Source organism: Mycobacterium sp. E3251, from assembly GCF_001666835.1.
Taxonomy (GTDB): domain Bacteria; phylum Actinomycetota; class Actinomycetes; order Mycobacteriales; family Mycobacteriaceae; genus Mycobacterium.
This window is the reverse complement of record NZ_LZJF01000068.1, coordinates 1-56496: the sequence shown is the minus strand read 5'-3', so window position 1 is coordinate 56496 and position 56496 is coordinate 1. Positions and strand designations below refer to the sequence as shown.

The following is a 56496-nucleotide window of genomic DNA, read 5'->3' as shown; positions in this document are numbered from 1 at the left end:
CGCGCTGGCGCGTGCCGAGGGCGAAGTCGGGCTGCGTACGTTTTTCGACCGCTTCCCCGAGGTCCGCGCGGCGGGCATGGGAAGCCGGCGTGACACGCGCGTGCTGCGCGGCTGGTCGTCACTGCCGGTCGCGCTGGGACCGGCACGGTCGATGGCTCGCGTCGACGGCTAGCGAGGCGCGCCGGGAGAACATCGGCTGTTGACACCCGTTCGGCAACCGAGTTTATTTGCGCTATGACAGACGTTTCTATGATCTCGGTCGAGGATGTCGTCCTCGGGCTATGGCAGGCGCTCTCGCGGCGGGACTGGGAGGCGGTCAAGACGTTTTTATCCGATGACTGCCTCTACGTCGACATGCCCGTTCCGGCGCTGTCGGCGCGCGGGCCGGAAGACATCGTCAAGCGGCTCAAGATGGGTCTCGAGCCGCTGGCGGGCTATGAGAACCACGACGGCGTGCTGGTGTCCAACGGTGCCGACGTGATGTACGAGCACTCGGAGACATGGACGTTCACCACGGGCGAGCGAGGCGTGCTGAGATTCGTGACGGTCCACAAGGTCGAGGGCGGCAAGATCACCGTCTGGAAGGACTACTGGGACATGAACAGCCTGGTCAGCTTCGCTCCCCCGAACCACTTCGAGAACCTGGCGACGGCCGACACCAGCTGGGTCTTCGACGCGACAAGCTTGGTCTAGCAGACTCGTCCGTAACTGCGGCGCCGAAAATCGAAGATTCGGGTGCGGTCGTCTGACGCGTTCAGGGCGGGCGCCTCAACCGACGCTGGTTGGACTCGATCACCCGATGCTTGCTAAATGGATAGGAAACTCTATCCCTAGAGGCAACCCAATCTGGCTTCCCGGTCATTCCGGAGAAGTGCTTTGTCTACCACCATTTCCTTCATGAGTTCGTCATGGATTAGGCAACGACAATCACATGACCGAAACGAAGTCAACGAGGAAATGCCATGAGCGCCAGTAACATCCACCCGTCGACTGCTGTCGACCAGCAGAACCCCCTCCGGTCGGTGCTCTCGAAGAGCTTCCGGGTCGCCTTTGTCGTGACTGTGACTCTGGGCACCTTGGCTGGGACCGGGGTGGTCCTGTGGCTGTTGAAAGCGCTCGCGACGAGCAGGTACGGCGTCTACTTCGGGGTCTAGCCCGAAGTGATCTCGGCATCTTGAGAGGTCCCATGTTGAAATCGGAAATCGCGGTTGTGCTCGCCCTGTGCGCCGCGCTGGCATCCGCGATCGGCGCGGTGAGCCGTCAACAATCCGCGCGTCAGGTCACCGACGAACCAGTCGGCCACTGGGAGTTGTTCCGCATGTCGTTGCGCGACGCCCGGTGGTGGCTTGGCGGCGGGGGAGCCGTTGCCAACTACAGCCTGCAAGCCGCCGCGCTGGGGCTCGGGTCGGTCATGTTGGTGACGGCGCTGCAGGTGACGGCGCTGCTATTTGCCCTGCCGGTCAATGCGCGGCTGAACCATCACCGGGTGACCCGCCCGCAGTGGATGTGGGCGACGGTGCTCGCCGTCGCTTTGGCGGTGGTCGTGGCCGTTGGCGACCCGAAGGCCGGGCAGTCGCAGGGGTCGCTGACAGCCTGGACTGTGGTGGCCCTGGTGTTGGGTCCCCTACTGGTGTGCTGTGTCCTGGGGGCGCGCATTTGGCCCGGTCCGCGTGCGGCGGTACTCCTTGCGGTGGTGGCCGGTTCGTCGCTGGCCCTGTTCGCGGTGCTAACCAAGGCCGTCGTCGCGGCGGCCGGACATGGTTTCGGGGCGCTGCTGTGCGCGCCGGAGTTCTATGTCTGGATTCTTGCGGCGTTGGCAGGGATGATCTTCCAGCAGTCATCGTTTCGCGCTGGTGCGCTGACCGCCTCAATGCCGTCGGTGACCGTGGCCAAGCCTGCGGTGGCATCGGTTCTGGGCATCGTGGTGCTCGGCGAGACCCTCAACGCCGATGGCGTGGGCATGATCGTCTTGGCGTCGGCGGCGATAGTGGTGATTGTCGCGATAGTTGCTCTGGCCCGGGGTGAGGCCCCTACCGCGGCGCTCAGTAGCGAGCAAAACGCGGAAACCTATGATCATCCTGAGGTGCCGGAGACGCTCAGGCGTCCGCGCGTAACGTTGGATCCGCGGTGCCATCGACACCTATTTCTTGGCGAGTGCAGGTCGACGGACCACGGACGGGCACACGTCGAAGTACAGAGCGAATCGCATGCTGGGTGTTCGACGCGACGGCCTTGGTCTGAGCGGTCTTCGCCCGCAGCACCGGATCATCGGATCGCTATAAGCTGCAACGGATTCGGCGACATCGGCGCTCGAGTCGCTTGGATGGTCACCCCTCGTATGTCGACCATCACAGCGCCCTGCGCAGCGCCGACGTCGCCAACCGCTATAAGTACTGTTGGACCGCGGCGATGAGAGCTGCTCGGAGCAACATGCTCCCAAACCCCTTTCTCGAAGTTTGGTGACGTCGCCCGATTCGTCGATCGGAGCGTATGCCGCGCGGCGGTTGATCACACCGGAATTTGGAAAAATTGGTTACGACTCGGCGAGCTTCCTGAGGCGTTTCAAGGTTTCGGCGAGCGTGCGTCCCACCTGGCGCACGGCGATCCGGTCGGCGATGTATCCGAGCAGCCCGCCCGGCGCCTGGTACGACAGGCGGAAGGTCACCTTCGTTCGGCCGTCGTGCGCGTCGCGCAGCCGGATCCGCCCACGCAGGGTGATGCCGGTGAGACCCACGAACGCCAGGTCGCGGTCGTCATCGAATTCGACCACTTCGATGAGTCCGCCGACGGGGACGGAGCCGATCTTCCAGTGGACCGTGTAGCGCGCGCCGACGCCGGCCGCCTTGTCGTTCGAGGACTCCCAGCGCTCCAGGTTCGTCATGAACGACGGGTAACAGTCCGGGTCGCTGACGATCTTCCAGACCGCGGAACGGTCGGCGTTGATGACGCAACGGCGTTCGACGCGCATCAGCCGATCACCGGGAATCGCCGCTCGGCGGCCAGCCGGTCGACGCCGCCCTGCAGGCTGGCCATCACCTTGTCGTGCACCGCTTGGTCGTCGCCATCGACCTCGATCGGGTGCTGGACCTCGATCACGATCTTGGTGGGCAACGGAATGTGGCCGGCCAGGTCGCTGATGTTTAGACCCCACGGCAGTGCCAGCGATATCGGGACGCTCTTGAGCCGAAGCAACCTGTCGGCCATCAGCAGCTTGGCCAACCACTGCCCGCGGTTGAGGAACAACGCGCTTTCCTGCCCGCCGACGCTGGCGACGGGGACGATCGGTACTCCGGCCTCCCGGGCCAGCTTCACGTAGCCCATGCGCCCGCCGAAGTCGACCTTGTGGCGTTCCCACGAGGGCCGGAACACCTCGTAGTCGCCGCCGGGGTAGACCAGCAGAGCGGCGCCGGAATCCAATGCGAGACGGGCATTTTCGGGATTGGCGGCGACGGTGCCGAATTTGCGCAGCCAGCCCAGCGGAGGTGCGGACACCACCAGGTTGTGGGCCAACTGGTAGAAGGGCCGCTCGACGCCGAAATAGGAGCAGAAGGCGAGCGTGAACACGAAAGTGTCGGGCGGCACGTTGCCGCCGCTGTGATTGCCGACCAGCAGCACCGGCCCCTCGGCCGGAATGCGATCCATGCCGCGCACGTCCGCCCGGAAGTAGAACGACGCCAGCAGCCAGGTGCCCGGGAGCTGGTCGCGGATGTAGTCCGGGTCGCGCTGGTCGAGGTCCGCTTTGGGCACCCACGACACCACCTTGTCGCGGGCCCACTCCAAGACGCCCTTCGCGGTCGCCATAACCGCCCGTATACCCCGGCTTCACCGGGGGTCAAACGCGGTAGAGACCTGCGGCGTTTTCGTGAGCGATCAGGTCGACAACCCGGATGGCGTCGCTCTCGCTCCAGTCGTCGTTGGCCACAAATTCCCGCAATACGCGATGAATGCCGGTGCGCCACAGGGCCGCACCGAGGAAATGGAGTTCCGCGGGGCCGAACCCGTCCGAGGAGTAAAGGATCTTGTGGAAGGGCGCCAGCTCCAGCAGCCGGGCGATGAACGCCACCGACCGCGCGCCCAGCTGGTTCACGCTCAGCCCACCGTCGAGATAGACGTTGTTGAACGCCTGCGCCAGATATCCGGCCTCCCGCTCGTAGGGGTAGCAGTGCAAGAGGACGATCGGGGTCTCCCCTGACTGGCGCAGGAAGTCGAGCAACAGCAGCGGGTTGGCCTTGTGCAGATCGCAGTCGCGGTCGCCGAGGCCGACGTGGAATTGCAGGGGTTTGCCCAGCCGCAGCGCCTGATGCAACCCGAAACGCAGCAGCACCCGATCCTGTAACCGGGTACCGCCGCTGTCGCGCCACCGGCCGGCGGCCTCCGCGACCTGCGACGGCGACGGCTCGCTCAGGTCGCCGTCGAATCCGCCCCGGTAGGCCAGGATCGACTTGGTGCCGACCGCCGTCGCCGCGCGCCCACGCAGGATGTCCTCGAAAGCCGCCGCGTAGTCGCCCGGCGCCCGCGCGGCCTGTTCGGCGATCTGCTCGACCCGAATTACCTCATATGCGCGGCCGCCGGAAAGTTCGGCCATGCCGGCGGTGCCGGCGGTGCCGGCGTCGATCCCGGTGTCCACCAGCCAGTCGCTCACTCCTGCGGCCGGTAGGAACATGCGGGCCAGCTCGGCCTCGCTGAGCTGACTGCGGTGATCCCAATACGATTGTGGGTCAACGTGTTTGGTCAGTCCGAGGATGGGGCCGCAGTGCGCGCGTAGTGCGAAGCCGAGTTGCGAGTCGAACCCCGAGCCCACGATGGGTTGGGTGTTGGCCTCGTTGAGCGCGTTCTCGAACCGTTGCCGATCACCCGCCGTCAACCAGCAACCGTGGACATGTTGATCGATCAGTCGCACGTCACCGATGTGCTGTGCCAGGGCGTCCGACGTCATCGCGTGCCCCGTCACAGGCTCCAGGCCATCCGGAATTTGTCGGCCAGTTGCTCGGTGTCGAGGTCGCCGTACCGCTCGTGCTCCAGGTGGCGGACGGCGACCACCATGTCGACCGCCGGGTCGCCCAGAATGCCGCGCAGCAGTTCGGAATCATCCAGTGCCGCAATCACTTCGGCCTGTCCCCTGGCGAGGTTGACGACGTCGTCGCGCTCACGGTCGGAATCTGACAGGGCCGCGGGGTCGACGGTGATCTCCGGTGGCAACGCCGCTTGGCGCTTAATCCCGTCGAGCGCCAGCCCCAGGATCGCCGCCGACGCCAGGTACGGGTTGGCGGAGGGGTCGACGATTTTGACTTCGACGTTCCCGCCGCGCGGATTGGCGGGCCCGCCGGTGATGAACCGCACGGCCGCCTCGCGGTTCTCGGTCCCCCAGCACGCGTAGGCGCCGGCCCAGTTGCCCGGGCGCATCCGCACGCCGGACACGATCGACCCGCACAGCACGCCTTGCGCCGCCGGCAGTCCGCCGACCAGCCCCGCCACCGCGCTCTCCCCCGCCGCCGTCATGCCGTGGGCGCCGTCGCCGTCGGAGAACAGCGGACCTTCCGGCGTGGTCAGCGAGAAATGTTGGTGGGCACCCGATCCCACGCCGTTCGCGAAGGGCACGGGTGACAGGCTGATGCGAACCCCGTGGCGGCGGGCCACCCGCCCGACGACGAGGCGCAGCAGCACCAGCTGGTCGGCGGCGGCCACTGGGGATTGCGGCGCCAGGGAAAGTTCGAACTGGTTGGCGCCGTACTCGGGGTGAAACTGCTCGATCGCGAGTCCCGCCGCCGCCGCCGACCGGGTGACGTCCCGGACGAACGCTTCATGCTCGAGGATGCCGGCGAGGCCGTACTGCGCCCACAACGCCGACGGGAGGCGGCCGCCGTCGGGGGCGACCAACAGGAATTCCACCTCGTGCCCGATCACCGCCTCGATCCCGGCTTCGCCGAGCGCGGCTTCGACCCGGCCCAGCGTGCCGCGGGCGCACGCGGGAACGGGCGCGCCGTCCTGGGAGAAGAACGCGGCCGGCGCCCACGCCAGCCCGTCGCCGACGATGCGCAGGGCCGACACGTCGATGCGCAGGCGCTGGTCCCCGATGACACCGACATCGGGCGTGAAGGCGATCCCGCTCTGGTCGATCGCGAAGGCGTGCCACGACGGGCTGGCGCCGAGACCGGGATCGGCGAACGCGTTGGTCCGCCGGATCGGAACCGTCTTGGCCAGGGTGAGGCCGGCGGGATTCACGATGGTGCCGACGACGGCGTCGACGCCCTCGGCCTCGAGCTGGGCGATCCGCGCGGCGGCAAGCGGTGTGCCGGTCATGGCAGTCATTGTGCAGCCTCGAGATGCCCGGGCTGCCGGATTCAGTTCTGGCGGGCGATCAGGTCGGTGACGAACCGATCGAGGAAGCCGTCGATGGGACCGCCGCCCACCGGCCGGATGACGAACTTCGTCAACCCCGCATCGATGTAGGCGTCGAGCTGTCGGTGCAGGCGATCCCATCCGGCGGCGATCAGGTCGGCGGGGTCGACGTCGGGGCGGCGCTTCCGGGCCGCCGCGGCCACCTCAGCGGGCAAGTCGCCTTCTGCTACCGCCAACGAGATCCCGAAGTGGTCGGGGTCGATCTGCCGGCCCGCTTGCGCCGCGGCGCGTTCGATCGCCTCACGGCCCGCTCGCGCCTCTTCGGGGGTCAGGAAACTGCCCAGCCAGCCGTCCCCCAGCGCGCCGATGCGCCGAAAGGCTCCGGGCGCCGAGCCGGCCAGCCAGATATCCAGCGGCGGAGTCGGCCTCGGCAGGACGGAAGCCCCGTTGACCGTGAAATACCGTCCGGTGTAGCTGGCCGAATCCTCGGCCAGCGCCGAGCGCAGCACCCGCAGCGACTCGTCGAACACCGCGGCCCGCTCCCCGTCGGGGACCACGAACACCTCGCGTTCGGCCGGAATCGCCGACCGCAGACCGAAGACGGGAAGGACCCGCTTCGGCGCGACTGCCGCCAACGACGCCAATTGTTTGGCGACCAGGACCGGATGCCGCCCGGGAAGAACAGCCACCGAGGTGCCGACCTTCAGCCGGGTCGTCCTGGCGAGGGCGTAGGCCATGCCGACCACCGGATCGACCGCCGGGGAGTAGACCAGCTCCGAGAACCACAGCGAATCCACCCCGCTGGACTCCAGCCGATCCACGATGGGGGCCAACCGATCCGGAGCGGTATCCGCACCCAATCCGACGCCGAAGCGAATCTTCACAGCTACCGCAACGCGGCGACGCGGCGTTTTGTGCCCGCGAAAGATAAACCGCTGAGACGTTTTCCGGCGTGTCGTCGCAGACGTTTATGTGTCGCGGGCCCGATCGACCGCGGCGGGCGGCTATGCCCGGCTGGGAATGGTCAGTTTGCAGGCTTGGCCGATGTCGAGGGTCCGCAACACGCGACCCATGCCGACCCACAGCGCGCACGACAGGGCCAGATCGGCCAGCAGCTCGTCGGAGAAATGCTCGGAGCAACGGCTCCAGAAGTCCTCGTCGTCGCGCAGGGCGGTGTGATCGCTGGCGAACCGGTCCGCGAACTCGGCGGCCAGCCGCTCCTGTTCGCTGTAGCCGGGCCACGTGCGCCACTCCTGGGCGTGGTCGTACAACTCCTCGTCGACGCCGGCGGCGGGCCCGTCCTCGTCGCGGGTGTTGACGCAGACGACGCATTCGTTGCGGTGGGCGATCACCGCGCGGGCCAGTTCGCGGGTGCGCAGCGGCAACCGGTTCTTGGTGTAGACCGCGTTGCTGAAGCCGCCGAGCGCGGCGCCGATGTCAGGAGACTTCACAAACCAGCCGGCCAGGTCGTCGTCGGCAAATGTTCCGATTCGGCTCATGGCGTGATGGTACGCCCGCAGCGCCCGTTTCAGGGTGTGGGCACCGGGATCTTCGTGGTGGGACGGTCGTCGTTCCAGTCCCGTTGCGCGAGAACGCGGCCCGCGACTCGATTCAGCGCCGCTTCGACCACGCGGCGATCCGGTCGTCCGTCGAATCCCGGTGACCGGGCGAGCTTGTCGACCAGCCAGCCCACCAGCAGCGAGTGCACGTAGTCCACCTGCTGGGCCCCCGCGGGTGTCAGCCACATCTGGTTGCCGTCGCCCCGGGCGTATCCGGTCGCGATCAGGCGCGCGAAGGTGGGCTCCAAGACCTCGAACGGTATCCGTAGGTAGTCGGCGATGTCGGTGAGCCGGGCCGTCCCATATATCTGGCCGTAGCGGTTGATGCGCAGGACGCCCCACAATCCGGCCACGTCGAGTCGGCAGTCGGGTCGCATGGCGATGCTGCGTAATCGCATGCCCGGCACACCGCGCAGCATGCGTTCGACCGCGTTCTCCAGCATCTGATCCGGTGTCTCGGTGTTCGGCATGCCGAACGCATCGCCGAGATCGATTGTGCTGTCGTGCATTTCTCGTAGGGGTACCTCACGGAGGAACAACGCGAGGACGAACCCGACCAGCGCGACCGGAACCGCCCAGAGAAACACTTGGGTGAGCGACTCGGCGTAGGCGGCGACGATCGGCGCGGCCGCCTGGCGCGGCAACCGGTGCAACGCCTCCGGCGACGCTGCGGCCGCGGCGGGCGCGCGGCTGGCCACCATCGCCGGGCCGATCCGGCTGTGCAGGAAGTTCGTGAACAGTGAACCGAAGATGGCGGCGCCGAACGAGCTGCCGATCGTGCGGAAAAAGGTGACGCCGGAGGTCGCGACGCCGAGGTCGTCGAAGTCCACGGTGTTCTGCACGATCAGGACAAGCGTCTGCATGCACATCCCGATCCCGGCGCCGAGGATGACGAGGAACAGGGATTGCACCAAAACCGATGTCGACGGGTCCATCCGCGACATCAGAAAGAACGCCACCGCCATGACGGCGGTGCCGGCGACGGGAAAGACTTTGTATCTGCCCGTGCGGCCGACGATGACACCACTGCCCATCGAGGTGGTCAGCATCCCGATCACCATCGGCAGCGTGCGCAGGCCCGACGTGGTGGCCGAGACGCCGTCGACGAACTGCATGTACGTCGGCAGGAATGTCAGGGCGCCCAGCATCGCGAAACCGACCACGAAGGACAGGACGCAGCACACCGTGAACACCGGACTGCCGAACAGCCGGGTCGGCAGAATCGGCGCGGCGGCGCGGCTTTCCACCCAGGCGAAGACGCACAGCGCGATCGCCGAGCCGACGAACAGGCCGATGATCGTGGGCGATCCCCACGGGTAGGTGGTCCCGCCCCAGCTGGTGGCCAGTGTCAGCCCGGTGGCGCCCAGTCCGACGAACAGGATGCCCGCGTAGTCGATGACCGGTTTGGTGCGGTTGGACAGCGCCGGGATGGCGGCGGCCGCAACGAAGAAGACCACGACCGAGATCGGCACGTTGATCCAGAACGCCCAGCGCCAGGTGAAGTGGTCGGTGAAGTAGCCGCCGAGCAAGGGACCGATCACGGTGGTGACGCCGAATACCGCGCCCATCGCGCCCTGATAGCGGCCACGGTCCCGCAGCGGGATCACCTCGCCGATCAGCGCCATCGCGGTCACCATCAGCCCGCCGCCGCCGATGCCCTGCAGCGCGCGTGACGCGACCAACATGCCCATCGAGCTCGAGAGCCCGCACAGCACCGACCCGGTGACGAAGAACACGACGGCCGCCTGGAAAACGCGCTTGCGGCCGAACAGGTCACCGAACTTGCCGACGAGGGCGGTGATGATGGTCGAGGCGAGCAGGTAGCTGGTGACGACCCACGATTGATGGCCTGCGCCACCGAGATTGGCGACGATGGTGGGCAACGCTGTCGCCACGATCGTTTGGTCCAGCGCGGCCATCAGCATGCCGAGCAGGATCGCCACGAAGATGAAGTTGCGTCGCTGCGGGTCGACCGCGACGTCCCCGGGTCCCGAATCCGAAGTGTGGCCGGCCGGAGCCGCCGCTGGTGTCGCCTTCGTCATGCCCGCCTTTCCACGGCTTTCGATGGTAGTGAGTGCCCACGGTCAACCCGTGGCAACCAAAACCCACGAAAGGCGTGGGCGCGTCAGCTCGGCGGGCGCGAAACGCACTGCGCGGAGTAGAGCTCCACGCCGAGCTTGTCCATCAGCTCCAGCTGCGTCTCGAGGTAATCGATGTGCTTTTCCTCATCGGCCACGATCTCTTCCAGCAGGTTGGCGCTCGTGGTGTCCTGCTTCTCGCGGCACATGATGATGCCGGGCTTCAGCCGGTCCATCACCTCGTACTCGATGGCCAGGTCGGCCTCGAACTGCTCGCGCAGCGTCTGGCCGATGCGCAGCGAGAAGAGACGCTGGTAGTTCGGCAGCCCATCGAGCAGCAGGATGCGATCGGTGATCGCCTCCGCGTGCCGCATCTCGTCGAAGGACTCGGCCCGGGTGTGCTCGGCAAGCTCGGTGAACCCCCAGTTGTCCTGCATCTTCGAGTGCAGGAAATATTGGTTGATCGCGGTGAGCTCGCCGGTCAACTGCTCGTTGAGCAGGCGCAAAACATCCGGATCCCCTTGCATGATCACTCCCCTACGGTGACGTGAAACGGTGGTCATTTCGTGGCTCCGGGCCGGGTGCGCTGGGCTGAACACACCGTGCCGGGCCGTACCCGCACTTTGCCACGACGCGTGGCGATCTTCCAGCAAGGTATGGCTGTGCTCAGTGTGTGTCGCTCGCGGCCCGGGTGCGGCACGTTGCTAGCGGGTAAGGTTAGACTGCGCTAACGAACTTAGGTTAGACTCAACTAATAACGGTCTGGGTTCGGTACTACTTCTTCAAATCCCGATAAACCCGGGATGCCGAGAGGGAGGACAAAGTGCGCTCGCTTGGCCACGCCGCCGACGAAGGGGATGTCGCCCGCATGCAGGGGATGCACTGATGTATGTGTGCCTGTGTGTCGGCGTCACCAACCACACGGTGTCCGAAGTGGTTGCGCGCGGTGCCTCCACCTCCAAAGAGGTCGCGGCCGCATGCGGTGCCGGTGGCGATTGCGGACGTTGTAAGAGGACACTGCGGGCCATCATCGCCGCGTCGGCGAATCTCGAGACCGCTCCGTCGCTTTAGCCCCGGGCTTTGTTGAAGTCCGCCAGGGCCGCCGCGTTGGCCTGTGCGCCCATCAATTCGGCGAAGTGAGCGTTTTCCCGCGCGGTGGCTGCCGCGATTTCCGGCCGCACCGGTTCCATCATCGTGTGCTTGACCGCCATCAAGCTTGAAATGGGGCGGCTGGCAAGGGTTTCCGCGTGCCGACGGGCTTCGGGCAACAGATCCTCGGGGTCGCAGACCCGCCAGACCAGGCCCATCCGCAGCGCCTCCTCAGCGTCGACCCATTCCGAGGACATCAACAGCCAGGCGGCATTCTGCCGGCCCACCAGCTGCGGCAGCAGGTACGACGAGGCCGCTTCCGGGGCCACCCCCAGGCTGGTGAACGGACACTTGAGGCGGGCCGTCGATGACATGAAGGCAAGATCGGCGTAGCCGAGGATCGTGGCGCCGATGCCCACGCCCACACCGTTGACCGCGCAGATGAGCGGCTTGGGGAACGCGCTGAGGGCGTCGATCAGCCCGACGAAACCGTGCTTGCCCGGGGCGAAATCCGGATCGGTGATGCGGGCCTGCATCTCGGCGAGGTCGGTACCGGCGCTGAAGCCGCGGCCCGCGCCGGTCAGCAGCACCACCGCGACCTCGGGGTCGTCGGCGGCGGCCAACAGCGCCTCGGCGGTCGCGTCGTACAGGGCTTCGTTGAATGCGTTCAGCGCCTCGGGCCGGTTCAGCGTGAGGGTGCGCACCCGGTTTTCGTCATCGATCTGCAGCGTCACCGCTGCAGCCTAACGACGTCAGCCGTTGCTGTAGACGCGGGTGGGCGCGATCAGCACGACGGCGCGCCGCTCCCGGGCCATCACGCGGTCGTATTCGTCCCAGTCGTCATGCGTGCCGCCCGCGGCGGTGAAGACGTCGCGGAGCAAGAGCCGCAGCTGGTCGTCCGTGGTCAGCCAGGGCTGCGTGTCCTCGGGGCCGGCCAGCTCGGCGCGGCCCTCGACCGTCGCCCACTGCCAGCCCTTGCGAAAGGTGACCGCCAGTTGCGGCCGTGCGCGCAGGTTGGCCAGCTTGACCTTGCCGTAGGTGGTGAACCCCAACACCTCCTGGCCGCTTTCCGGATGCGGCAACAGGCCGACGTTGACCAGCGAAGCCTGCACCGTTCCGTCGGCCCGAACGGTGGACACCACCGCCAGGCCGTTTTCCGCCGCGGCCAGGCCGACGGCATCACGCAGAGATGTCATGTGGGTTCCTCGATGAACGGTGTCTTGAATACGTAGCGGCTGGTGGGGACGGTGTCGATGTTCTCGTTGGCGCCGAACGCCGTGGTGCTGGCGACCATTCGGCCCAGTCGGTCCTGCAAGTCGTCGTCGTCGGCGGCACCGAAAAACGCCTTGAGATCGGTGATCGCCTCCTGCGGGAACAACTCCTCGACGATGCCCGCGATTCCCGGTCCGTCCGGGGTGAGGGCGCGCACCACCCAGTTCTGGGTGTAGCCGAAGGTCGACTGCGTCTCGATCGCCACCGAGGTGTGGTCTCGCTGCCACCGGGCCAGCCAGGTCTCCTGGTCCAGGCCGGCGGGCCGGCGCAGCAGCGCAATGTTGGCTAAACCCGCTGTGCGCGAACCGGATTCGGTTACCGGCGCTTTGAGCGGAACCGATTCGGTTACCAGGTAGGCGGCGAGCTGTTCGCATTCGGCCTCCAGCAGGGTCAGCGCTGCGGACATCTGCTCGCCGTAGCACTGCTGGGTCCACATGCTCACCACCGCCGCGACCGGCGGATCCAGCGTCGTGAGCGTCATCAGCGAGTGGCGCACGGCGTCGTCGCGGACGTTGACCGACAACCCCGGCAGGCCCAATTCCAACAAGGCGTCGGCGACGGGGCCGCGCTGGCGGGCGCACCACCCCTCGTCCGAATCGGCACGCATGAGGACGGCGATGACCTTTTCCATAGGCAGAACCTACCCGCGGCGGCCGCGCTATTTGATCAGCCGGACGGGATGTTCGTCGCTGATCAATCTGCCGATCATGTCGGCCAATTGCCGGTAGGACTCGTCACGACCGCTCGACGAGCGGTACACCAGCCCGATGCGCCGTCCCGGGCGCGGCGCGGCGAACTGCGCTAGGCCCAGGCGGCTTCTCGTCGCCTCGACCGGCACCGCGCTCTGCGGGATAAGCGTCACCCCCAGGCCGCCGGTCACGCACTGCACCGCGGTGGCCAGTGACGCCGCCCGCGTATTGGCCAGCTCCGGTCGAACGCCCGCCTTGTGGCACACGTCCAGCGCCTGATCGCGCAGGCAGTGTCCCTCGTCCAGCAGCAGCAGGGGCAGATCGGCCAGTGCCGTCGCCGGAACTCGCCGCTTTCCCGACAGCGGATGTCCGGGCGGGAGCGCGAGGACGAAATCCTCGTCGTAGATCGGGATCGCGGTGACACCGCCGCTGTCGGCGGGCAGGGCGATGAGGGCCGCATCGAGTGCGCCCTCGCGCAATACCGTCATCAGCCGTTCGGTCTGGTCTTCGGTCACCCGCAAGGTCATTCCGGGGAACTGCTCGGTCAGGCCGGCCAGCACGGTCGGCAGGACGTAGGGCGCGACCGTCGGGATCAGTCCCAGTCGCATGCCGCCCCGCAGCGGATCGGACGAACCCGCGGCGGCGGCGGTGAACGCGTCCACCGCCTCGATGACGGCCTGGGCGCGCGGCAACAGCTCCGCGCCCTCCGCCGTCAAGAGGACACGCCGCGTCGAGCGCTCGACCAGCTGGGTGCCGAGCCCGGTCTCCAGCGCCGCGAGCGCCTGCGACAACGTGGACTGGCTGACTCCGAGAGTGGTTGCGGCGCCGCTGAACTGGCGCTTTTCGGCGACGGCGGCGAACGCGCGGAGGCCGGCGATCGTCGGCTGATAAATCTTATCGGGCATGCCTATAAGTGTAGTGGGAAATATCACCTTTACTTCAGACCGGCCGAGCGGGCAGCATTGGCAGAGAAAGCTATTCTTGAGTGAATCCAAATTAGGAGAGCCATGCCTTTGCTGACCATCGGCGACCAGTTTCCCGCCTATGAGCTCACCGCGCTGATCGCGGGCGACTTGTCCAAGGTCGACGCCAAGCAGCCCGAGGACTACTTCACCACTGTCACCAACGAGGACCACGACGGGAAGTGGCGCGTTGTGTTCTTCTGGCCCAAGGACTTCACCTTCGTGTGCCCGACCGAGATCGCCGCGTTCGGCAAGCTCAACGACGAGTTCGCCGACCGCGACGCGCAGGTCCTGGGCGTCTCGATCGACAGCGAATTCGTGCACTTCAACTGGCGCGCGCAGCACGAGGACCTGAAGAAGCTGCCGTTTCCGATGCTCTCGGACATCAAGCGTGAGCTGAGCCTGGCCACCGGCGTTCTCAACGCCGACGGTGTGGCCGACCGGGCGACCTTCCTGGTGGACCCCAACAACGAGATCCAGTTCGTGTCGGTCACCGCCGGATCGGTGGGGCGCAACGTCGAGGAAGTGTTGCGGGTCCTCGATGCGTTGCAGTCCGACGAGCTGTGCGCCTGCAACTGGCGCAAGGGCGACCCGACGCTGAACGCCGCCGAGCTGCTCAAGGCCTCGGCTTAGTCACGTAGGGTCTGATCAGGGAGGCGAGATGAGCGTAGAAAACCTCAAGGAAGCGCTGCCCGAGTACGCCAAGGACCTCAAGCTCAACCTCGGCTCGATCACGCGCACGACCGAGCTCAACGAGGAGCAGCTGTGGGGCACCCTGCTGGCGAGCGCCGCGGCGACGCGAAACGCTCAGGTAATCAGCGAGATCGGTGCCGAGGCGGCCGACATCCTGTCCGCCGAGGCGTACAACGCGGCGCTGGGAGCCGCATCGATCATGGGCATGAACAACGTGTTCTACCGTGGCCGGGGCTTCCTCGACGGCAAGTACGACGACCTGCGTGCGGGATTGCGGATGAACATTATCGCCAATCCCGGCGTGGAGAAGGCGAACTTCGAGCTGTGGTCGTTCGCGGTGTCGTCGATCAACGGATGCCCGGACTGCGTGGCCTCCCACGAGCACACGCTGCGCGAGGCGGGAGTCGCCCGGGAGACCATCCAGGAGGCGCTGAAGGCCGCGGCCATCATTTCCGGCGTGGCACAAGCGATTGTCGCCGCCCAGACGCTGGCCACCGTCGGCTGACGCAGTGACGGCACCGGCCTGGGTAGAACACGCGATCTGGTGGCAGGTCTATCCGCTGGGGTTCGTCGGCGCCTTTCCTTCGTCGGAGCCGCCGCGGCCGGAAGAACACCGGCTGCGGCGGCTCGTCGACTGGTTCGACCACGCCATCGCGCTGGGCGCGTCCGGCGTTGCGCTGGGCCCGATCTTCGCCTCGCGCACCCACGGTTACGACACCACCGACCACTACCGCATCGATCCGCGGCTCGGGGACGACGATGATTTCGACCATCTCGTCGCCGAGGCCCGTGGCCGCGGCCTGCGCATCCTGCTCGACGGCGTGTTCAATCACGTCGGCCTGGACTTCCCCCGCTACCAGCAGGCGCCGAACGATGAGGCGGCCGCGCGCTGGTTTCGGGGGCGTCCGGGACGATTCCACACGTTCGAGGGCCACTCGGAACTGATCACGCTCAACCACGACAACCCCGAAGTGGTCGACTACACCGCGGACGTGATGGCGCACTGGCTGGAACGCGGCGCCGACGGCTGGCGACTCGACGCGGCTTACACGGTGCCGGAACGGTTTTGGGCGTCAACGCTGCCACGGGTGCGCGAGCGCTTTCCCGACGCCTGGTTCGTGGGTGAGCTCATCCACGGCGACTACGCCGCCGTCGTACGGGCCGCCACCTTCGACTCGGCCACCCAATACGAGCTGTGGAAGGCCATCTGGAGCGCTCTCAACGACGGCAACTTCTTCGAGCTGGACTGGGCGCTGCAGCGGCATGGTGAGTTCCTGGCCGGCTTCGTCCCGCTCACTTTCATCGGCAACCACGACGTCACCCGCATCGCCAGCCGGCTCGACCGCCCCGAGCACGTGGCCCATGCGCTGGTGACCATGCTCACCGTCGGCGGGGTCCCCAGCATCTACGCGGGCGACGAACTCGGATTCCGCGGCGTCAAGGAGGAACGCTACGGCGGGGACGACGCGGTGCGTCCCGAGTTCGCCTCTCCCCCAGTGCAATTGGATGCGTTTGGTGCCGAGATGTGGGCGTTGCACCAGTTCCTGGTCGGGTTGCGCCGTCGTCACCCGTGGCTGCACCGGGCGTCGACCACCGCGCTACGGCTGGAAAACCGGCATTACCTCTACGAGACCCGCAGTGGCGACGACGCGCTGCTGGTCGCGCTCAACATCGACGACGCGCCGATGCGGGTGGCGCTGTCGGAACTGGGCACGTCCCACAAGCGGGTCATCGGCGGGTCGTCGGCTCCGCCGGAAGAGGTGGTGGACGCGCTGGTCGTAGAACCGCACGGCTGGCGAATCTTAGGCCCCGCCTAGGCGTTCCACAGTCAGCTGGTCCTGCCTGCCGCCGTAGTACTTGTCGAGGACCGCGAGGAAATCCTCGTTGTCGTCCGCGGCGCGGGCGAACAGCGTCATCGACGAGCGCAGCTTCAGGTCATCGGGCGAGCCGAAGATGTCGGCGACCGATCGGTCCCGCACCTCGTTGACCAGCCGAGTGCACTCACGCAACCGCGGCCCGAGCAGCTCATGGCCCAGGTAGGCGCGCGCCTCCTCGAGCGAGGAGATGCCGTAGCGCACCGCGGTCGGGCTTCCGCCCAATCCGCGTAACTGCGGGAAGACGAACCACATCCAGTGACTGCGTTTACGACCGGAGCGCAGCTCTTCGACCACGTTGCGGTACACCGGGGCCTGCGCGTCGACGAAGCGCTCGAGGTCGAACGGGTCACTCGCCGATTCCATGTGACTACGGTTGCACACTGTGGAATCCAAAAGACGGAAGGCCGTCAAACGACGAGTGCCCACGGTTCGCGACCTCGCGCCGCTGATCCAGTTCAAGCGACCGCAGTTCGACGCGACCAAGCGCCGCCTCGACGCCGCGCACACCATCGAAGATCTGCGACGCATCGCCAAACGCCGCACGCCCAAGGCGGCGTTCGATTACACGGACGGCGCCGCCGAAGACGAGCTTTCCATCCAGCGCGCCCGGCAAGCGTTCCGCGACATCGAGTTTCACCCGACAATCCTGCGGGACGTCAGCAACGTCACCGCCGGCTGGAATGTGCTGGGCCAGCCGGTGGTCTTGCCATTCGGCATCGCGCCCACCGGCTTCACCCGACTGATGCACACCGAGGGCGAGATCGCGGGCGCGGCGGCGGCGGCCAAGGCGGGCATTCCCTTCTCGCTGTCCACCCTGGGCACCTGCGCGATCGAGGACCTGGTGACCGCTGTTCCCCAGGGCAGGAAGTGGTTTCAGCTGTACATGTGGCGCGACCGGGAACGCTCGATGGCACTGGTCCAGCGCGCCGCGGATGCCGGCTTCGACACCCTGCTGGCCACCGTCGACGTCCCGGTCTCGGGCGCCCGGCTGCGCGACAACCGCAACGGGATGACGATCCCGCCGACGCTGACACTGCGCACCGTCCTGGACGCGGTACCGCACCCGAAATGGTGGTTCGACCTGTTGACCACCGAGCCGCTGGCGTTCGCGTCGCTGGATCGCTGGCCGGGGACCGTCGCCGAGTATCTGAGCACCATGTTCGACCCCAGCCTCACCTTCGATGACCTGGAGTGGATCAAGGCCCAGTGGCCCGGCAAGTTGGTGGTCAAGGGCATCCAGACGCTCGACGACGCGCGCGCGGTCGTCGAGCGCGGCGTCGACGGCATCGTGTTGTCGAATCACGGTGGGCGTCAACTGGATCGGGCCCCGGTGCCGTTCCACCTGTTGCCCTCGGTCTCGCGCGAAGTCGGCAAGCACACCGAGATCCTGCTGGACACCGGCATCATGTCGGGTGCCGACATCGTGGCGGCGATCGCACTGGGCGCGCGGTGCACGCTCGTCGGACGCGCCTACCTGTACGGGCTGATGGCCGGCGGGGAGCCCGGCGTCGCCCGCGCTATCGACATCCTCGCCGAGGGCGTGATCCGCACCATGCGCCTGTTGGGTGTCACCTGTCTCGAGGAGCTCTCCCCCAAACACGTCACCCAACTGCAACGCCTGGGGCCCATCCAGCCGCCCGCGTGACCGCGTTACTGCAGGCGGGCGACGCGTTCCGTGCGGTTGCGCACCAGGTCGTTGAATGCCTCGCCGGGCCCGACGTGTTCGAAGAGCTGCGGCGGATAGTGAGTGACATACATCGTGCGGCGGCCCCCGGTGGCGGTCGGCCGGGGTGAGGCGTGCATCAGGTCCTGGACATGGACGGTCACGTCGCCGGGGGCGGTGTCGATGCTGACCACCGGTACCCCTTGGAGCCGATGTTCCCAGCGGTAGTGAATCGCCTGGCCGTGGCTGCCCGGCACCACCTGAAGGTTGCCGGTCGAGGCGTCCGAGCCGGTCAGCTGGATGCCGACGCTCACCGCGGGGCACATGAGGGCGTGTCCACCCATGCCGCAGTCCTGATGCCAGGGGATGTTGGACAGCCCACTGGTGTTTCCGGGCACCTTGAGCAGCACCGCGCTGCCTTCCATCCGGTCGGGTGCGGGCCGCAGCGCGGGATCGATGAGGGTGCCCAGCCTGCGAATCCTCGGGTCGTTTTCCAAGGCGGCGAGGACGGGTGAGCGCAGCGTCGCGTAGACCAACCGGCACAGCGCGCTGCCGCCGTCCTCGTCGGTGACCCACCACGAACGGTCGTCCCCCGGCCGGGCCTCGGCCGCGAGGCGGTCGACTTCGCGGTTGGCGGCCCGCATCTCGTCGGTGGCGAAGACACCCCTGACGTGCAGGTAGCCCATGGTTTGCAGCTGTGCGGTCAACTCGGCGTCGTTCTCGTCCAGCGTGAACGTGGCGAGCGGGTCACGCCCCGCCAAGTCGGCGCGGGCCGGATCGTAGGGCGGCACCCCGGCATGCAGGTACCGCAGGACCGGGTCCCAGTCGGCCAGCTGGTCGAAGCCACCCCGCTCAAAGGACAATTCGTCGCTGAGCAGGAGGTTGATCGCCGTGCGGATTTGGCCAACCATGTCGTCCCAGGCCCGTCGGGACAGCCGGACGACGGCGTCTCCGGTGCGCTGCCCCTCGCCGACGCGGATCGTCGAGCCCTCGACGGCATAGGTGACCGCCTCGTCGCCGACGAGGAAGGTGATGGCGCCCGCTGAGGCGAGGTCTCTGGCCGCGGATTCGAGGACATCCGGGTCGAGGGCGGTCGGGGCGGTGCGCGTCAGCGGCACGAGCCGATTATCCAAGACCGCCAACGTGATAGCCACCACATTCCGCCGGCTGACCCGCGGCGGAGCGTCCGGGGGGAACAAACCGACGCCCGCCTGGGTTGAGCGCATCAGACTCAGTTTTTGGAGGATTGATGGCTGAAGCCAAATCGATGCCGGTGCTGTTTGTCACCGACACCATCGTGTTGCCCGGAATGGTCGTTCCCGTCGCGCTCGACGAGGCCGCGCGGGCGGCGATCGACGCTGCTCAGGCGAGTGAATCCGGGCAGCTGCTGATCGCGCCCCGGCTGGACGACCGGTACCCGTCGCACGGTGTGATCGCCAAGATTTTGCAGGTCGGACGCATCGCAGGCGGCGGCACAGCGGCCGTCGTGCGCGGTGAGCGCCGGGCGCAGATCGGGGCGGGAGCGTCCGGGCCCGGTGCTGCGCTGTGGGTCGAGGTGACCGAGGTTCCCGACGTCGAGCCGACCGACGAAGTCAAGGCGCTGACGGCCGAATACAAGAAGCTGCTGCTGGCCATGCTGCAACGGCGCGAGGCCTGGGAGATCGTCGACTATGTCAACAGGCTGACCGACCCGTCGGCGCTGGCGGACACCTCCGGCTACGCCTCCTACCTCTCCAGCGAGCAGAAGCGGCAACTGGTCGAGACCGAGGATGTCGCCGAGCGGCTGCGGGTGCTGATCGACTGGACCAGCGACCACCTCGCCGAGGTCGAGGTCAACGACAAGATCGCCGAGGACGTGCGCGAGGGCATGGAGAAGACGCAGAAGGAGTTCCTGCTGCGCCAACAGCTGGCCGCCATCCGCAAGGAATTGGGTGAGGGCGAGCCCGACGGCTCCGATGATTACCGCGCCCGCGTCGAGGCCGCCGAGCTGCCCGAAAAGGTGCGCGAGGCCGCGCTGCGCGAGGTCGGCAAGCTGGAACGGTCCAGCGACCAAAGCCCGGAAAGCGGCTGGATCCGCACCTGGCTGGACACCGTGCTCGACCTGCCCTGGAACTCACACACCGACGACTCGACCGACCTGAAGGCCGCGCGCGGGGTGTTGGACGCCGACCACCACGGGCTGGACGACGTCAAGGACCGCATCGTCGAATACCTGGCCGTGCGGGCCCGCCGCGCCCAACGGGGGCTGCAGGTCGTCGGCGGCCGCGGCTCCGGCGCGGTGATGGTGCTGGCCGGTCCCCCCGGCGTCGGCAAGACGTCGCTGGGTGAGAGCGTCGCCCGGGCGCTGGGCCGCAAGTTCGTGCGCGTCGCCCTGGGCGGTGTGCGCGACGAGGCCGAGATCCGCGGGCACCGGCGGACCTACGTAGGCGCGCTGCCGGGCCGGATCGTGCGGGCCATCGGTGAGGCCGGCTCGATGAACCCCGTTGTGCTGCTGGACGAGATCGACAAAGTCGGTTCCGACTACCGGGGCGACCCGAGCGCGGCGCTGCTCGAGGTGCTCGACCCGGCGCAGAACCACACGTTCCGCGACCACTACCTCGACCTGGACCTGGATCTGTCCGACGTGGTGTTCCTGGCCACCGCGAACGTGATCGAGAACATCCCCTCGGCCCTGCTGGACCGGATGGAGCTGGTGCAGATCGACGGCTACACCGAGGACGACAAGGTCGCCATCGCGCGGGATTACCTGCTGCCCCGGCAGCGGGACCGGGCGGCGCTGACCGCGGACGAGGTCACGCTGACCGACGCCGCTCTGCGCAAGATCGCCGCCGACTACACCCGGGAGCCCGGCGTGCGCCAGTTCGAGCGGCTGCTGGCCAAGGCGCTGCGCAAGGTGACCACCAAGCTGGCGGAGACCCCCGATCCGATCACCATCGACGAGCCGGATCTGGTCGAATACCTCGGCCGTCCGCGGTTCACTCCGGAATCGGCCGAACGCACGGCGGTGCCCGGAGTGGCCACCGGTCTGGCCGTCACCGGCCTCGGCGGTGACGTGCTCTACATCGAAGCCGGCGCGACGGACGGTGAGGCGGGTTTGCAGCTCACCGGTCAGCTGGGTGACGTGATGAAGGAGTCGGCGCAGATCGCGCTGTCCTACGTGCGCTCCCACGCTGCCGAGTTGGGTGTCGACCCCAAGGCCCTCGACCGGCGGATCCACGTGCACGTGCCCGCGGGTGCCGTGCCCAAGGACGGCCCGTCGGCCGGAGTCACCATGGTGACCGCGCTGGTCTCGATGGCCACCGGACGTCAGGTGCGCTCCGATGTCGGCATGACCGGTGAGGTCACGCTGAACGGGCGGGTGTTGCCGATCGGCGGTGTGAAGCAAAAGCTGCTGGCGGCCCAGCGGGCCGGCCTGGCGACGGTCTTCATCCCGGCGCGCAACGAGCCGGACCTGGACGACGTGCCCGCCGAGGTGCTCGACGCGCTGACGGTCAAACCGATGACCGATGTCGCCGAGATCGTCGCGCAGGCACTCGAGCCGGTGGCCGAGACCGTTACGGTCGCTGCTTGACCTGAGCTTGGCCGGGACGCGTAGCAAATTGGCTCGCGTCCCGGCCAAGCACGTTGGGCCGCCTGTCCTCCGCCCTGACCTGGCCTGATGCCGGCGCTTTGGGAGAAAAGGTTTTCAGCCTCCGTGCCTCGGGTATCAGGGGGTTGGAGGTTCGACTGCCCGATGAGGGCGGTGGGGTGAGCGAATCACCAAGTCAATTGGTTCAGCTGCTGTTCAGGCAGCCAACTGCTCGACAAGGGGGTTCACTTATGAATCTGAGCAAAATCACAGCCGGCGCTCTCATGGCCGGAAGTATCACGTCCGCGGCGCTCGGCATCGGCGCCGGTATCGCACAAGCCGGTCCGGACGGTCCGAATGTGCCAAATCCGAACATTCCGGGTCCGAATGTGCCAGGAGGCGACCGGGACGTACCGGGTCCGGGTCAACACGTGCCGGGACAGCCGATTTGTAACCCGGGCGCGCCGGGCGTCAACTGCAACCAGCCGGGCAGCCCGCTTCCTCCGGGACAGAACGGGTTCCCGCCGCCGGGGCACTACAACGACCCGGTTCGCTACGGGCTCCCGGCCACGTGGGTTCCGCCAGTGGGTGACCCCGACGGCACGCAGCTTCCCGTCGTGTTCAACCCGCAGCTGGGTCAGTGGGGCGTCAACACGTCGACTGGTTTCCAGGTGTTCACGCCCGCAGGCGGGACCTCTGGTTCAGGCCAGGTCAGCGGCGGGGTCAACCCCGGGACCTAAAACGGCGTAACGAGGCAGCCGCCCCTTCGGGGGCGGCTGTTTTCGTTGCACTGTGACATGGCGCCGAGGTCGGCGTTGAATGGGAGCCGTGACTCTCAAACGCCAAGTCGTCCACCGCGTGCAGCGCCTGCTGGTCAACCCGGTGGGCCGGCAGATGCCCGGGATCATCCTGGAAACCACCGGCCGCAAGAGCGGTAAGCCGCGGCGCACCGCCGTCGGCGGACGCTTGGTCGACAACCAATTCTGGATGGTCTCCGAACACGGCGAGCACTCCGACTACGTCCACAACATCAAGGCCAATCCCGCCGTGCGGGTGCGCATCGGCGGTCGATGGCGCAGCGGCACCGCTCATCTGCTGCCAGACGACGATCCGCTGCAGCGGCTCGGCGATCTCCCGCGGCTCAACAGCGCGGTGGTGCGCCTGATGGGCAGCGACCTGCTGACCATCCGGGTGGATCTGGACTGACGCGCCGCGCATGGCTTACGACGAGGACCTGGCCAACGAGATCCGCGAATTCGTCGCCTCCGAGCGCGGCATCGAAGAGAAACGCATGTTCGGCGGGCTCGCGTTCCTGGTGAACGGCAACATGTCCGTGGCCGTCAGCGGCCAGGGTGGTCTGCTGGTCCGGGTGCCGGCGGATGAGCTCGACAACGTGCTGCGGCGCGCTCACGTCGGCCCAATGGTGATGGCGGGCCGCGACGTTCGCGGCTGGGTACGGGTGGAGCCCGCGGGGTTGCGGACCAAACGACAGCTCGAGGGCTGGGTGGCCCGCGGCGTCGGCTACGCGCGCAGCCTGCCGCCCAAGTGACCGGCGCGGTTTGCTAGCACTCGGCGCGGGTACGTGACCAGGTGTGTCCGAACGCCAGCAACTGGTGCGACGGCTGCTCGACGTCGCCGGGACGACCTACGCCGCCGAGGCGCGAATCAAGCTCGCCGACAAGCCGATGCCGCTGTTTCAGCTGCTGGTCATCTGCATGCTGGCCAGCAAGCCGATCGATGCCGCCATCGCCATGGGCGCCGGGCGCGAACTTTTCAAGGCGGGGCTGCGCACGCCGAAGGCGGTGCTTGACTGCGATCGGCGGACCATGATCGACGCCTTCGGCCGCGCCCACTACGTGCGCTACGACGAAAGTTCGGCCACCCGGCTCACCGACATGGCCGAACGCGTGCGCGACGAGTATTCCGGCGATCTGCGGGAACTCGCCGACCGCAGTGAACGCGACGTCGCCGCCGCGAAACGGTTACTCAAGGGGTTCAACGGAATCGGCGATACCGGAGCCGACATATACCTGCGCGAGGTGCAGGACGTGTGGACCTGGGTGCGGCCGTATTTCGACGCCCGCGCCACCGCCGCGGCCAAAAAGTTGGGTCTGCCCACCCAGCCCGAGAAGCTGGGAGCCCTTGCGCCGCAAGGCAATGCGCGACTTGCGGCCGCACTCATCAGGACATCGCTGGACGACGAATTGCGCCGGCAGGTGAGCGCTTGACCGTGCGGATCGGTACCTCCGGGTGGTCCTACAACCATTGGGCCGACGTGCTGTACCCGCCTGGCCTGCCCACCGGGCGCAGGCTGGCCCGCTACATCGAGGTGTTCGACACCGTCGAACTGAACGCGAGTTTCTACCGCTGGCCGAAGGATTCGACCTTCGCGGGATGGCGTCAACAGTTGCCGGACGGCTTCAGGATGTCGGTCAAGGCGCATCGAGGACTGACGCACTACCGCCGTCTGGCGTCCGCCGGGCCGTGGATCGAGCGCTTCGAGCGCTGTTGGGAACTGTTGGGTGATCGCGCCGGGGTGCTGCTGGTTCAATTGCATCCCGAGCTGCAGCGTGACGACGCGCGCCTGGATGCCTTCCTGGGTAGCGTGCCGGCGTCGATCCGGGTGGCCGTCGAGCTGCGACATCCGTCCTGGAATGACGAGGCCGTCTTCGACCTGCTGGCCCGCCGTCGCGCCGCCTACGTAGTCATGAGCGGCGCCGGGCTGGCGTGCCTGCCGCGGGCGACCACCGATCTGGTGTACATCCGGATGCACGGTCCCGATCAGGACGAGATCTATGCCGGCAGCTACTCGACCGATGAGTTGCGGCGGTGGGCGGACCGGATCGCCGCGTGGCAGGACGACGGCAAGGACGTATGGATGTATTTCAACAACGACCTGGGCGGCCACGCGGTGCGCAATGCGCTGACCTTGCAAGACCTCTTGCGGTAAGCCGGCGCGCGTAGGCTGGGCATGTCGACTGCAGGACGGAGTCACAATCATGGCCAGCCCTACAACATTCGTCATCATCGGCGGTGGACTTGCTGGAGCAAAAGCGGTGGAAGCGTTGCGCGACAGTGGCTTTGACGGACAAATCACCTTATTTGCAGATGAGAAGCGTCTGCCCTACGAGCGACCCCCGCTTTCCAAGGAGTATCTGGCCGGCAAGAAGTCGCTGACCGATTTCACCGTGCAGAACTCCGACTGGTATCGCGACCACAATGTCGACTTGAGACTAGGTTCGCGGGTGTCGGCCGTGAACGCGGGCGACCATGCCGTCGCGCTTCCCGACGGCACCACGATGCGATACGACAAGCTGCTGCTGGCGACGGGATCGGCGTCCCGGCGACCGCCGATACCCGGATCCGATGCCGACGCTGTCCACTATCTGCGCACCTACGACGATGCTGTGTCACTGGATTCGGTTCTTACCGAAGGGTCTTCGCTGGCGGTGGTGGGGGCCGGCTGGATCGGCCTGGAGGTGGCCGCCGCCGCCCGCCAGCGTGGCGCCGATGTGACCGTCGTCGAGACGGCGAAGCAACCGCTGGTGGCCGCGCTCGGCGAAACGGTGGGCGAGGTGTTCGCCCGGCTTCATCGCGATCACGGGGTGAAGTTACGGCTCGAGGCGCAGGTCGAGGAGATCACCACGACCGGCGGCAAAGCCACCGGACTGAAGATGCGTGACGGGTCGACGGTGTCCGCTGATGCCGTGTTGGTGGCCGTCGGGGCCAAGCCGAACGTCGAACTCGCCGAACAAGCCGGGCTCGCCATGGGAGACGGGGGCGTGCTGGTCGATGCGTCACTGCGCACCAGCGATCCGGACATCTACGCGGTCGGCGACATCGCCGCCGCAGCGCACCCCCTGTTCGGCGGCCGGATCCGCACGGAGCACTGGGCCAATGCGCTCAAGCAGCCCGTGGTGGCGGCGGCCGGGATGCTCGGCAGCCCAGGGGAATACGCTGAGCTGCCCTATTTCTTCACCGATCAGTACGACCTCGGGATGGAGTATGTGGGGCACGCGCCCGGCTTCGAGCGCGTGGTGTTCCGGGGCGACGTTCCCGGACGCGAATTCGTCGCGTTTTGGCTCGACGGCGACAACCGGGTACTGGCCGGGATGAACGTCAACATCTGGGATGTGCTCGACGACGTCAAAGCGCTGATCAGGTCCCGGACATCCGTCGACCCCGACAGGCTGGCCGATGTCGAGGTCCCGCTGGCCGAGCTATTGGGCTGACGGTTCGACGGGCACCCATGTCCCGTCGATCACGTCGGGCGGGCGCTGCACCTGTAGCCTTTCCCGTTCGGCGCGGCGGCGTTTGATCCGGAGGCGGGCGTCGCCCGGCATGGTGACCAGCTCGTCACACGTCAGGTAGTACACGTCCTCGACGACGTCGATCAGGTCCGCCGCGACTCGACGGGATCCCAATTCCCGCAACGTCATCCGGAGTTGATGGGTGAATCGCAGAGTGGTGTCGTGGGCCAGCTCGCGGGAGTCGCGAGCGCTGGTGGTCAGCCGCTGGGCCAGCGTCGGCGGCGGCACTTCGGTCGAAGCCGCGTCGGCCACCGCGACTTCTCCGGCCGCGCGCAGCAACATCACCGGATCGTCGGCATACGTCTGGCTGGCCAGCTCGGCCTCCCCCGGCCCACGGTGTGCGACGCGGGCGACGGCCGCATCGACCGCGGCGGCGGTGCTGGGAGACAGCGCGCGGATGCTGGCGAGGTTGCCTTCCCGGGCGAGCGCACACAGCGGCGGGTCGGCCCGCAGGACCGCGGCGAGCTCGGCGGTCTCGGTCGCGACCACGGTGCTGTCCATGATCATGTCCACTCCGGGTACGCTGCGCGCCGCCTTGCTGCGTTCCAGCGCCGCCGCCGTGACGCCGGAATCGATCAGCCACAACGCAGTGAGGATCCAGCCTTGGTGAATGCGGTCCCGCAGCAAGCGAATCCGTACTTCCAGGCCGGCGTCGGGCAGCGATCCCAACTGTGCGGCGTCGAGGTGTTCGGTTTCGGCCGCCGCGCCGTAGGCACGCGTATCGGACTTGAGGTGGCGCAACAGGGCCAGCGATCGTCCCGCGACGACGGCTTTGGCGACATAGCCGAGGGCGCCGCCCGCCAGCGCGGGCTCACCGAACGGTAGGGGGTCTCCGACGTGCGGCCTGCCGACGAGGGCGTTGCGGGCGACGGCATCCTGATCCCAGCCGGGCAGCTGCGCGGCCGCGACCATGTTGACCGAAACCCCGACATAGGCCCGATGACCGAACACGGCGATGGCCCTGTTCCCCCACTCCTCGCCCACCACGCCGCCCAGCGCCAGCACGTGACTGAGCGCCCGGTTCGCGGTGCGCAATCCGCTCAGCTGGACATCCAAGGTGATCGGGGTGAGCGGCCCCGGCAGCGGCTCGCCGAGGTTGCCCGCACTGAAAATTGGGAAGCGCGGATCGACCCGGTCGTCGAATTCGCCCTCGACACCCTCGGGCGCCGCGCTGTGCTCCTCGCCGGAGGGGGCGGGGCGTGGGGCGACCTCGACCGGGAGCGCCAGTTGGCGCCCGTGGTCGGTGGCACCCGCGGCGGTGATCTGACGGCCGACGAGGCCGCGCGCGGTGTCGGCCACTGCCTCGAGCGCCTGCCAGCCGAACTCGAATGCCCAATCCTCCTGTACCGCAGCAATATCCATGTCCGGGATGAGCTGCGGCCAGCTGCGCACCCGATTCAACCGGGACCGCGGGTCGGCGGATCGCAGCATCCGCCACGCCGTGATCACGTTGACGGTGCCCGGGGAGGCGAGGTCCACCACACCGGAGCGGTCGGTGTTGAGCGCCGAGACCAGGAAGCGCACAAGATCGTCGACGTGCAGCACCCGCATCGGCTCCGCCGAAACCTTGGTGCGCAGCAGCGTGGCCACGGTGCGGCACACCATCCAGTCGAGCTGCCGGCCCACCGGCGGGGCGATCCGGACGACCAGGCTGGGCCCCCAACTGGTGGACACCAGTTCCTCGGCCGGCTTGTACAGTTCCGGCCGCCCCGCGGCCTGGGACACGAACAGCAGCCGTGCGCCGGCGCGGGCGGCCACATCGGTCACGTGCGCGAGGCCCTCGATATCGGCGCTGCCGGGCGCGGTGGTGTCGATGGGGGCCAGGTGGATCACCGCGTCGGCTTCCTCGGTGAGCTCTTGCAGGGCCCGGTTGCGCAGCGACGCGCAAACAAGGTCGACGTTGCGGTCCAGGCAGGGATGCGGCCGCTCAGCAATGCCGCTGACCGTGTGCCCGGCAGCGATCAACTGCCGTGCAACCAGCCGCCCAAGTGCGCCGGTGGCGTCGGTAACCAGGATCTGCACCTGGGTCTCACCTCCCCGACCTCAAACTAAACAATAGGCAAGACGGCACGACCTACGCGACCGTTACGGGGCAAACGGCGCCATGAGCTGGCGGGAATGTTATCGCCGGGTTATTGCAGCGTGGCGCTGCCGTCCGGGGCGACGGCAACCTTGGCGCCCCCGATGTCTTCACGCACGGTTACCTGCGCCGCCGCGCTGTCGGTGATCACAGCGAGGGTCCGCGACCCATCGGGCGTGCGCACGGCCAAGAACGCCTTTTCCGGTCGCCCCTCGCGATCGAACGGCGTCGTCCACGCTTCCACCGTCCCGACGCCCTCCCATTCCACCAAGGCGTCCCGGGTGGGCTCTCGGTCGACGACCGGTTGCACGTCCTCCCAACGGAACTCATCGGGCGGCTCGGTGCTGTACACGCCGAAGCTGTGCTTGGTCAGGAAGCCGCCGTTGGCGGTGATCAGGCCGCGCCGCCCGGGATTAGCCGCCAGCAACTCCGCCATAGTGGCGATCGAGTGCATCACGTAGTTGCTCCAGGGGCCGCCTGCGAACGTCAGACCGCCGGTGACGGTGAGCGGGCGGGCGGGATCGTCGACCGGCAGGCCCAGTTCTGCCGCCGCCACCTGAACGGCCGAGGGAAAGCAGGAATACAGGTCGACGTAGTCGACTTCGTCGATGCCCATGCCCGCCAGCTCCAGCGCCCGGCCACCGGCGAGCCGGATGGCCGGAGACCGGTGCAGCTCGTCCCGCTCGGCGATGGCGGAGGTGTCATGCGCGTCGGTGCCGGCATGCGGAAAGATCCAGCGGTCGGCCGGGATCTGCAGGCGTCTCGCCTGCTCCACCGAGGTCAAGACGAGCGCGGCGCCCTGATCGACCATGTTGTTGGAGTTCATCAGCTTGGTGTACGGCCAGCTGATCATCCTGTTCTGCGGGCCGGGCTCGCAGATCTCTTCGGCGCTCACCGGTTTGCGGATCCACGCGTGCGGATTGTCGACCGCAACGGCGTTGAAGCGGGCCCACAGCTCGCCGATGCGCTTGCGGTGGTGTTCAACCGATTCGCCGTTCGCAATCCGCAGGGCCTGCTCGAACAGCGGGTAGACGAACGCTGGCCGGTCCAGCCGAATCCTGATTTCCGCGTCGCCGGCCATCGGGACGTCGGCGCCGCTGACCTCGGCCATCGGGACGGAGTCGTCCTGAACGGTCCACTCGAGCTTGCCGCCCTTGGCCCGCAGGCCCCGACGGGTGCGCCAGGTCTCGGCACCGGCCAGCAGCACCACCTGGGCGCTGCCCCGCTGGATGTCCAAGCAGGCCTGGTTGACCAGCGACTGCGGCACGTTGCCACCGACGGGGCTGTACAACGTGGTGAAGTCCGTCGCGCCGATCCGCTGGCCGAGCAGCAGCCCGGGGTCCCGGTAGTGCGCCGACAGGATGTTCACCACGCGGATGGAATCCACGGCCTCGATCACGGCCGAATCGGCGGCTTGCCGGGCGGCGGTCGCCATCAGGTCCACCGGCTCGACGGACCGCTTCTCCGGATCGATCTCGTCGCGGTGGTTGACCTGGCCGTAGCCGATCAACACCGGCGTCCTGGGGTGCACGGTCATGACAGTGAATTTAGCGTGGCTATCGATCCGGGTGGTCGCGCGGGCCGGATTCCCCGCGCGTCAGGGCGGCCCGAACAGCGCGCCGTCGGCGACGAGCCGGTCGATCTCCGGGTCGCCCATGCCCAGTACCTTCCGGCAGATCTCGACGGTGTCCTGGCCTGGCAGTGGCGCCGGGCGCTGCGGGGCCGGCGGGATGTGCTGGAACGGCGCGGGGCCCGTCTCGGCCGGCAGCGGACGCTCGATGAGGGGGTGCAGCATCTCGGCATAGAGTTTTCGCTCGACCAGCTGGGGGTCCTCCAAGATGTCCGGCGGCCGGTTCATCGGCCCGGCCGCAACGCCGGAGGATTGCAGCAGCTGGGCGGCCCGTACCGGTGTGCGGGTGCGGGTCCACGCCGACACCAATTCAACCAGCTCTCGCCGATTGGCCAGCCGCGCCTCACCGGTCGCGAAGCGCGGATCGTCCGCCCATTCCGGGTGATGGAAAACACCTGCGGCGCAACGCCATTCGTCATCGGATTCGATCGATATGACGCACCACTCGTCGTCGCCCGCGCACGGACAGACGGCGTGCAGGCTGGTGGTCTCGGAGATTCTCGGGACGCCCGCGGCCAGGGCGGCCTGGGTGACGTACAAGGTGTCGAGTTGGTTGATCACGGCTTCGGCTTGCGAGATGTGCACGTGCGACCCGCCGCCCGTCCGGTGGCGGTGGATCAGCGCGGCCAGCGCCGCGATCGCGGTGATCCGCCCGACGACGTGGTCGGGGAAGATGGTCGTCGCATCGTAAAAGGCATGCCGCCCAGTGTGGTTCCGATTCTCCGGTTCGTCGGCCGTCCACAACCGCGTGACACCGGTCGCGGCGCGGACCAGCGGCCCGTAGCCCATGCGGGTGCTCCATGGGCCTTGGTCGCCGTAGGCGCTGCTCTCGGCAAGCACGATCCGCGGGTTGACGGCACGCAGATCGTGGTAGGAAAAGCCAAGCGCGGTAAGCGTTCCCGGCTTGAAGTTGGCGAAGACGGTGTCGGACTCCGCGACGAGCCGAGTGAAGATCCCCTTGCCCGCGGGGCTGCGCAGATCCAGACCCATCGCCAGGTTGTTGCGATGCGTCCAGGCGAACGACTCGCTCATGGCGTCTCCGGCACGGGCCTGCCGCAACCCGTCCGGGTATTCGGCGCTTTCGATTTTGATGACCTCGGCGCCGAGGTCGCCGAAGAGCCGGCTCAACTCGCCGCCGGCGACGATGATGCCCAGATCCAAGATGCGAAGTCCCGCAAACGGATAGTCGCCGACGCGGCCCGAGGGCGATTGCACGACCGCCGGGTTCCCCCGCCAGCCCGGTCCGTCCCGCCCCGCGGCCGGGGCCGGGCTGCGGAAACCCGCGTGCAGTCCATCGACGACGAAGTAACCGGTGGGCACGCGGGTGCGCACCCCCGGGACCAACTCGACGTCGGTGACCGCGCCCACCGCCTGAAAGTGCTCGGAATCCATCACCCACGACGGCGTCAGCACGGCGGCGATCGGCACGCCATGAGCCTGCCCCGCGGCAACCAGATCCTTCATGGTCTGTTCGGCGAACAGCGCCTGGACCAACTCGCTGATCTGCGGCCACGCGGCGAAGCGCGCCCCGATCACGTCGTATTTCGGGTCCTGGAAGTCGGCCGGCTCGCCCAGCCAGCGCCGCAGGCCTCGCCATTGGCGCGGCGCCATCACGCACAGCCGGACGTAACCGTCCTTGCAGGGGTAAATCGGGTACGCGTCCTGGTTCTTCGGGCGCCCCCGCCACTGCCCGGTGCGGCGGATGCCGGCCGCGACCTGCCCATGCGCGCCGAACGCCGGATCGAGCGACATGACCACAGCATCGAAACGCGAGAAGTCGATGTATTCGCCGGTGCCACAACGCAATCGGTTGTAATACGCGACGAGGGTTGCCCAGGCCGCCTGGGCGGCGGCGGTGGCCGACGCGATACCGTCCGGCGGCAACACCGGGGTGCCGGTGGTGGGACCCGAGCGTGACAGCGAGCCGGACATCGCGTACAACACCGGATCGGTGGCCCGCCACAGCGACCGCGGCCCCGTGGCGCCGAAGTCGGTGATCGAGAGCACGACCAGATGCGGGTGCTGGGCGGCCAGCTCCTCCACCGACGTCCCGAAGGTCGGGGCCTCCCCATAGAAGCCGTCGTCGACGACGATGTCGGCCTGGGCGGCCAGGTCGAGGAACACGCCGCAGTCGTCCTCGTCGAACGGGTCCAGCACCACGCTGCGCTTGTTGGCGTTGTGCACGGCAAACGGGATGCTCGCGCCGGCCAGCATCGGCGGCGAATCACGCGCCGGGCTTCCGGTAGGGGGTTCGACCTTGAGCACGTCGGCGCCCAAGTCGGCGAACAGGCGCGTCACCGCGTCGCCGTTACCGCTCGACAAGTCGAGGACGCGCACGGCGTCAAGCAGCCCGTCGGACATCAGCACACCGTACCCGCCGGTGCGGTGGCCGGCCCGGCGGACGGTCCCCCCACCAGCCAAAAAGCCAACTGGGCAAGCTGATTGGGAGGGCGGACTCGCGGTCGGCTATCGTCACAGGCCGATCGGCGAAGCCACGGGCGAACGATCCGACGGAGGCATCTGATATGAGCGCGCACTTGACCTACATCGAGGCGGTGGTGGTCGGCGCGTTCCAGGGCGTCACCGAGCTGTTCCCGGTTTCCAGCCTCGGGCATGCGGTGCTGGTGCCCGCGGTGGTCGGCGGCCGGTGGGCCGAAGACCTGAGCGTCTCGGCCCCCCAATCGCCCTACCTGGCGTTCATCGTCGGCCTGCATGTGGCCACGGCCGCCGCGCTGCTGGTGTTCTTCTGGCGGGACTGGCTGCGCATCGTGGCCGGATTTGTGTCGTCATTGCGGCATCGCCGGATCAACACCCCCGACGAGCGGCTCGCCTGGCTCATCGTGGGGGCCACGATTCCGGTCGGCCTGGCGGGGCTGGTCCTGGAAAAAACGTTCCGCACCACACTCGGCAGGCCCGTCCCGGCGGCGATTTTCCTGCTGCTCAACGGCATCGCGCTGTACGCGGGCGAGGTGCTGCGCCGGCGGGTAGCGCCCGCGGCCGACCACGAGCGGCCGGTGGGTGAACAACCCCTGCACACCGGGGAGGCCGTCGACAACCGCCTGGCCCAACTCCCCTTGCGCCGTGGCATCCTGATCGGCGCCGCGCAGATCCTGGCGCTGCTGCCCGGCATCAGCCGTTCGGGCATCACCATGGTGGCCGGCCTGTGGCGCGGCCTGTCCCACGAGGACGCCGCCCGGTTCTCCTTTTTGTTGGCGACGCCGATCATCCTGGCCGCCGGCTTGTACAAGATCCCGGAGTTGTTCGGGCCCCAAGCGAGCGGGATAGGGGGCCAGGTGCTGGCCGGTAGCGTCGCCTCCTTCGTGTGCGCCTACCTCGCCGTGCGGTTCCTGACGCAGTACTTCCAAACCCGCACCCTCACGCCGTTCGCCATCTACTGCGCCCTGGCCGGCGGCGCCAGCCTGGTGTGGCTCGCCGTCAGCTGACGCGCAACGGCTTACACGATTTCTTCTGCCATCTCTTCACCGACTCGGTCACCAAACGGCAACTGCTGCGTATCGATTCGTGCAACGGCTAGGTGCGCAGCAGTGACGTAGCTCACGATCTACGGAGCAACGCGCGGCGCCGTACCACCGGGGGGATGCCTGAATGTTCTGTCGCCTTTGCCGGGCGGCCGGCGCCGCGATCGGGGCCGGCATGCTGGTGCTGTCGGCGTTCACCGCACCCAGAGCGACCGCCGCCGCTCCGATGAGCCCGAATCTGTTGGTCAACCCGGGCGCCGAGCTCGGGGACCCCTCACTGTCGGGATACAGCGGAGTATCGATCCCCGGCTGGACCGTGACCGGCACGCCGACGGTGATCAAATACAACACCCTGGTCCGGCTGCCCTCGCCCCTCGGGTCGCCGGGGCCGACCATGCCGAAGTTCCTGGCGTTTCCGTCCGCCCAGCACGGCCCACCCGACGGCGGTGCGCAGTACTTCGGCGGCGGAAACGTGGCGACGTCCACAATCTCACAAATCGTCGATCTCAGCGGCGCGGCGGCGGCCATCAACAACGGCAACGTGCCCTTCACGCTGAGTGGTTGGCTCGGCGGCAACCGGCTGGAACTGTCCGAGGCGTCGGTCACCGCTGACTTCTTGGGGCCCGGCCAATCACCTTTGGGCACAGCCAAAATCGGGCCGGTCTCGATACTGCAGCGCGGCTTCCAGACCGAACTGGTCGAACGCGACACCACGGGAACCATTCCCGCGGGCACAACCCGCGCGCGGGTGACCGTGACCTTCAAGGACACCCACTGGGCGGGCGGCGCCTACAACCACTCGTATGCCGACAACATTTCCTTCACGGTCGGCGTCCCTTTGCCCGCCCCGCCGCTACCCGCGCCGCCGAACTCCACCGTCGGCCCCCTCGATCACGTGTTCCTGGTCTACATGGAGAACCACGGCGTCAAAGACGTTGTCGGCAGCCCGAATGCGCCCTACATCAACAGCCTCATCAACACCTACGGATACGGGTCCAACTACTACGCCCTGACCCACCCGAGCAACCCGAACTATTTCCCCGTCCTCGGTGGGTCCGACTTCGGCGCGAACTACGACTGCGCGATGAACTGTTTCGACGCACCGAACCTGGCCGACACGCTCGAGGCGGCGAACAAGACGTGGGCCGGCTACGAACAGTCCATGCCCACCCCGTGTGCCACCGCGTCGAGTGGGGGCTACTCCCCCGGTGAGCTCCCGTTCCTCGCCTTCCACGACATCGTGTCCAACGCCGCCCGGTGCCAGGCGCATGTGTTGCCGCTGCCACGGATGGCTACGGATCTCGCGTCGGCCAACACCACCCCGAACTTCGTGTGGTTCGCCGCGGACGAGGACCACAACATGGAAGGCCCCGTCAACGTACGCTTCATCGGCAGCGAACTGACGTTCCACCAATACAACATCAAGGCCGGCGACCAGTTCCTGCAGCAGGTGCTGCCGACGATCGTGAATTCGCCCGCGTTCCAGACCCAACGCAGCGCGATCTTCATCACCTGGGACGAGGACTACAACAACCTGTCGTTGACGATCGGCAACGAGGGCAACCACGTGCCCATGATCGTCATCCCATCGCCGAACTCCGGTATGCGCCAGGGTCATTTCGTCGCGGCCACCCATAACGACCACTACAGCCTGCTGCGCACCATCGAAGACGCCCTGCACCTTCCCCGCCTCACCAACAACGACAAATTCGCGCAGCCGATGAATGAATACTGGCCATAGACCGGCCGCCCCTAGCCTGGCCGGAGGTACGAAGTAACCGACGAGTCGAGGCAACGCATGAGCCACTCCGAATCTGAAGCCGCCGCACCACGCCGCGAGTCGGTGTGGGACTACCCGCGCCCGCCCCGCGTCGAGCCGTTCACCGGTCGCATCACCGTCGAGTTGGGTGGTGAAGTCATCGCATCCACCCGTCGGGCCTGGCGGGTGCTCGAGACCAGTCATCCGCCGACGTATTACCTCCCGCGTGACGCGTTCGCCGAGGGGGCGCTGCGTGAGACGTCCGGCAGCTCCTGGTGTGAATTCAAAGGCCGGGCAACCTATTACGATCTGCTGGGCGGCGGCGTCGTCGCGCCGAAATCGGCTTGGAGCTATGTGAGTCCGACGCCCGGATTCGAAGCCATCGCCGGGGCGGTCGCGGTGATGGCCGCCAATGTCGACCGTTGCACGGTCAACGGAGAGGTCGTCGTGCCCCAACCCGGCGGCTTCTACGGCGGCTGGATCACCAGCTGGGTGACCGGCCCGTTCAAAGGCATCCCCGGCTCGACGGGTTGGTGATCGCGCCGCTACACCGGCTCTATCCGGTAACGGACCAAGCGCCGCGTGTCAGTGCCGAAATCCGCTGCGCGGCAAGACCCGTCGGGCCGCCACCCGTCACGCCCGTAAAAGCTCAGCGCGCGGGTGTTGCCCTCCAGCGCCCACAGCACGGCGCCTCGCGCACCGACTCGCCGCAACCGCTCCCGGGCGGCCACCATCAGCGAGCGCCCCACCCCCGCACCCAGATGGTCCGGGTCGACATACAGCGCCATCAGCTCACCAAAGTTCGGTAGGTCGTTTTCACGACATAGGCCCGTGGTGGCGAAGCCGCGGATCGCGGACCCCTCGACCGCGACCAAGGTGGACGGCATCCGCAACCCCACGCGGCCGAAGGTGTACCGGTCGACCAACGCCTCCGGGGTGAGGTTGTCCAGGTAGGCGCGGCCGATGAGCCCCCGGTAGGCCGACTGCCACGACCGCACGTGTAAACAGGCCACCTCGTAGGCGTCCGCCGGGACCGCCGCCCGCACCTGGGTCATCGTTGCAGTATTCGACGATCTGGGGTCAGATTGCCTAGTTGACACCCGTCAAGACTCCGGAGGGTACGAAAATGGCAGACACGGCGTCCGTCGGGCTGAAGGTCCGCGGCAAGGTAATCGTGATCACCGGCGGCGCCCGCGGCATCGGGTTGGCCACCGCGACCGCGCTGCACAATCTGGGCGCCAAAGTGGCAATCGGTGACATCGACGAGGTGCGGGTGAAGGAATCCGGCTCCGCGCTGGGCCTGGACGTGTACGGCAAGCTCGACGTCACCGACCCGCACTCGTTCGCGGACTTCCTGGACGAGGTCGAGCGCCAACTCGGCCCGATCGACGTGCTGGTCAACAACGCCGGCATCATGCCGCTCGGCCGGATGGTCGACGAGCCGGACGCCGTCACCCGGCGCGTCCTCGACATCAACGTCTACGGCGTCGTCCTGGGCAGCAAGCTGGCGGCCCAGCGCATGGTCCCCCGCCGGTCCGGACACGTCATCAACGTCGCCTCACTCGCCGGGGAGACCTACATCGCCGGGGCCGCCACCTACTGCGCCAGCAAGCATGCGGTGATCGGCTTCACCGATACCGCCCGGCTGGAATGCCGCAAGGCGGGCGTCAAGTTCTCGGTCGTCATGCCGACGTTCGTGAACACCGAGTTGATCGCCGGCACCTCGGGCGCCAAGGGCATCAAGAACGCCGAGCCGGCCGACATCGCGGAGGCGATCGTCAAACTGGTGGCTCATCCCCGGCCGCGGGTGCGGGTCACGAAGACCGCCGGCGCGATCATCGCGTCGCAGAAGTTCATGCCCCGCGCGCTGTCCGAAGGGCTGAACCGCGCGCTCGGCGGCGAGCACGTCTTCACCGACGACGTCGACGCCGAGAAGCGCAGGGCCTACGAGTCGCGGGCTCGCGGCGAGGAGTAGTCGGCGATCGCGAGCGCGGCGGAGCCGGGCGAAGCGGGTCGCCGCCATGAGGAGTAGTCGGCGATCGCGAGCGCGGCGGAGCCGGGCGAAGCGGGTCGCCGCCATCAGGAGTAGTCGGCGATCGCGTCGGGCGCCGTTCACCGCGGGCGCGGACAATCGGCGGAGTGAGCCTACAAACCCAGACAACCGCTCCCCTTGCCGACGACCAACTCGACCTGATCAACGCATACTGGCGCGCCGCCAACTATCTGTCGGTCGGACAGATCTACCTGCTGGACAACCCGCTGCTGACCGAACCGCTGGCGGCCGAGCACGTCAAACCGCGGCTGCTGGGCCACTGGGGAACCACCCCGGCGCTGAACCTGATCTATGCGCACCTGAACCGAGTCATCCGCGACCGCGACGCCAGCGTCATCTACGTCACCGGGCCCGGCCACGGCGGCCCCGCACTGGTCGCCAACGCCTATCTCGAGGGCACCTACAGCGAGGTGTACACCGGCATCGAGGAGGACGCCGAAGGGCTGCGAAAGCTGTTCCGGCAGTTCTCTTTTCCCGGCGGCATTCCTAGTCACGTCGCCGCCCAGACGCCCGGCTCCATCCACGAGGGCGGTGAGCTCGGCTATGCGCTGGTGCACGCCTACGGCGCCGCGTTCGACAACCCGGATCTCGTCGTGGCCTGCGTGATCGGCGACGGCGAGGCCGAGACCGGGCCGCTGGCCGCCAGCTGGCATTCCAACAAATTCCTCAACCCGGTCACGGACGGGGCGGTGCTGCCCATCCTGCAGCTCAACGGCTACAAGATCGCCAACCCGACCGTGCTGGCGCGCATCCCTCACGCCGAACTCGAGGCGCTGCTGCGTGGCTATGGCTACCGGCCCATCACGGTCGCCGGTGACGACCCGGCCAACGTGCACCAGCAGCTCGCCGCCGCGCTCGACGACGCCTTCGACGACATCGCGGCCATCCAAAGCGCCGCCCGCAGCGGCAACGCGACGCAGCGGCCCGTCTGGCCGATGATCGTGCTGCGCACACCCAAGGGCTGGACCGGCCCGAAGGTGGTGGACGGCAAGAAGGTCGAGGGCACCTGGCGCGCGCATCAGGTCCCGCTGGCCGAGACGCACGACAATCCCCAGCATCGGGCGCAGCTCGAGGAGTGGCTGCGCAGCTACCGGCCGGAGGAGCTGTTCGACGGCAACGGCAAGCTGCGCGCCGAGCTGCGGGCAGTGGCGCCCGTGGGCGATCGCCGGATGAGCGCCAATCCGCATGCCAACGGCGGCCTGCTGCTGCACGACCTCGACCTGCCGGACTTCCGTGACTACGCGGTCACGGTGTCGCAGCCGGCGACGCAAACCCACGAGGCCACCCGGGTGCTGGGCACCTTCCTGCGGGACGTGATCGCGCGCAACCGCGACCGGTTCCGGCTGATGGGCCCCGACGAGACGGCCTCCAACCGGCTGGACGCCGTCTACGGGTCGACGGCCAAGGTGTGGCTCTCGGAGCTCGGGCCCGACGACGAGAACCTCGCGCCCGACGGCCGCGTCATGGAGGTGCTCTCCGAGCACCTGTGCCAGGGCTGGTTGGAGGGCTACCTGCTGACCGGCCGGCACGGCCTGTTCAACTGCTACGAGGCGTTCGTCCACATCGTCGACTCGATGCTCAACCAGCACGCCAAGTGGCTGGCCACCAGCCTGGAGCTGCCGTGGCGGCGACCGATCGCGTCGCTGAACTACCTGCTGTCCTCGCACGTGTGGCGCCAGGATCACAACGGCGCGTCCCACCAAGATCCCGGCTTCATCGACCTGGTGGCGAACAAGCGGGCCGAATTGACCCGGGTGTATCTGCCGCCGGACGGCAACACGCTGCTGTCGGTGGCCGACCATTGCCTGCGCAGCCGCGACTACATCAACGTCATCGTCGCCGGCAAGCAGCCGGCGCTGGCCTACCTGGACATGGACCAGGCCATCGCGCACTGCGCACGCGGCGTGGGGATCTGGCCGTGGGCGAGCACCGCCACCGGCGAACCCGATGTGGTGCTGGCCTGCGCCGGGGACATCCCGACGCTGGAGACGCTGGCTGCCGCCGACATCCTGCGCCGCGAACTGCCGGAGCTGGCGGTCCGGGTGGTCAACGTCGTCGACCTGATGCGGTTGCAGCCGGATTCCGAGCACCCGCATGGCCTGCCGGACAAGGAGTTCGACGCGCTGTTCACCCGCGACAAGCCGGTCATCTTCGCCTACCACGGCTACCCCTGGCTGATTCACCGGCTCACCTACCGCCGCACCAACCACCCGCACATCCACGTGCGCGGGTTCAAGGAGCGGGGAACCACCACGACGCCGTTCGACATGGTGATGCTGAACGATCTGGATCGCTTCCATTTGGTGATGGACGTCATCGACCGGGTCGACGGGCTGGCCAGCCGCGCCGCCGAGCTGCGCCAGCGGATGGTCGACGCCCGGCTCGCCGCGCGCATCTACACCCGTGAGCATGGCGAGGATGACCCGCAAATCGCCGGCTGGACCTGGGAGTCGAGCGAGCAGAACGAACGTAGTGAGTGATGGGAGCGAGACGACCCATCGACCTGGGAGTCGAGCGAGCAGAACGAACGTAGTGAGTGATGGGAGCGAGACGACCCATCGACCTGGGAGTCGAGCTGATTCGCGCCGAGATTGCCGTCACGGTTGCCCTTCGGGGCCTACCACGACCGTGACGGCAATCTCGTTGAACCGTCGCGGCGGGCGCCGATCGGTAAGCTGGTTGAATGCTTGACGCCGCCGAGACACCCGACATTCACCATCCGGTGATCTCGCAGCTCTCGGCGCTACACCGGGCTCGCATCCACCTCGACATCGCTGTCGTCGTCGCGGTCTTGGTGCTGACCAACCTCGTCGCGCACTTCACCACCCCGTGGGCCGGCATCGCCGTGGTTCCCGCCGCCGCCGTCGGCCTGGTGTTCCTGATGCGCGCCAACGGTCTGGACTGGGCCGATCTCGGGTTGGGACGCGAACACTGGAAGTCGGGGCTGGGCTACGCGTTGGCCGCGGTGCTGGTCGTGGCCGCGGTGATCGCGGTGGGGGTGCTGCTCCCCGTGACCCGGCCGATGTTTCTGAACCACCGCTATGCGACGGTCTCCGGCGCGCTGATCGCCTCGATGGTCATCATCCCGCTGCAAACCGTGATCCCGGAGGAGCTGGCGTTCCGCGGCGTGCTGCACGGCGCGCTGCATCGGGCGTGGGGGTTCCGCGGCGTCGCGCTGGCGGGGTCGTTGCTGTTCGGGCTGTGGCACGTCGCAACGTCGCTCGGGCTTACCAGCAGCAATGTCGGCTTCACCCGGATTCTCGGCGGCGGTGTCGTCGGGATGCTGGCCGGGGTGACCGGCGCGGTGCTGGCCACCGGTGCCGCAGGATTCGTCTTCAGCTGGCTGCGCCGTCGCAGCGGCAGCCTGATCGCGCCGATCGCGCTGCACTGGTCGCTGAACGGCCTCGGGGCGCTGGCCGCCGCCCTGGTCTGGCACCTGACGGCCTGAGGCCGGTCACACCAGCAGCACCGCCGCACCGGCGATACGGCCGGCGCTGAGATCGGCTAGCGCACGATCCGCTTGGTCCAACGGGTATTCCGGCGTGGTCACCTCGATGTGGTGCTGGCCCGCGAAGTCGAGGAACGCCCGCGCATCGGCCCGGGTGTTCGAGGTGACCGAGCGGACCTGGCGTTCCTGGAACAGATGGCGCTGGTAGTTGAGCACCGGGATATCGGACAGGTGGATGCCCGCGATCGCCAGAGTGCCGCCGCGGTCCAACGCTTCCAGCGCGGGCAGCACCAGCTCCCCGACCGGGGCGAACAGGATGGCCGCATCCAGCGGGACCGGTGGCGGGTCGGCCGCGCCCTGCGCCGACGCCGCGCCCAGCTGCATCGCCAGTTCACGCGCCTCGGCTCCACGCGTCATCACGTGCACCTCCGCGCCCTGCGCCAACGCGACCTGCGCGGTGATGTGGGCGCTGCCGCCGAAGCCGTACAGACCCAGCCGTCCGCCCGGCGGCAGGTCGGCGCGGAGCAGGGAGCGATAACCGATGATCCCGGCACACAGTAACGGCGCCAACTCGCTGTCGCTGTAACCGCCGGGCAGCGGATGCGCGAAAGCGGCTGGCACCGTAGCGAATTCGGCGTAGCCACCGTCGGCGTCCCAGCCGGTGTAACGGGATTGCGGGCACAGGTTCTCGTCGCCGCGGCGGCAGTACTTGCACACGCCGCAGGTGTGGCGCAGCCAGGCGATCCCCACCCGGTCTCCCACCTCAAACCCGTCGCCCGCGTCGGGACCGACCTCGACGACTTCGCCCACCACCTCGTGGCCGGGTGTGACATGGTCGCGGTGTACGGGCAGGTCGCCCTCGGTGACGTGCAGGTCGGTGCGGCACACCCCGCAGGCCCGCACGGCGACCAGCAACTCCGCCGGCCCCGGGCGCGGCACGTCGGCGGTGGTTTGCTCGAGCGGGCCGGTGTCCATCGGTCCGGGCCGGCGCACCCGCCACGCGCGCATGGTCGTGGTGGTCAGCGGTGGAACCATTCGTCCATCATGCCGCTAACCACCACGGCCGCAACGTACTAACTGATCAGGTCCGTCGCACCATGCCGACGATCCAGAGCAGGATCAGCGACCCCAGCAGCGCGGTGAGGAACGTGAAGATCAGACCACCACCTGCGGTGTTGACGAAGAAGCTCAGGATGAAGCCGCCGATCAAGGCGCCGATTATGCCGATCACGATGTCCATCAGGATGCCGGCACCGCTGCCCCTGATGATCTTGCTGGCGAGCGCACCCGCCAGACCACCGATGATGATGTATCCAATGATGCCGACGCTCGTGAACGTCGTTGAGCGGGCCAGATATTCGGTAGCTGCCATGACGGTCATGCGGGTCTCCTTGCAATCGCTGGCAAAGCCCAGCGAGTTGCTGGGCCATCACTTCGGTATACCCGCTTTGCGTAACGAAAAAGGATCCGATTCGGAGACGGTTGGCGCATCATCGCGGCGCGCCGAGGGGCCGCGTCAGGTCGATTGCGTCCGCGGTGGTGCCGGCGCCGGGGTGGGGCTGACCTCTCCCGCGGGTGCCGGCGCCGGAGCCGGCGAGGGCGCCGGGGCTCCTGGAGCCGGAGCTGGCGCCGGTGCTGCTGGGGCCGGAGCCGGCGCGGGTTGGGCCCCCGGGGCCGGCGGGGCACCAGCCGCCGCGGCGGGCGGGCCCGCCCAGGGCTGGATCGACTCGGCGAGCGCCTTGGCCGCGCCCTTGTCGACGGGGTCGTTCGCCGTGCCGAGCCACACCACGAACCAGCGTTGCGGCGGGCCGCCGTTCGGCGTGTTCGCCGCGGGCAGTCCGACGACGCCGGTCCAAATCTGGCCGTTGGGCTTGGAGGCGTCGCTGAACTTGACCTCGTAGTACGACGCGCTGCCGGTGACGCCATTGGCCCCGGTGAGCGGGGTGCTTTCCTGGTTGATTCGGGTGCCCGGATACGGCAGGAAGAACTCACCCATGTCCGAGCCCAGCCGCACCGCGGCCTTCGTGTTGTTGGCTTCGGCACTGGCGTAAAGCTTTTGGTCCAGCCGGCCCATCACGATGCGGGTGTCGTTGGCGACCGGTGGGGGCTGGTCGGGCAGCGGCGGCTGCCCCGTCGTCTTACTGAGCAGCGCCGAGCCGTAGTCGAGGTGGGAGGCGTCCGACTCCACCCAGCCGGGAGGAAGGATGTAGCTGAAGCCGCCTACGGCGTTGGCGATCCGCCCGGCGTTCGGGTCGGCGGGCGGCGGGGGCGGCGGCGCGTTCGGGTCGACGGGCGGCGGCGGCGGTGGCACGGGCGCGTTGGGATCGACCGGTGCCGGAGGGGCGCCGGGCGCCGGAGCAGCCGGCGGTGGAGTGGTTGCGGGAGCCGCCGGGCCTGCGGCGGGAGCCGGGGCGGGGGCGGTCGTCGTCGCCGGCGGGACCGGAGTCGGGACTTCCGGGTCGGCGTTCGAGGTCGCCGGCAAAGCGATCGTGACGGCGCTGGCACTGGTCACCGTGGCTATCGCCAGCGTCGCCCACAGGCCTTTGCGACGTGTCGAGTTGGGTTCCACCTGGTCCATGGCGACGAACCTACCGTGTTACCGCTGTGACGCAAGGAGCCTTGCGGACAATTGCGATGCCGTTTTGCCGATGTTGCCGATGTGCAACCCACCGGGCGGCCACGCGCTCGGTCCCGTCCCTCAGTACGCCGCCGGATAGAGCGCCACCTCATGGGCTTTGACGGAGAACCACACCTGCTGCCCGGGCGCCAGCCGCAGCTCCGACGCGGCGTCGACGGTGATCTCCGCGGCCAGCCCGGGGGCGCCGTCGGGCTGCTGCTCGCCGCGCACCAGCACCGCCGACCCGCGAATGTCCATCTCCGCCACCGTCACTTCGACGGTGTTGCGTGGGCTGCCGTGTGGCAGCTCCCGATAGACCGCCACCGCCGTCGGCGGAAAGACCGCGATCGCGTTGCGTCCCTCAGCGAGCTCGTCGCCTCCCTCAACGGCGGGGGCCGCGTGCCAGCGGGCGCCCGAGCGCGCGTGCAGCGAGCGGTCGGGGCCGATGGTCCCGTTGACCAGGTTGATGCCGGCGATGCGCGCCCCGAAGTGGCTGCGCGGCGTCGTCAGCACGTCGGCGACCGGGCCGATCTCGGAGACCTTGCCGTCCTCGAGCACCAGCACCCGGTCGGCCAGGGTGAACACGTCGAGCAGGTCGTGCGTGATCAGCACGACAGCGCAGCCGGTGCGGCCGACCGCGCCGCGCAACACCGCGCGAATCCCCGCGGCCGCGGCGACGTCGAGGCCCGCCAGTGGCTCATCGAGCAGCAGCACGTCGGGTTCGGCGGCCAGCGCCCGCGCGATCGCCACCCGCTGGGCCTGACCGCCGGACAGCTGGCGCGCCTTCCGGCCCGCCAGCGGCTCGGCCTCCACCTCGCGCAGCCAGCGCAGCGCCGTGGCCTTCTCCGCGCGCCGGGCCGGGCGGAGCCGGCCGCGACGGCTGTGCGGACCGAACGCCACGTTGGCGGCAACGCTCATGTGCGGGAACAGCAATGGGTCCTGCAACAGCAGGCCGACGCGGCGATCATGGGTGGCCACGTCCACCCCGGCATCGGTGTCGGTCAGCACCCGGCCCCCCAACCGCACCAATCCGCGGTCCGGGCGAAGCAGCCCGGCGATGACGTGCAGCGCGGTCGACTTGCCCGCGCCGTTGGGTCCCAGGACCGCCAGCACTTCGCCCGCCGATACGGAGAATTCGACGTCCAGGCGGCGCTCCGCCACCACGGCGCGCAGGTGCAATTCGCTCATGGCCCGGTCTGCCTCGTCTCGGTGCCGGTCAGCCGGCGGGCGCCCAACCCCAACACCACCACGGCGGCCACGGCCACCAGCAGGATCGACAACGCCACCGCCGCGTCGGCGTCGGTGACGCGCTGCAGGTAGATCTCCAGCGGCAGCGTGCGGGTGACTCCTTGCCGCGACCCTGCGAACGTCAGGGTCGCGCCGAACTCCCCCAGCGAGCGGGCGAACGCCAAGACCGTGCCCGACGCCAGGCCCGGCAGCAGCAGCGGGAGGGTCACCCGCCACCAGACGGTGCTGGGACGCGCCCCGAGGGTCGCCGCGACGACCTCGAAGTCGGCGCCGGCGGTGCGCGCGGCCCCCTCCAGGGAAATAACCAGGAACGGCAGCGAGACGAACGTCTGCGCCAGCACCACCGCGGTGGTGCTGAACGCGATGCTGATGCCGGCGGCGTCGAGGTACCGGCCGAGCAATCCGAGCCGGCCGAACGCGTAGAGCAACGCGATCCCACCCACCACCGGCGGCAGCACCAACGGCAGCAGGATCAACGGCCGCAACAGCCGCACCGGCCGCGCCGTGCTGCGGGCCAGCACCAACGCCATCGGCACGCCGAGCAGCACACACAGCAGGGTGCTGGCCGCGGCGGTCTTGAGGCTGAGCAACAGCGCCGTCCGGGACGACGGGCTGGTGATCAACGACCAGAAATTCGGCCAGTCGACCTTGATCGCGATGGCCAGCAACGGCAGCACCACGAACACCGTCCCCACCGCGGCGGGTAGGTATACCCACCGCGGCAGATCCGGAGGGCGCTCGCTGATACGTACACCCCTAACAGGGATCGGGAGATCTGGACCGCCTCAACCTAGCGCCGGACGTATAGCCAATCGGGTAACGCGCGGGAGTTTCCGCCGATGAGCCAGTTCGGAGCACGTCTGTTGTGAGATTCTGCTGAGATGCCCGCTCCTTCGGGTGTCGTGACGTTCCTGTTCACCGACATTGAGGGTTCGACCCGTCGGTGGGAGGCCGACGCCGACGGGATGCGGGTGGCGCTGGCCGCCCACGACATGGTGTTGCGAACGGCAATCGAGGCGCACGGCGGTTGGTTGTTCAAGCACACCGGCGACGGCGTCTGCGCGGCGTTCGCGTCACCGCGCTCAGCGGTCGACGCAGCGGTGGCCGCTCAGCGCGACCTGGAGTTGCCGGTGCGGATGGGGCTGGCGACGGGCGAAGCCGAGCTGCGCGAGGGTGACTACTTCGGCACGGTGCTCAACCGCGCCGCACGGGTGATGGCGGCCGGTCACGGCGGGCAGATCCTGTTGGCCGACTCGACCGCGGGTCTGCTCAGCGGAGTCGACCTCGTCAATCTGGGGTCGCGACGGTTGCGGGACGTGCCGATGCCGGTCGGGGTGTTTCAAGTACGGGCAGCGGGACTACGTGCCGAGTTTCCGCCGTTGCGGGCGCTCGACACGCCTCCGGGAAACCTGCGGCCCGCGACCACCAGCTTGATCGGACGGGAGGTTGAGGTCGCCGACGTCGAGGCGGCGGTCAAGGCGCATCGGATGGTCACGCTGACCGGCGTGGGTGGGGTCGGCAAGACCCGCCTCGCGACGGAAGTCGCCGCGCGACTGGCAGATGTGTTCCCCGACGGGGTTTGGCTATTCGAGCTGGCCGCGGTCACCGATCCGGCGGCGGTGCCCGACGCGGTTGCCGCGGTGCTCGGCATCACCCAGCAACCGGGCAAGACCGTCACCGAATCGGTGGCCGCGGCACTGGAGGGCAGGGTACGGCTGTTGGTGCTCGACAACTGCGAGCACGTTCTCGACGCCGCCGCTGACCTGATCGAGGCCATCGTGGCGCGCTCGGCGGCCGTACGAATCCTCGCCACCAGTCGCGAAGGACTCGGAGTCCCCGACGAGCAGGTGCGGCCGGTGCGCTCGCTGGACGCGGCGGCGGGCGTCGATTCTGCGGCGGTGACCCTGTTCGTCGAACGCGCCCAAGGCATTTCGCCGGGCTTCTCGCTGGCCGACGGCGGTGAGGCCGGCGCGGTCATCGAGATCTGTCGGCGCCTTGACGGGATTCCCTTGGCCATCGAGCTGGCCGCCTCACGGATGGCGTCGATGACCGCCGGCGAGATGCGCGATCGCCTCGATCACCGGTTCAGGCTGCTGGTCGGCTCGCGTCGGGGCCTGGAACGTCATCACACGCTGCGCCACGCGGTGGCCTGGTCCTACGACCTTCTCGACGACACTGAAAGGACTGTGCTGCAACGCTGTTCGGTTTTCGCGGGCGGTTTCGACGTGCAAAGCGCGTGCGCGGTGGCCGGATCGCAAGAGCTCGACGAGTACGCCATCCTGGAGGTATTCGACGCCCTGGTGCGCAAGTCGCTGCTCGTGACGGACAAGTCCGCGGCGCGCACCCGCTTTTCGATGCTGGAAACCATCCGCCAGTTCGCCGAGGAACAACTCATCGCATCGGGTGAGGCAGACGCGGTCCGGACCGCGCACGCCCATTACTTCGCCGGACGGGAAGCCGACCTCATGGCGCTGTGGGACAGCCCGCGACAGCGCGAGGCGTACGGCTGGCTCACGGTCGAGCTGGCCAACCTGCGCATCGCCTTTCGTTGGGCCGCCGACCACGGCGACCTGGATGCGGGCGCCGCCATCGCCGCGTATGCGGGCTTGCTTGGTCCGTTTCTCGAGAACTACGAACCCATCGCCTGGGCCGAAGAAATGGTCGGACCCCTTCATGCCGTCGAACACCCGCGGCTGGCAGCGGTATGCGTGGGGGCATCGCTGTCCGTTCTTGTCGGCCGGTACCAAGAGGCTGTGGGCTACAGCGAAATCGGTCAGACGGTTATCGCCGCCGCAGGCGACAAAGTGTCGTACTTCGGCGAGGCGTTTCTCGGCAGTGCGTATTTGTTCGTCGGGCAGCCCGAACGGTACCTCGAGCTGTGTCGCGCCCAGGTGAGGCGCAGCGGCGACGCCAACACGTTCGGGAGGGCGAACCTGGCTTTCGCTTTGGCCGTCTGCGGTTCGGCCGACGAGGCGACGGCAATCGCCGACAGCCTCATCGATGCCGCCGAAGCGAACGGAAATCCATGGGTGCTTGCTTACGTACTTTTCGTGTACGGGTACGCCGTCCGGGCCACCGATCCGGGTCGCGCCCTGGCGGCGCTGCGCCGTAGCCTGCTCGTCGCGCGGGACAGCGGCAACCGGTTCTACGAGACCCAATTCCCATACTGGGCCGCCGGACTCATGGCCGAGCAAGGGGACTCCTGGGCGGCCTTGGATCATCTCGCCGTGGCCATTCGCAGTAACCACGAGTCGGGCAACATCGGCATGATGTACAACGCGCTCGCTGTCTTCGCCGTGTTCCTCAACCGGCTAGGACGCTACGAACCGGCTTCCATCATCGCCGGGCTTGCGGCGGTCAGTGCGATGGCGGCAACGACCTTGCCCGAACTCGGAGAAATGATCGCCGATCTTCGCAAGGTCCTCGGCGACCAAAGCTACGAATCGCTCGCCCGCAAGGGCGAGGTGATGACCACGGCCGACATCGTGACCTACGCCTATGCCCAAATCGACAAGATCCGAACCGATTTCGAACGGCCCGCTGAATTCTAGGGTTTGGCGAAGCCCGACTGGGCCAAAATGTTTTGACCGATTTCACCGGTCACCACGGCCACGAACCGTTGCGCCAACGCCGACTGCGGAGCATTCTTCAGCACCGCGATCGGATAGACGTTCACCGCGCCGGCGGCCTCCGGGAAGCTGACGCGGGTCACCTTGTTCCCGGCGCTCTGGGCGTCGGTGACGTACACCAGCCCGGCGTCCGCCTGGCCGGTGGTGACCTTGTTGAGGACGTCCGTCACGCTGGGTTCCTCGCTCACCGGGTTGAGATGGACGCCGGTGCTGACTTCGACCCGCTGGGTCGCCGCTCCGCACGGCACCGGCACCTGGCAGACCACCACCCCCAGCCCCGGCCTCGCGAGGTCGGCGAAGGCGCCGATCTTCTTGGGGTTGCCTGGGGCGGTGACGATCACCAGCGTGTTCGACGCGAAGTTCGTCGCGCTGCCGGACAGCAGGCCGGCCTTGGCAACCGTGTCCATCTGCGCGGTGTCCGCCGAGGCGAAGACGTCGGCGATCGCACCCTGCGTCAACTGGATGGCCAGTTCCGACGATCCCGCGAATTCGAAGTCGACGTTGCTGCCCGCATTTTGGGCTCTGAACTGCGCACTGATCTGAGTGAACGCGGGCTTGAGCGAGGCGGCGGCGAAGACCACCACTTTGCCGGATGCGGAGGGCGGTCTCGAACCGCACCCGGACAGGCCCATCGCCAGCACCATCGACACCACACCGGCCAGGATCCCGATCCGCCGCATGCATGCACCCTAGCCCGCCGACGATGCGGACCAATTACGGGCTTAATCGCGCAAAAAAGTGCCCGCCGAATAGTTACGCAAATGATCCGCGCGTCGCGGCGTCAACAATTTCGCCGACTAGCTACTGTCCAGTAACATCTAGGCAGATTGATGCCATAACGCGCTGAGATCCCAGGCAGATCCCCTCGGCGGTCCCTGTGGATGGCCACACGGAACTGCCCGGGTCTGGGTTCAACGTTGAACACGAGGAGGTCATGGCAGTGGAAGTACTGGTCACCGGCGGAGACACCGAACTGGGGCGCACAGTGGCCGAAGGCTTCCGCGATGCCGGTCACAAGGTGACGCTCGTGGGCGCGCGGCGCAGCGACCTGGAGATCGCCGCCAAGGAATTGGATGTGGACGCGATCGTCTGCGACACCACCGACCCGGCGAGCCTGACCGAGGCCCGTGCCTCGTTCCCCCATCATCTGGACACCATCGTCAACGTGCCGGCGCCCTCATGGGAAGCCGGCGACCCACGCACCTACTCGATCGCCGACACGGCCACCGCGTGGCGAAACGCCTTGGACGCCACCGTGCTGTCGGCGGTTCTGACGGTGCAGACCGTCGGCGATCACCTGCGCTCGGGTGGCTCCATCATCAGCGTGGTGCCCGAGAACCCGTCGCCCGGAAGCGTCGACGCCGCCATCAAAGCGACCCTGTCGAATTGGGTCGCGGGGCAGGCCGGCATCTTCGGCACCCGTGGGATCACGGTCAACGCCGTAGCCAGCGGGCGCAGCGCCCAGCCCGGCTATGACGGCCTTTCTCGCACGCCCCCGTCGGTCGCCGGCGAAGTGGCGCGGTTGGCGTTGTTCTTGACCACCCCGGCGGCTCGCCACATTACCGGCCAGACGCTGCACGTCAGCCACGGCGCGCTCGCCCAATTCGGCTGAGGGCGTAATCGGCGGCCGAGCCGTATCGTCCCGCTCGGCGTCGCACTACGGTAGATCGCGTGGCTATTCGACTCGGTCTGCAGATTCCCAACTTCTCCTACGGCACCGGGGTGGAACAACTCTTCCCCACTGTTCTGGCTCAGGCCCGCGAGGCCGAATCGGCTGGCTTCGACTCGGTTTTCGTGATGGACCACTTCTACCAACTCCCCATGCTGGGCGACCCCGACCAGCCGATGCTGGAGGCCTACACCGCCCTCGGCGCGCTGGCCACCGGCACCGAACGAGTTCAGTTGGGCACCTTGGTAACCGGCAACACCTACCGCAACCCGGCCCTACTGGCGAAGACCATCACCACCCTCGACGTGGTGAGCCAGGGCCGCGCGATCCTGGGCATCGGCACCGGCTGGTTCGAACTCGAACACGACCAGCTGGGTTTCGAATTCGGCACCTTCACGGACAGGTTCAACCGGCTCGAGGAGGCGCTGCAGATCATCCTGCCGATGATCAAGGGCGAGCGGCCTACCTTCTCCGGCAAGTGGTACCAGGTGCGCGAGGCGCTCGCGAATCCGCGCTTCCGTGACCACATTCCGCTGATGATCGGCGGCAGCGGTGAGAAGAAGACGATCCCGCTGGCGGCGCGCCATTTCGATCATCTCAATGTGATCGCCGGATTCGACGAGCTGCCAGGGAAATTGGACGTCGTGCGGCGGCGCTGCGAGGACATCGGCCGGGACCCCGCGACGTTGGAAACCAGCACGCTGACCACGGTGCTGGTCGACGAGAACGCGAAACCCGATCAGATTCCGGCCGAAATGCAGCAGCGCATGGTGGTCGGCGGTCCCGATTCGGTCGCCGACCAGATCAAGACCAAAGTGGTGGACGCGGGCATCGACGGCGTGATCATCAATCTGCCCTTCTACACCCCCGGCGTGATCAGCGCCGTCGGCGAGGCGCTGCGCCCGGTCGTCGGCCTCTAGCCGCCGACGCCGCCACTTTGGGGTCGCGGATTGGTGCCGCCGCGGTAATACTTCGATGTAGCAGCGTCGACCTGCGCCACAACGGCGCAGCGCAGAGGTAAGGGGCCGGGACGGCCATGAAGAAAAGAGCCCTGGCGGCGGTCGCGGCCGGCGTGGCGTTCGCCGCGCCCCCGATCGCGCATGCCGACAACAACTGGATCGCCATGGCGATCTCGGACTCCACCGGCCGCATCAACATCGCCGACGGAGCGGCCAGCCAGGGCGCGGCCGAGAAGGCGGTGATGGAGACCTGCCGCAAGAGCATCAGCGACTGCCGACTGCTGGCCAGCGGGCAGGGCGGGTGCGTGGCGCTCGTTTTGAATGCGGCCAAATCCCGATACTTCGGCGGCTGGGGTCCGACCCGCGAAGAAGCCGAAGCGCAGGCGCTCGAGCGTGCCCCCGGCGGCACGATCCAAGCGGGCCACGACCACTGTGCGGGTGAGGGCTCCAGCCAGTGACGCCGCCCGCGCGCCGATAGCTGACAACCCTGATAACTGCGCCACACCGCTGGACGCTCACCAGGGATTTCGCCCGCGGACACCTTTAGTGTTGCAAACAACACATGGGTATCAACTAGGTTTCCGGGTACCCGCCTGACTAGCGTTGTGGCTAACTGCAGTCGCGTGTCCAAAAGCCCCCGTCAGGAGCAGCGGAAACATGAGCCCCCCACCAGAAACCACAGCTGGAACCGAACGTCGCCACCAGGTGGTCATCATCGGTTCGGGATTCGGCGGGCTCAATGCGGCAAAGAAGCTCAAGCACGCCGACGTCGACATCAAGCTGATCGCGCGCACCACCCACCACCTGTTCCAGCCGTTGCTGTACCAGGTGGCGACGGGCATCGTGTCCGAAGGCGACATCGCCCCGCCCACCCGCGTCGTCCTGCGCAGGCAGCGCAACGTCCAGGTGCTGTTGGGTGACGTCACGCATATCGACCTGGCCGGCAAGTACGTGGTATCCGATTTGCTCGGCCACACCTACGAAACCCCTTACGACAGCTTGATTATCGCCGCGGGCGCCGGACAGTCGTATTTCGGTAACGACCACTTCGCCGAGTTCGCCCCCGGCATGAAGTCGATCGACGACGCACTGGAGGTGCGCGGACGGATCCTGAGCGCGTTCGAACAGGCCGAGCGGTCGCGTGACCCCGAACGACGCGCCAAGCTGCTGACGTTCACCGTGATCGGCGCCGGGCCCACCGGTGTCGAAATGGCCGGGCAGATCGCGGAATTGGCGGCCCACACGCTGAAGGGCTCGTTCCGTGGCATTGACTCCACCAAGGCGCGAGTGATCCTGCTCGACGCGGCCCCCGCCGTGTTGCCGCCGTTCGGCGACAAATTGGGCGCGCGGGCGCGCGCCCGGCTGGAGAAGATGGGTGTGGAGATCCAGTTGGGGGCGATGGTCACCGACGTCGACCGCAACGGCATCACGGTCAAGGACTCCGACGGCACCATCCGGCGCATCGAGTCCGCCTGCAAGGTGTGGTCGGCGGGCGTGCAGGCCAGCGGCCTGGGCCAAGACCTCGCCGAACAGTCGTCGGTGGAACTCGACCGCGCCGGGCGGGTCAAGGTGCTGCCCGACCTGTCCGTCCCGGGGCACCCGAACGTGTTCGTGATCGGCGACATGGCCGCCGTCGAAGGCGTTCCGGGCGTGGCGCAGGGCGCGATCCAGGGCGCCAAGTATGTCGCCGGCACGATCAAAGCCGAACTGGGCGGCGCCGATCCGTCGGAGCGCGAGCCGTTCCAGTACTTCGACAAGGGCTCGATGGCCACCGTTTCGCGGTTTTCCGCGGTGGCCAAGGTCGGTCCGCTGGAGTTCAGCGGCTTCATCGCCTGGCTGATGTGGCTGGTGCTGCACCTGGTCTATTTGGTCGGGTTCAAGACCAAGGTCAGCACGCTGCTGTCGTGGACGGTGACCTTCCTGAGCACGCGGCGCGGCCAGCTGACCATCACCGAGCAGCAGGCCTTCGCCCGCACCCGTCTCGAACAGCTGGCGGTGCTCGCCGCGGAGACCAAGCGCCCAGCGACCGCCAGGCGGGCGAGCTAACCGGCCAGCCGGTCGGCTTGCCACGTGCTGAGTAGTCCGCCGCCGGCCAACATCAGCACGGTCGAGCCGGAATCGATCGCGGTGTTCGAGAAAGCCGTTTCGGGGTAACGCAATTCGTGAATCGAGGCGCGCGGCGCCGAAATGATGTCGTCGCCCGACGATCCGGCGCCCAGCTCCACCCGGTGGCGTAGCAGGGGGCGGTCATCGCAGTCGGCGTGTAACGACCCGGACCAAAACCCCTGGTGCTCTTCGCATCTGCCGACCTGCACGCGCTCGCGGAAGCGCACCTGGGCCCCGTCGTGCAAGGAGAAGGCGGCGCTGGACACATGGCGGGCGTCGGCGGCGACCACGGTCGGCTCCAGGTCGATATCGAGGCTGCCGGTCGCCTGTATCTCCCAATGGGCGTGGGAAGTCGGGACATTCGCGCCGGGCAACGCGACCGTGGCGGCGGCGCTGCGGAGCCTGAGCCGGGCGCCGCGTTCGACGATGACGCGAAGGTCGATGCTGTCGCCGCCCAGCGGCGTGGCCGCCGCCGACACCAGATGGACCGTGTCGGGCGAGGTGCGGCGGGCCGCCACACCCCCGCCACATTCGATGCGTGGCAGCCGGTTCGCATACGCGACCACCAGGACCCGGGATCGCATCACACGTTGGCCGCCTCGCGCAATTGCGTGCGGACCCACGCCAGCACCTGCGTCGCCGCCGGGTCGTCGGTGAGCGACTGCAGGACGGTGGGCCGGCCATCGCGGACCGCGGCGGCGTCGTCGGCCATCACCTGCAGGTCCGCCCCTACCAGTGGTGCCAGGTCAGTCTTGTTGACTACCAACAGATCCGAGTAGGTGACCCCGGGCCCACCCTTGCGGGGCACCTTGTCGCCACCGGCCACGTCGACGACGAAGATCTGCACGTCGACCAAGCCCGAGGAAAAGGTGGCGGTCAGGTTGTCGCCTCCGGATTCGACCAGGATCAGGTCCAGCGGCTCGTGCGCGGCGATCAGGTCGTCGATCGCATCGAGGTTGGCGGTGATGTCGTCGCGGATCGCGGTGTGCGGGCAGCCGCCGGTTTGCACCGCGGCGATCCGGTCGTCCGGCAACACCGCGTGCCTGCGCAGGAAGTCGGCGTCCTCGGTGGTGTAGATGTCGTTGGTCAGCACCGCCAGCGACAGCTCGTCGCGGAGCTGCCGGCACAGCGCGGCGACCAGCGCGGTCTTGCCGGACCCGACCGGGCCGCCGACGCCGACGCGCAGCGGCTCCCCCGGTTGCCGGACCCGTCGCGGCCGCTCGAGGGGTGGATGCGGGTGGCCGTGTGAATGTGTTGGCATCTCGTGTCTTTCAGCGGACTGATGGAAGCGGTTGGCGCGCGGGCGCGTTGGTAGGCAGCGTATCGACCACATCATGGCCAAGTCGTGCGAGTGGTCCTGCGACCGCCCAGTCGTTGCCAGGAAAGTCACAGCTGTCTGCCGGGTACGTCAAAGTTGTAGACGAAGGTCGAACAGGTACGTTGTATGGCGGCGGCCGAAACGGCCGCCCGGACGAGTTCGCCGTACCCGGAGAGCGACAAGACGGTGACCGCGGGATGCCTGGCGTGCCGGTCAACCGAAAACGGTCTGCGAACTTCTCCTCCGTTTAGTTTCGGTCGTCGGGGCATCCTCCGCCGTGAATTGAAACTCGACGAGAGGATTTTCGATGTTCAACCCGTTCGCCGGCCAGGCCGACATTCCCAACCGTGAGGGTGCGTGGGCGCAGCAAGCCGAAGCGGAGCTGTCCACGCGCCGTCACCGCGAAGAGATCGACCGCTGCCTCAGCCACGGGCTTGAAGCCGCCCCCACCATCAACGACCGCACCCTGTCGACCTTCGCCCGCGGCGAGCTCCCCCACTTCGCCGGGGAACGCGGGACGTTCCTCAAGGCCCCGTTCCTGGAGGATGTGAACGACGTCGCCGACGCCGAGGTGGCCGTCTTCGGAGCACCGCTGGACGCCGGGACGACCTACCGCCCGGGCACCCGGTTCGGGCCAATGGGCATTCGCCGCTCCACCAACCTGTTCGGCACCTATTGCTACGAGCTGGGAGTCGACCTACGGGAACAGCTCAACATCGTCGACATCGGCGACGTGGTCACGATCCCCGCCAACATCGAGAAGTCGTTCGACCAGATCAGCCAGGCGATGGCCCACGTGGTCTCCAAGGGCGTGTTCCCGGTGGTGCTCGGCGGCGACCACTCGATCGGCTTCCCGACCGTGCGGGGTCTGGCCCCCTACCTGGACGGCAACGTCGGGATCATCCACTTCGACCGCCACGTCGACACCCAGGAAACCGACCTCGACGAGCGGATGCACACCACCCCGTGGTTCCACGCCACCAACATCAAGAACGCCCCGGCCACCAACCTGGTGCAGATCGGCATCGGCGGATGGCAGGCTCCGCGCGCCGGCGTCCAGGTGGGCCGCCAGCGCGGCAGCACCGTCATCACCGTCGGTGACGTCGAACGCGTCGGGATCGAAAAGGTCGCCGAGATCGCGCTGGAGACGGCGTGGAAGGACGCCAAGGCGGTGTACCTGTCGTTCGACATCGATGTCATCGACGCGGGATTCGTGCCCGGCACCGGCTGGCCCGAGCCCGGCGGCCTGCTACCGCGCGAGGCGCTCAACCTGATCCGGATGATCTCCGAACCCGGACTGAACGGCATCGAGGTGGTGGAGTGCTCACCGCCGTATGACTGGGCGGAACAGACCGCGCTGATGAGCAGCCGCGTCATCCTGGACAGCCTGGCGGTCATGGTGCGGGCGGGCAAGCTCGGCAAGAAGCCGGCCGCGCTCAAGCGGCACGCCTGGGGCCCGTTCGCCGACTGACGAGGTGGGTTATGAAATCCGCCTGTCGGGCTGTCTACTTGCGGTCTCCACCCAGCGCCCGCGCTTAGGAGATTAGTCCCGGTCAAACCGCCGGGTAACGACACCGAGGCCAACAGTTGGTCATTGCTAGTTGGTCACGTAGCAAATACTGCTGTCTGCTGCCGTTTGGGCCGCCGCGCGCCGAATCCCTATGCGCGGTCCGTCCTCCTCGGACCGGCGGGGAGGCTGCGGCATTGGCGATGCCACTACATCGCGCCGGGACAATCGGGCGACGCCTCGCACCAAAGTCAATATGGATAAGGGGCTCTCGCCACGAGGTTGCGCCCCGGCCGGTCCCGCACTCCCCCGTCCGGAGGCGCGGATGCTCACCGTCGCCCGGGGCGCCCGGCCCGGCCGGGCCCCATGCGGCACCGGGCCTCGGACAACTATTTCGGCGGCTGAAAATCGACTTTCAGCAAATTCCCAGGAGTTAACCATGGTTGTTACAGGTGCAACTAAGAATATTAGGTAGTTGTACGGCGACGAGACGGCGGAGCGTCTCTCGGCGCCGCGGTGCGGCGACGCGAACAACTCGGCGTCGCGCCACTCGTGCGCAAGCCATGGCGCACGAAACCGGATCGCCAAGCCAGCGCCCCGTCCGGGCCCGCGGCGTTTGAGCTGGCGCCTGGTCGGCTGGTTACGGGGGTTTTGTAGTGGATTTTGCGGCGTTACCGCCCGAGGTCAACTCCGGGCGGATGTATGCGGGCGCGGGGGTTGGGCCCCTGGTGTCGGCGGCCGCGGCGTGGGACGCGCTGGCGGCCGAATTGGGCTCGGCGGCGGCGGCCTATCGGGCGATCGTGTCGGAGCTGACGGGTGGGCCGTGGGTGGGTCCGTCGTCGGCCGCGATGGCGGCCGCGGTGGCGCCCTATGTGTCGTGGATGAACAGCACGGC

At 67.9% G+C, this 56496-nt stretch carries 54 protein-coding genes, 1 pseudogene and 1 riboswitch (1 of these 56 only partly in view); of the genes and pseudogenes, 29 read left to right on the top strand and 26 right to left on the bottom strand.

Going from position 1 to position 56496, the window contains the following annotated elements; all coding sequences use genetic code 11:
- From A5697_RS10215 to A5697_RS10200, 4 genes and pseudogenes are all read left to right on the top strand, one after another.
- Window positions 1-172, top strand: partial view of a cytochrome P450 gene (locus tag A5697_RS10215; RefSeq protein WP_068010282.1) — the 3' portion only. 1160 nt of this gene lie to the left of the window's left edge; the window shows 172 of its 1332 coding nt (coding positions 1161-1332); its start codon lies off the left edge, out of view; the stop codon is at window positions 170-172.
- 77 nt (window positions 173-249) lie between these two features.
- Window positions 250-693: a limonene-1,2-epoxide hydrolase family protein gene (locus A5697_RS10210; RefSeq protein WP_068010195.1), complete on the top strand. Its 444-nt coding sequence runs from the start codon at window positions 250-252 to the stop codon at window positions 691-693.
- Between the two features lie 269 nt (window positions 694-962).
- Window positions 963-1154, top strand: coding sequence for a hypothetical protein (locus tag A5697_RS10205; RefSeq protein WP_068010194.1), 192 nt, complete (start codon window positions 963-965; stop codon window positions 1152-1154).
- Window positions 1155-1186: 32 nt separating this feature from the next.
- Window positions 1187-2035, top strand: a pseudogene (locus tag A5697_RS10200) (DMT family transporter); the annotation flags it as partial.
- A 498-nt stretch (window positions 2036-2533) separates the two neighbouring features.
- On the opposite strand, the gene A5697_RS10195 reads toward A5697_RS10200, so the two are convergent.
- The 8 genes from A5697_RS10195 to bfr all read right to left on the bottom strand — a co-directional run bounded on the left by A5697_RS10195 (window position 2534) and on the right by bfr (window position 10503).
- Window positions 2534-2968 carry an SRPBCC family protein gene (locus tag A5697_RS10195; protein WP_067944098.1) on the bottom strand — a complete coding sequence of 145 codons (435 nt, stop codon included), beginning with the start codon at window positions 2966-2968 and terminating at the stop codon, window positions 2534-2536.
- On the bottom strand, window positions 2968-3801 hold the full coding sequence (locus tag A5697_RS10190) for a lysophospholipid acyltransferase family protein (RefSeq protein ID WP_067944099.1): 834 nt from the start codon (window positions 3799-3801) through the stop codon (window positions 2968-2970). Before A5697_RS10190 ends, A5697_RS10195 begins: the two co-directional genes overlap by 1 nt.
- Window positions 3802-3832: 31 nt before the next feature.
- A complete protein-coding gene (locus A5697_RS10185; protein WP_068010281.1) occupies window positions 3833-4936 on the bottom strand; it encodes an amidohydrolase family protein in 1104 nt (367 codons plus the stop codon).
- Window positions 4937-4947: 11 nt separating this feature from the next.
- A complete protein-coding gene (locus A5697_RS10180) occupies window positions 4948-6300 on the bottom strand; it encodes a glutamine synthetase family protein (protein WP_068010192.1) in 1353 nt (450 codons plus the stop codon).
- A 41-nt stretch (window positions 6301-6341) separates the two neighbouring features.
- Window positions 6342-7223, bottom strand: a complete 882-nt coding sequence (locus A5697_RS10175; RefSeq protein WP_068010191.1) for a TIGR03854 family LLM class F420-dependent oxidoreductase — start codon at window positions 7221-7223, stop codon at window positions 6342-6344.
- A 120-nt stretch (window positions 7224-7343) separates the two neighbouring features.
- Window positions 7344-7838, bottom strand: coding sequence for a carboxymuconolactone decarboxylase family protein (locus A5697_RS10170; RefSeq protein WP_067944103.1), 495 nt, complete (start codon window positions 7836-7838; stop codon window positions 7344-7346).
- Window positions 7839-7867: 29 nt separating this feature from the next.
- Window positions 7868-9940, bottom strand: a complete 2073-nt coding sequence (locus tag A5697_RS10165) for an MDR family MFS transporter (RefSeq protein WP_068010188.1) — start codon at window positions 9938-9940, stop codon at window positions 7868-7870.
- Window positions 9941-10023: 83 nt separating this feature from the next.
- Window positions 10024-10503, bottom strand: a complete 480-nt coding sequence (bfr, locus tag A5697_RS10160; protein ID WP_055405255.1) for a bacterioferritin — start codon at window positions 10501-10503, stop codon at window positions 10024-10026.
- A 358-nt stretch (window positions 10504-10861) separates the two neighbouring features.
- On the opposite strand from bfr, the gene A5697_RS27095 reads away from it, so the two are divergent.
- Entirely contained in the window at window positions 10862-11047 is a 186-nt protein-coding gene (locus A5697_RS27095) for a bacterioferritin-associated ferredoxin (RefSeq protein WP_066954279.1), read from the top strand.
- Here A5697_RS27095 and A5697_RS10155 read toward each other — a convergent pair.
- The 4 genes from A5697_RS10155 to A5697_RS10140 are packed head-to-tail and all read right to left on the bottom strand — an operon-like array spanning window position 11044 to window position 13931.
- On the bottom strand, window positions 11044-11799 hold the full coding sequence (locus tag A5697_RS10155) for an enoyl-CoA hydratase/isomerase family protein (RefSeq protein ID WP_068010187.1): 756 nt from the start codon (window positions 11797-11799) through the stop codon (window positions 11044-11046). The two genes, A5697_RS27095 and A5697_RS10155, sit on opposite strands and share 4 nt — an antisense overlap.
- 18 nt (window positions 11800-11817) lie before the next feature.
- On the bottom strand, window positions 11818-12261 hold the full coding sequence (locus A5697_RS10150; RefSeq protein WP_067950490.1) for a TIGR03618 family F420-dependent PPOX class oxidoreductase: 444 nt from the start codon (window positions 12259-12261) through the stop codon (window positions 11818-11820).
- Entirely contained in the window at window positions 12258-12968 is a 711-nt protein-coding gene (locus A5697_RS10145; RefSeq protein ID WP_067950488.1) for an EthD domain-containing protein, read from the bottom strand. The genes A5697_RS10150 and A5697_RS10145 overlap by 4 nt, the downstream gene beginning before the upstream one ends.
- A 27-nt stretch (window positions 12969-12995) precedes the next feature.
- A complete protein-coding gene (locus tag A5697_RS10140) occupies window positions 12996-13931 on the bottom strand; it encodes a hydrogen peroxide-inducible genes activator (RefSeq protein WP_067950486.1) in 936 nt (311 codons plus the stop codon).
- Between the two features lie 102 nt (window positions 13932-14033).
- Here A5697_RS10140 and A5697_RS10135 point away from each other — a divergent pair, with 102 nt between their 5' ends.
- Genes A5697_RS10135 through A5697_RS10125 form a run of 3 tightly spaced genes read left to right on the top strand, consistent with a single transcriptional unit; the run spans window position 14034 to window position 16498 of the window.
- Window positions 14034-14621 (top strand): peroxiredoxin, encoded by a 588-nt coding sequence (locus A5697_RS10135; RefSeq protein WP_067950484.1) that lies wholly within the window; start codon window positions 14034-14036, stop codon window positions 14619-14621.
- 28 nt (window positions 14622-14649) lie between these two features.
- Complete coding sequence (locus A5697_RS10130; protein ID WP_068010186.1) at window positions 14650-15186, top strand: alkyl hydroperoxide reductase; 537 nt, start codon at window positions 14650-14652, stop codon at window positions 15184-15186.
- A gap of 4 nt (window positions 15187-15190) precedes the next feature.
- Complete coding sequence (locus tag A5697_RS10125) at window positions 15191-16498, top strand: alpha-amylase family glycosyl hydrolase (RefSeq protein ID WP_068010181.1); 1308 nt, start codon at window positions 15191-15193, stop codon at window positions 16496-16498.
- On the opposite strand, the gene A5697_RS10120 is transcribed toward A5697_RS10125, so the two are convergent.
- Window positions 16484-16921, bottom strand: coding sequence for a DUF1810 domain-containing protein (locus A5697_RS10120; RefSeq protein WP_068010179.1), 438 nt, complete (start codon window positions 16919-16921; stop codon window positions 16484-16486). The genes A5697_RS10125 and A5697_RS10120 overlap by 15 nt on opposite strands.
- Window positions 16922-16940: 19 nt before the next feature.
- On the opposite strand from A5697_RS10120, the gene A5697_RS10115 reads away from it, so the two are divergent.
- Window positions 16941-18203: an alpha-hydroxy acid oxidase gene (locus A5697_RS10115; protein WP_068010177.1), complete on the top strand. Its 1263-nt coding sequence runs from the start codon at window positions 16941-16943 to the stop codon at window positions 18201-18203.
- A gap of 5 nt (window positions 18204-18208) precedes the next feature.
- Here A5697_RS10115 and A5697_RS10110 read toward each other — a convergent pair whose 3' ends face one another.
- A complete protein-coding gene (locus A5697_RS10110; protein WP_068010176.1) occupies window positions 18209-19447 on the bottom strand; it encodes a phytanoyl-CoA dioxygenase family protein in 1239 nt (412 codons plus the stop codon).
- A 23-nt stretch (window positions 19448-19470) separates the two neighbouring features.
- Between A5697_RS10110 and lon the strand changes: the two genes are divergently transcribed.
- The 7 genes from lon to A5697_RS10075 all read left to right on the top strand — a co-directional run bounded on the left by lon (window position 19471) and on the right by A5697_RS10075 (window position 26021).
- Entirely contained in the window at window positions 19471-21792 is a 2322-nt protein-coding gene (gene lon, locus A5697_RS10105; protein ID WP_068010171.1) for an endopeptidase La, read from the top strand.
- A 281-nt stretch (window positions 21793-22073) separates the two neighbouring features.
- Window positions 22074-22529 (top strand): hypothetical protein, encoded by a 456-nt coding sequence (locus tag A5697_RS28345; protein WP_231972033.1) that lies wholly within the window; start codon window positions 22074-22076, stop codon window positions 22527-22529.
- Window positions 22530-22608: 79 nt separating this feature from the next.
- Window positions 22609-22995, top strand: coding sequence for a nitroreductase family deazaflavin-dependent oxidoreductase (locus A5697_RS10095; protein WP_067950469.1), 387 nt, complete (start codon window positions 22609-22611; stop codon window positions 22993-22995).
- A gap of 10 nt (window positions 22996-23005) precedes the next feature.
- Window positions 23006-23338: a TfoX/Sxy family protein gene (locus tag A5697_RS10090; RefSeq protein WP_068010170.1), complete on the top strand. Its 333-nt coding sequence runs from the start codon at window positions 23006-23008 to the stop codon at window positions 23336-23338.
- A gap of 43 nt (window positions 23339-23381) precedes the next feature.
- Entirely contained in the window at window positions 23382-24017 is a 636-nt protein-coding gene (locus tag A5697_RS10085) for an endonuclease (protein WP_068010167.1), read from the top strand.
- Window positions 24014-24739, top strand: coding sequence for a DUF72 domain-containing protein (locus A5697_RS10080; RefSeq protein WP_067950463.1), 726 nt, complete (start codon window positions 24014-24016; stop codon window positions 24737-24739). The genes A5697_RS10085 and A5697_RS10080 overlap by 4 nt, the downstream gene beginning before the upstream one ends.
- 49 nt (window positions 24740-24788) lie before the next feature.
- Window positions 24789-26021: an NAD(P)/FAD-dependent oxidoreductase gene (locus tag A5697_RS10075; protein WP_068010165.1), complete on the top strand. Its 1233-nt coding sequence runs from the start codon at window positions 24789-24791 to the stop codon at window positions 26019-26021.
- Here the strand turns inward: A5697_RS10075 and A5697_RS10070 are convergent.
- From A5697_RS10070 to A5697_RS10060, 3 genes are all read right to left on the bottom strand, one after another.
- On the bottom strand, window positions 26010-28121 hold the full coding sequence (locus A5697_RS10070) for an NAD-dependent epimerase/dehydratase family protein (protein WP_068010163.1): 2112 nt from the start codon (window positions 28119-28121) through the stop codon (window positions 26010-26012). The two genes, A5697_RS10075 and A5697_RS10070, sit on opposite strands and share 12 nt — an antisense overlap.
- Before the next feature lie 110 nt (window positions 28122-28231).
- Window positions 28232-29716: an acetyl-CoA acetyltransferase gene (locus A5697_RS10065; protein WP_068010161.1), complete on the bottom strand. Its 1485-nt coding sequence runs from the start codon at window positions 29714-29716 to the stop codon at window positions 28232-28234.
- Between the two features lie 60 nt (window positions 29717-29776).
- Window positions 29777-32176 carry a CoA transferase gene (locus tag A5697_RS10060; protein ID WP_068010159.1) on the bottom strand — a complete coding sequence of 800 codons (2400 nt, stop codon included), beginning with the start codon at window positions 32174-32176 and terminating at the stop codon, window positions 29777-29779.
- A gap of 158 nt (window positions 32177-32334) precedes the next feature.
- Between A5697_RS10060 and A5697_RS10055 the strand changes: the two genes are divergently transcribed.
- The 3 genes from A5697_RS10055 to A5697_RS10045 all read left to right on the top strand — a co-directional run bounded on the left by A5697_RS10055 (window position 32335) and on the right by A5697_RS10045 (window position 35584).
- Window positions 32335-33252: an undecaprenyl-diphosphate phosphatase gene (locus tag A5697_RS10055; RefSeq protein ID WP_067950454.1), complete on the top strand. Its 918-nt coding sequence runs from the start codon at window positions 32335-32337 to the stop codon at window positions 33250-33252.
- 163 nt (window positions 33253-33415) lie between these two features.
- Complete coding sequence (locus tag A5697_RS10050; protein WP_067950452.1) at window positions 33416-35029, top strand: alkaline phosphatase family protein; 1614 nt, start codon at window positions 33416-33418, stop codon at window positions 35027-35029.
- Between the two features lie 57 nt (window positions 35030-35086).
- Window positions 35087-35584 (top strand): DUF427 domain-containing protein, encoded by a 498-nt coding sequence (locus A5697_RS10045; RefSeq protein WP_067950450.1) that lies wholly within the window; start codon window positions 35087-35089, stop codon window positions 35582-35584.
- 8 nt (window positions 35585-35592) lie between these two features.
- On the opposite strand, the gene A5697_RS10040 is transcribed toward A5697_RS10045, so the two are convergent.
- Window positions 35593-36102 (bottom strand): GNAT family N-acetyltransferase, encoded by a 510-nt coding sequence (locus A5697_RS10040; protein ID WP_067950448.1) that lies wholly within the window; start codon window positions 36100-36102, stop codon window positions 35593-35595.
- 71 nt (window positions 36103-36173) lie between these two features.
- On the opposite strand from A5697_RS10040, the gene A5697_RS10035 reads away from it, so the two are divergent.
- The 3 genes from A5697_RS10035 to A5697_RS10025 all read left to right on the top strand — a co-directional run bounded on the left by A5697_RS10035 (window position 36174) and on the right by A5697_RS10025 (window position 40548).
- A complete protein-coding gene (locus tag A5697_RS10035) occupies window positions 36174-37022 on the top strand; it encodes an SDR family oxidoreductase (protein ID WP_067950445.1) in 849 nt (282 codons plus the stop codon).
- A gap of 164 nt (window positions 37023-37186) precedes the next feature.
- Window positions 37187-39580 carry a phosphoketolase gene (locus tag A5697_RS10030; RefSeq protein WP_068010158.1) on the top strand — a complete coding sequence of 798 codons (2394 nt, stop codon included), beginning with the start codon at window positions 37187-37189 and terminating at the stop codon, window positions 39578-39580.
- 203 nt (window positions 39581-39783) lie between these two features.
- The gene (locus tag A5697_RS10025) at window positions 39784-40548 is read left to right on the top strand and encodes a CPBP family intramembrane glutamic endopeptidase (RefSeq protein ID WP_067950441.1); all 765 of its coding nucleotides are present in this window, start codon (window positions 39784-39786) and stop codon (window positions 40546-40548) included.
- 6 nt (window positions 40549-40554) lie between these two features.
- Here A5697_RS10025 and A5697_RS10020 read toward each other — a convergent pair whose 3' ends face one another.
- The 5 genes from A5697_RS10020 to A5697_RS10000 all read right to left on the bottom strand — a co-directional run bounded on the left by A5697_RS10020 (window position 40555) and on the right by A5697_RS10000 (window position 45159).
- On the bottom strand, window positions 40555-41583 hold the full coding sequence (locus tag A5697_RS10020) for a zinc-binding alcohol dehydrogenase family protein (RefSeq protein ID WP_067950439.1): 1029 nt from the start codon (window positions 41581-41583) through the stop codon (window positions 40555-40557).
- 46 nt (window positions 41584-41629) lie between these two features.
- On the bottom strand, window positions 41630-41929 hold the full coding sequence (locus A5697_RS10015) for a GlsB/YeaQ/YmgE family stress response membrane protein (RefSeq protein ID WP_067950437.1): 300 nt from the start codon (window positions 41927-41929) through the stop codon (window positions 41630-41632).
- Window positions 41930-42064: 135 nt separating this feature from the next.
- Window positions 42065-43126, bottom strand: a complete 1062-nt coding sequence (locus A5697_RS10010) for an alanine and proline-rich secreted protein Apa (protein ID WP_068010156.1) — start codon at window positions 43124-43126, stop codon at window positions 42065-42067.
- Window positions 43127-43246: 120 nt separating this feature from the next.
- Window positions 43247-44353: a sulfate/molybdate ABC transporter ATP-binding protein gene (locus A5697_RS10005; RefSeq protein ID WP_068010155.1), complete on the bottom strand. Its 1107-nt coding sequence runs from the start codon at window positions 44351-44353 to the stop codon at window positions 43247-43249.
- Complete coding sequence (locus tag A5697_RS10000) at window positions 44350-45159, bottom strand: ABC transporter permease (protein WP_156673235.1); 810 nt, start codon at window positions 45157-45159, stop codon at window positions 44350-44352. Before A5697_RS10000 ends, A5697_RS10005 begins: the two co-directional genes overlap by 4 nt.
- Window positions 45160-45294: 135 nt before the next feature.
- Here A5697_RS10000 and A5697_RS09995 point away from each other — a divergent pair, with 135 nt between their 5' ends.
- Entirely contained in the window at window positions 45295-47964 is a 2670-nt protein-coding gene (locus tag A5697_RS09995) for an adenylate/guanylate cyclase domain-containing protein (RefSeq protein ID WP_068010151.1), read from the top strand.
- Here A5697_RS09995 and modA read toward each other — a convergent pair.
- Window positions 47961-48722 (bottom strand): molybdate ABC transporter substrate-binding protein, encoded by a 762-nt coding sequence (gene modA, locus A5697_RS09990; RefSeq protein WP_068010149.1) that lies wholly within the window; start codon window positions 48720-48722, stop codon window positions 47961-47963. The genes A5697_RS09995 and modA overlap by 4 nt on opposite strands.
- Window positions 48723-48976: 254 nt before the next feature.
- On the opposite strand from modA, the gene A5697_RS09985 reads away from it, so the two are divergent.
- From A5697_RS09985 to A5697_RS09970, 4 genes are all read left to right on the top strand, one after another.
- Window positions 48977-49654 carry an SDR family oxidoreductase gene (locus tag A5697_RS09985; RefSeq protein WP_068010279.1) on the top strand — a complete coding sequence of 226 codons (678 nt, stop codon included), beginning with the start codon at window positions 48977-48979 and terminating at the stop codon, window positions 49652-49654.
- A gap of 59 nt (window positions 49655-49713) precedes the next feature.
- A complete protein-coding gene (locus tag A5697_RS09980; protein WP_067950424.1) occupies window positions 49714-50631 on the top strand; it encodes an LLM class F420-dependent oxidoreductase in 918 nt (305 codons plus the stop codon).
- A 116-nt stretch (window positions 50632-50747) separates the two neighbouring features.
- The gene (locus tag A5697_RS09975; protein ID WP_067950422.1) at window positions 50748-51128 is read left to right on the top strand and encodes a DUF4189 domain-containing protein; all 381 of its coding nucleotides are present in this window, start codon (window positions 50748-50750) and stop codon (window positions 51126-51128) included.
- Between the two features lie 199 nt (window positions 51129-51327).
- Complete coding sequence (locus A5697_RS09970; protein WP_068010147.1) at window positions 51328-52716, top strand: NAD(P)/FAD-dependent oxidoreductase; 1389 nt, start codon at window positions 51328-51330, stop codon at window positions 52714-52716.
- Here the strand turns inward: A5697_RS09970 and A5697_RS09965 are convergent.
- On the bottom strand, window positions 52713-53360 hold the full coding sequence (locus A5697_RS09965; protein WP_068010146.1) for an urease accessory protein UreD: 648 nt from the start codon (window positions 53358-53360) through the stop codon (window positions 52713-52715). The genes A5697_RS09970 and A5697_RS09965 overlap by 4 nt on opposite strands.
- Entirely contained in the window at window positions 53360-54037 is a 678-nt protein-coding gene (gene ureG / locus A5697_RS09960) for an urease accessory protein UreG (RefSeq protein WP_068010145.1), read from the bottom strand. The genes A5697_RS09965 and ureG overlap by 1 nt, the downstream gene beginning before the upstream one ends.
- Before the next feature lie 186 nt (window positions 54038-54223).
- Window positions 54224-54287, top strand: a riboswitch (guanidine-III (ykkC-III) riboswitch).
- 114 nt (window positions 54288-54401) lie between these two features.
- Between ureG and A5697_RS09955 the strand changes: the two genes are divergently transcribed.
- Together A5697_RS09955 and A5697_RS09950 are read left to right on the top strand one after the other, a co-directional pair.
- Window positions 54402-55565, top strand: coding sequence for an agmatinase family protein (locus tag A5697_RS09955; RefSeq protein ID WP_067950415.1), 1164 nt, complete (start codon window positions 54402-54404; stop codon window positions 55563-55565).
- Between the two features lie 692 nt (window positions 55566-56257).
- On the top strand, window positions 56258-56496 hold a 239-nt coding region (locus tag A5697_RS09950), incomplete at its 3' end, for a PPE domain-containing protein (protein WP_156673234.1).

Excerpts from the sequence above, each read along its gene's own strand:
- A5697_RS10210 (WP_068010195.1), top strand. The coding sequence starts at position 250 with ATGATCTCGGTCGAGGATGTCGTCCTCGGGCTATGGCAGGCGCTCTCG.
- A5697_RS10205 (WP_068010194.1), top strand. The coding sequence starts at position 963 with ATGAGCGCCAGTAACATCCACCCGTCGACTGCTGTCGACCAGCAGAAC.
- A5697_RS10195 (WP_067944098.1), bottom strand. The coding sequence starts at position 2,968 with ATGCGCGTCGAACGCCGTTGCGTCATCAACGCCGACCGTTCCGCGGTC.
- A5697_RS10190 (WP_067944099.1), bottom strand. The coding sequence starts at position 3,801 with ATGGCGACCGCGAAGGGCGTCTTGGAGTGGGCCCGCGACAAGGTGGTG.
- A5697_RS10185 (WP_068010281.1), bottom strand. The coding sequence starts at position 4,936 with ATGACGTCGGACGCCCTGGCACAGCACATCGGTGACGTGCGACTGATC.
- A5697_RS10180 (WP_068010192.1), bottom strand. The coding sequence starts at position 6,300 with ATGACCGGCACACCGCTTGCCGCCGCGCGGATCGCCCAGCTCGAGGCC.
- A5697_RS10170 (WP_067944103.1), bottom strand. The coding sequence starts at position 7,838 with ATGAGCCGAATCGGAACATTTGCCGACGACGACCTGGCCGGCTGGTTT.
- A5697_RS10165 (WP_068010188.1), bottom strand. The coding sequence starts at position 9,940 with ATGACGAAGGCGACACCAGCGGCGGCTCCGGCCGGCCACACTTCGGAT.
- bfr (WP_055405255.1), bottom strand. The coding sequence starts at position 10,503 with ATGCAAGGGGATCCGGATGTTTTGCGCCTGCTCAACGAGCAGTTGACC.
- A5697_RS27095 (WP_066954279.1), top strand. The coding sequence starts at position 10,862 with ATGTATGTGTGCCTGTGTGTCGGCGTCACCAACCACACGGTGTCCGAA.
- A5697_RS10150 (WP_067950490.1), bottom strand. The coding sequence starts at position 12,261 with ATGACATCTCTGCGTGATGCCGTCGGCCTGGCCGCGGCGGAAAACGGC.
- A5697_RS10145 (WP_067950488.1), bottom strand. The coding sequence starts at position 12,968 with ATGGAAAAGGTCATCGCCGTCCTCATGCGTGCCGATTCGGACGAGGGG.
- A5697_RS10140 (WP_067950486.1), bottom strand. The coding sequence starts at position 13,931 with ATGCCCGATAAGATTTATCAGCCGACGATCGCCGGCCTCCGCGCGTTC.
- A5697_RS10135 (WP_067950484.1), top strand. The coding sequence starts at position 14,034 with ATGCCTTTGCTGACCATCGGCGACCAGTTTCCCGCCTATGAGCTCACC.
- A5697_RS10130 (WP_068010186.1), top strand. The coding sequence starts at position 14,650 with ATGAGCGTAGAAAACCTCAAGGAAGCGCTGCCCGAGTACGCCAAGGAC.
- A5697_RS10120 (WP_068010179.1), bottom strand. The coding sequence starts at position 16,921 with ATGGAATCGGCGAGTGACCCGTTCGACCTCGAGCGCTTCGTCGACGCG.
- A5697_RS10110 (WP_068010176.1), bottom strand. The coding sequence starts at position 19,447 with ATGCGCTCAACCCAGGCGGGCGTCGGTTTGTTCCCCCCGGACGCTCCG.
- lon (WP_068010171.1), top strand. The coding sequence starts at position 19,471 with ATGGCTGAAGCCAAATCGATGCCGGTGCTGTTTGTCACCGACACCATC.
- A5697_RS28345 (WP_231972033.1), top strand. The coding sequence starts at position 22,074 with ATGGCCGGAAGTATCACGTCCGCGGCGCTCGGCATCGGCGCCGGTATC.
- A5697_RS10095 (WP_067950469.1), top strand. The coding sequence starts at position 22,609 with ATGGGAGCCGTGACTCTCAAACGCCAAGTCGTCCACCGCGTGCAGCGC.
- A5697_RS10090 (WP_068010170.1), top strand. The coding sequence starts at position 23,006 with ATGGCTTACGACGAGGACCTGGCCAACGAGATCCGCGAATTCGTCGCC.
- A5697_RS10075 (WP_068010165.1), top strand. The coding sequence starts at position 24,789 with ATGGCCAGCCCTACAACATTCGTCATCATCGGCGGTGGACTTGCTGGA.
- A5697_RS10065 (WP_068010161.1), bottom strand. The coding sequence starts at position 29,716 with ATGACCGTGCACCCCAGGACGCCGGTGTTGATCGGCTACGGCCAGGTC.
- A5697_RS10055 (WP_067950454.1), top strand. The coding sequence starts at position 32,335 with ATGAGCGCGCACTTGACCTACATCGAGGCGGTGGTGGTCGGCGCGTTC.
- A5697_RS10050 (WP_067950452.1), top strand. The coding sequence starts at position 33,416 with ATGTTCTGTCGCCTTTGCCGGGCGGCCGGCGCCGCGATCGGGGCCGGC.
- A5697_RS10045 (WP_067950450.1), top strand. The coding sequence starts at position 35,087 with ATGAGCCACTCCGAATCTGAAGCCGCCGCACCACGCCGCGAGTCGGTG.
- A5697_RS10040 (WP_067950448.1), bottom strand. The coding sequence starts at position 36,102 with ATGACCCAGGTGCGGGCGGCGGTCCCGGCGGACGCCTACGAGGTGGCC.
- A5697_RS10035 (WP_067950445.1), top strand. The coding sequence starts at position 36,174 with ATGGCAGACACGGCGTCCGTCGGGCTGAAGGTCCGCGGCAAGGTAATC.
- A5697_RS10025 (WP_067950441.1), top strand. The coding sequence starts at position 39,784 with ATGCTTGACGCCGCCGAGACACCCGACATTCACCATCCGGTGATCTCG.
- A5697_RS10020 (WP_067950439.1), bottom strand. The coding sequence starts at position 41,583 with ATGGTTCCACCGCTGACCACCACGACCATGCGCGCGTGGCGGGTGCGC.
- A5697_RS10015 (WP_067950437.1), bottom strand. The coding sequence starts at position 41,929 with ATGACCGTCATGGCAGCTACCGAATATCTGGCCCGCTCAACGACGTTC.
- A5697_RS10010 (WP_068010156.1), bottom strand. The coding sequence starts at position 43,126 with ATGGACCAGGTGGAACCCAACTCGACACGTCGCAAAGGCCTGTGGGCG.
- A5697_RS10005 (WP_068010155.1), bottom strand. The coding sequence starts at position 44,353 with ATGAGCGAATTGCACCTGCGCGCCGTGGTGGCGGAGCGCCGCCTGGAC.
- A5697_RS09995 (WP_068010151.1), top strand. The coding sequence starts at position 45,295 with ATGCCCGCTCCTTCGGGTGTCGTGACGTTCCTGTTCACCGACATTGAG.
- modA (WP_068010149.1), bottom strand. The coding sequence starts at position 48,722 with ATGCGGCGGATCGGGATCCTGGCCGGTGTGGTGTCGATGGTGCTGGCG.
- A5697_RS09985 (WP_068010279.1), top strand. The coding sequence starts at position 48,977 with ATGGCAGTGGAAGTACTGGTCACCGGCGGAGACACCGAACTGGGGCGC.
- A5697_RS09975 (WP_067950422.1), top strand. The coding sequence starts at position 50,748 with ATGAAGAAAAGAGCCCTGGCGGCGGTCGCGGCCGGCGTGGCGTTCGCC.
- A5697_RS09970 (WP_068010147.1), top strand. The coding sequence starts at position 51,328 with ATGAGCCCCCCACCAGAAACCACAGCTGGAACCGAACGTCGCCACCAG.
- A5697_RS09965 (WP_068010146.1), bottom strand. The coding sequence starts at position 53,360 with ATGCGATCCCGGGTCCTGGTGGTCGCGTATGCGAACCGGCTGCCACGC.
- ureG (WP_068010145.1), bottom strand. The coding sequence starts at position 54,037 with ATGCCAACACATTCACACGGCCACCCGCATCCACCCCTCGAGCGGCCG.
- A5697_RS09955 (WP_067950415.1), top strand. The coding sequence starts at position 54,402 with ATGTTCAACCCGTTCGCCGGCCAGGCCGACATTCCCAACCGTGAGGGT.